The sequence below is a fragment of the Nocardia sp. X0981 genome (assembly GCF_977089955.1).
The window spans coordinates 57,672-115,342 of the sequence record NZ_OZ372435.1; the positions used below are offsets into that span (position 1 = coordinate 57,672).

Below are 57,671 nucleotides of genomic sequence, written 5' to 3' on the forward strand. Positions count from 1 at the left end.
GACCCCACGGCGGAAACCGTCGTCCTGGTACACGGATGGCCGGATACCCACCATCTGTGGCGCGGCGTGATCCCCCTGTTGGCCCGGCGTTTCCACGTGGTGGCCTACGACACCCGCGGCCACGGCGCCTCGACCCGCAGCACCCGGACCGCCGATTTCCGGCTCGCCGAACTCGCCGACGACTTCTTCGCCGTAGCGGATGCGGTCAGCCCCCGGCACCCGGTGCACGTACTGGCGCACGACTGGGGCTCGGTGCAGGTGTGGGAGGCGGTCTGCGAACAACGGGCCGTGGATCGGATCGCCTCGTTCACCTCGGTCTCCGGACCGAACCTCGATCATCTGACCGCCTGGGTACGCGCCCGGCTCGGCCGGCCCGCCCCGCGCAACCTCTGGCAGCCGTTCACCCAGCTGCTGTCCTCGGCCTATACCGGGCTCTTCATGACCCCGGGCCTGCCACGGCTGCTCTTCGGCCTCCTCGCCAGCGAAAAACGCTGGCGACGGGTGATCCGGTTGATGAACGATACGCCGCCGTCGACGATCTTCTTCGCCCCGACCCTGAAACAGGATATGGTCGACGGCCTGCTCATCTACCGTGCCAATATCCTCCCCCACCTGCTGAGACCACGGGAACGCAACACCGACGTCCCGGTCCAGCTGATCGTGGCGAGCCGGGATATCGCGGTGCGACCCGCCGGCTACGACGATTCGGCGCGGTGGGTATCGCGACTGTGGCGCCGGGATGTACCCGCCGGACATTGGATGCCGTTCTCGCATCCGGAACTGCTGGCATCCGCGACAACCGAACTGATCGATGCCGTGGCCGCCGGTACGGTCGGCACCGCGGAGCGGGCCGTCCCACGGAAACCACCGCAGCACCTGCAGGTGGTGCGCACCGCGCGCAGCTAGCGGCGCCCCGGCCGGGCGACGGACGGCGAGCCGGTGGCCGAAAGACGTTTCCGCGCCTCGAGATAACGGCCGAGCAGCCCCGCCGCGTCGAGCATGGCCAGACCCCGCGCGGTCAGTTTCCGCTGCCACTCCTCGAGCGCGGCCGACAGCGTATCGGTACCACCGGCCGTCCGGATCCGCTGGACCACAGTGGCGATACGCTCCAGCGGATAACCGCCGCGCCTGAGCAGATGAGCGAGTTCGGCATCGCGGATATCGGCGCTCCGGAAGACGCGGTAACCCGTGGCCGGATCACGCTCGGGAGCGAGAATGCCTGCCGATTCCCATTTCCGCAGCGTCGCCGGGGCGAGCCCGAGCCGGTAGGCGAGTTCGCCGATACTGTACGGCGCGGCCGGAACCGGTGCCACCACCTCGGACTCGGCCGTCAGATGACCGACCGCCGCCCGTACCGCGGCGAGGGTTTCCCGGTCACGCCGCAGCCTGTCGTGGCCGCGGTCGATGGCGATCAGGGCACGCTCGAGTTCGTCCGCGTGCAGGGCCCGCATGATCGCACCGGCGACCGCGTACCCGTAGGCCGTGACGAGCGCGAGATAGGCGCGCAATGCCGCGGCGTGCAATTCGGTGTAGACGCGGTAGCCGCTGGGTGTGCGCTCGGCCGCCGGTAGGAACCCGTCCCGCTCGTAGTTGCGCACCGCCTGGGTCGAGATATTGTGCTCGCGCGCGAGGTCGGTCGGCCGAAAGCTCTTCACCGGTCCGACACTCTACCCAGCTGTCGACCAGGCCTGGATCAGCCGACCCACGGGGAGCTGATGCTCCGCCCGGGCCGGCTCTCCGGCCGCCGCACCGGCTCCGGCCCCCGGTCGATCACCCGAAACCGCCCGGCGATCGGTCACGACGATCCTGCCCACGGGGTGGCCCGCTTCCGGTGTCACGCCGAGCCGGCCCGGACGGATTCGCCGGAGCCCGGCTCCGCGCGAAGGAAACGCTCACCCCAGGCCCGGATCTGCGCGCTCAATTCCGGCGGGCCGAGCACCCGGAATTCGGCTTCGAGCGATCCGAGCGCCATGGTCGGCCAGTCCAGCGAATCGGTGGTCATCCGCACCCGGCAGCGAGCGGGACCGACCTCCTCCACGGTGCCCCACCGCCCGATACGCCGGCGGACATCCTCCGCGGGCGCATCCACCAGCGCCTCGATCCGATACGAACGCGGAATATTGTCCATACCGGCGCGGACGAATTCGGCGGCATCCTCGGTGGGCAGTTCCCGCGGACGGAAGCGGGCACCATCACCTCGCGGATCGCCGAGGCGATCGATACGGAAACTACGCCAATCGTGGCGGGTGAGATCGAAGGCGACCAGATACCAGCGCCGACCCCGGGATACCAGCCGATACGGTTCGACATACCGCTCGGTGCGGCTACCGTCGGCGGCGGTGTAGGAAAAATGGACCCGCTCACTGTCCCGGCAGGCCAACGCCAGCACCGTGAGTACCGCCGGATCAGGCCCGGACCCGGATTCGCCGCCCCACTCGCCGGGGACGGTCATGGCGCGGATGGCCTCCACACGGCGGCGCAGCCGCGGCGGCATCACCTGCACCACTTTGGCCAGCGCGCGCACCGACGCTTCCGCGACCCCCTCCACCATGCCCTGCAGGGCGGTCTGGAGTCCGATCACCAGCGCGACCGCCTCGTCGTCGTCCACCATGAGTGGGGGCAGCGCGGCGCCGGCGGCGAGCTGATAGCCACCGTCGACACCGCGCTGGGCTTCCACCGGGTACCCCAGTTCGCGGAGCCGGTCGATATCGCGCCGCAGCGTCCGCGGTGATACCCGCAGCCGTTCGGCCAACTCGGCACCGGGCCAGTATTTGTGGGTTTGCAGCAGCGACAACAGGCGCAGCGTCCGCGTGCTCGTATTCGCCATACCGTCGATTGTGGCCGGAATTGCGGTCGGATAGTGACCGCTGGGCTGCGGTCCGCGAGCTCAGGGGGAAGACCGCGGCCGTATCAGTTCGAGCCGATCGCGCGCAGCGAGACGCCGGTGATGGTATCGGCGCTGATGGTGCCGTCGGCGTGTTTACGGCCGTAGACCATAACCGGAGCACCCACCGCTATAGCGGCGACTTCGGTAGCGATCAGGACGTAGACCTTCGTCTCGGCGTCGGTGTGCACCACGATCTCCGACTTCGTGAGTTCGCTGGTCACATGTAGGGTGCTGCCGTCGTTGGTCTTGACCTTTCCGAACACGAAACCCGCACCGATATCCGGAGACCTCTTCTCCGGCGGGGTTTCCTCGGTGACGGTTCGGGTCGATACGGCGGTCACCAGGGTCGCGGGCGCGGGTTCGTCGGCGGAGGGGGTGAGGTAGAAGCAACTCACGGCCAGTAGTACCGCGAGCCCGAGACACAGCCCGATCAGCGCTTGACCGCCGATGGGTAGCGCCCCGGCGGTCTCGGCATGCGGCAGATACTCGTGCAGCTCCGCCGACTCGGCGGACCACGGCGCGGAATGCCCGGCCGTATGGGCGACGGAGCCGGAGTCGTACGCCTGCCGTGGTTTCCTGGGTTCCGCAGCCGGTACAGCGGGCGCCGCCGGCCACCGCGGCTCGTCGGGCGAACGGGCCGGGGCGAGTCGTGGACGGGATGGGGCGGACTCACCCGATACCGGAGTCGCGGAAGTTTCTTCGGCCGCGGGCCGGGGGAAACGGTCCTCGGCCGGCTCCGGGGCGGCCGAGCCGGATGAGGGCGGATCATCGTCCTCGGGCTCGGCATCGGAACCGGCCGCGGCACTTTCCGGCCGCGAACTCGGCGCCGGGTGTTCCGGCCGCCCACGGCCGGCACCGGCACGGAGCACCCCCGGGTCCAGGCTGCCGAACCGGTCGGCGCTCACACCGGGCCGGTGTCGTGACCCTGACCACGGAGTGCGCTTACTGGACATGAAGCCAGGCTAGACCCTCTGTTTAGTCCCCTATCTTCACTGACGGGAGTAATCGTGGGATGAAAGGACTTATCGCCCAAAGCTTCCCGTACCGGACCACTCCGCCAGCAGGACCTCCAGCACCTGCTCGCCGTATCGGGCCAGCTTGTTCTCACCGACACCGCTCACCGCGCTCAGTGCCGCCAGATCCGCGGGCTTACGGGCTGCGATATCGCGCAAGGTGGCGTCGTGGAAAACCACATAGGCGGGCACGCCCTGTTCCTTGGCCGTATCGGCACGCCACTGCCGGAGTCTCTCGAACATCGCGGCATCGGCGGTGGTGAGTTCGGGAGGCGCCGCTTTCCCCGCTTTGGCGCTGCGCGCCGCGCGCGACGGAGTCGCACGCTCGGGTTCACGCCGCAACCGCACGGTACGACCGTCGAACAGTACGCCCTCGCTCGCCTCGGTCAGCGTGAGAACGCCGTAATCGCCGTGGACGGCCAGCAGCCCCCGAGCGAGCAGCTGCCGGATGACACCCCGCCATTCGGTATCCCGTAGCTCGGTACCCACGCCGAACACACTGAGTTCGTGATGGTCGTACTGCTGAACCTTCTGGTTCTTCTTGCCGAGCAGGATATCGATGAGATGACCGGCGCCGAAGCTCTGGCCGCGTTCCCGTTTCAGCCGCAGAACGGTCGAGAGCACTTTCTGCGCGGCGACGGTGCCGTCCCAGGATTCGGGTGGTGAGAGACAGGTGTCGCAGTTACCGCACGGCTGTGGTGACTGGCCGAAATAGGCGAGCAACTGGGCACGGCGGCAGTCGACCGTTTCGCACAGCGCCAGCATGGCGTCGAGGTGCAGCTGTAGCTGCCGGCGATGGGCCGCGTCACCGTCGGAGGCATCGATGAGCTTGCGCTGCTGCACCACATCCTGCAGCCCGTAGACCATCCAGGCCGTCGACGGCAGGCCGTCACGCCCCGCACGCCCGGTTTCCTGGTAGTACCCCTCCACCGATTTGGGCAGATCGAGATGAGCGACGAAACGCACATCGGGTTTGTCGATACCCATCCCGAACGCGATGGTCGCCACGACCACCAGGCCGTCCTCACGCAGGAAGCGCGCCTGGTTCTCGGCGCGGGTCCGATTGTCCAGGCCCGCGTGGTAGGGCACGGCACGAATACCGTTCTCGGTGAGGAAGGCGGCGGTCTTCTCCACCGAGTTGCGGGAGAGGCAGTAGACGATCCCGGCGTCACCGGGATGTTCGGCGCGCAGAAAGTCGAGCAGCTGGCGCTCGGGACGATTCTTCGGCTCGATCCGGTACTGGATATTGGGCCGGTCGAAACTGGCCACGAACCGGCGGGCGCCACCGAGGTCGAGCCTGGTGATGATCTCGTCCCGGGTCTTCTCCGTCGCGGTGGCGGTCAGCGCGATCCGGGGCACCTCGGGCCAGCGTTCGTGCAGCATCGACAACATCAGGTAGTCGGGGCGGAAATCGTGGCCCCACTGCGAGACGCAATGCGCCTCGTCGATCGCGAACAGGGCTATCCGGCCCCGATCCAGCAGTTGCGCGGTCGATTCCATCCGCAGCCGTTCGGGGGCCAGATACAACAGATCCAGTTCTCCCGCGGCGAATTGCGCCTCGACCATCCGGCGTTCGTCCGGGAACTGCGTCGAATTGAGGAAGCCGGCCCGGACACCCAGCGCGCTCAATGCGTCCACCTGGTCCTGCATGAGCGCGATCAAGGGGGAGATCACCACCCCCACCCCATCGCGCACCAGCGCCGGAATCTGATAGCACAGCGATTTCCCGCCGCCGGTGGGCATGAGCACCAGCGCGTCCCCGCCGCCGATCACCTGCTCCACGATCGCGTGCTGTTCGCCGCGGAAACTGTCGTAGCCGAAGACCCGGCGTAGGACCTCGTGCGCCGGGTCGTCGGGAACGGGAGGTGCCAGGGAGATATCTGCGGCGGTATCCACGCGGCCATCCTACGAGCGCCGCCCGCGACGGGTCGGGCGAGAACAGCGGCCGGAGCGGGGAGCGGCGGGGTTGTCCCCATGGGGACGGACGCCTCGCGCCACGCGAGCGGTGCTCGCGCATTCCGCACCGGCCCGTTGTCCCGAGCTTCGTGCTCTAGGTTGTGGGCCATGGCATCCGCACTGGTAAACGCCCGAACGGCGCTGTGCGCGACGGCGCTGACCGCGCTCGGGCTCCTCATCCCGTCCGCGACACACGCTCAGCCCCTCCCGCCTCCATGTGTGACCGGATGGGAGGCGACAACCCTGGTCGAGGGGGTCGGCAACCTGGAGAACCTCGATTCCGACGGCTCCGGCGGCTTCTACATCACCGGCATCCGCGACGGCTACCTGGCCCATGTCTCCGCCGACGGGACATTCGAAAAACTGGTCACCGGCCTCGACCAACCGGCAGGAGTGCGTGTGGCGGGACGGTCGGTGTACTTCCTCACCGGTGACCGCGTCTCCGGAGCTCCGGGGACACTGCAGCGCTACGATCTCGACACCGGTGCGGCGACGGTTCTGCTCACCGGGTTGAAAGGCCCGAACGGGCTGCTGCTGCTTCCCGACGGCGACCTGCTGATCAGCAATATCGGCCTGTCCGGTATCCCGTCCGGGATCTCTCGCTACCGGCCCGCCACCGGCGAGTTCACCGAGACCTGGTCACCGCTGCCGCTGACCAACGGCCTGGCGCTCGCGCCGGACGGGAAGTCGATCTACACCGGTAACCTGGCCGCGCAACTGTTCCGGCTCCCGCTCGACGCGCCGGACCGGGCGGCGGTGGTGACCGGTATCCCGGAGCTGCTGTGGCTACCGGATGATATGGAAGCGACCCGCGCGGGCGATCTTTTCGTCGCCGACCACGGGATGGGGGCGGTCTACCGGGTGGATCCGGCCACCGGCAACGCCTGCGCCGTGATCTCCGGGCTCATCAAACGACCCGACCCCGTCCGGACACCCCTGGACGGTGCCACGTCGGTTCGGATCGCCCGCGACGGCGGCTCCTGGGCGTTGTACGTCACCAGCATGGACGGCACGCTGCGCCGCCTTCGCCCGCCCGCGGACGTGGATCTGACTCCCGCCGACGCGACACGGTGGTAACACGGCGGCAACCGGGAAATTTTTCCAAGACCGGCTAATTGAGGTCAAAAAGTGGCCGCTGTGGGTCATAACGTGGATCTCGAACAGGGAACGAACCACGAAAGACCGACGAAAGGCGACGACCATGAGCGAGACCTCCACCCTCGGCGAGACCGGCAACGAGACGACCCTCTCCGGTGAGCGCGCGGATCTGCTCGCGGAACTGCGTGCCGCCCGCTTCTTCCTGCGCTTCACCGTCCGCGATCTGACCGACGAGCAGGCCGCGCTCCGCCCGACACCCAGCGAACTGTGCCTCGGCGGACTGATCAAGCATGTCGCCTCGGTCGAGCGCGGCTGGGTGGACTTCATCCTGGACGGCACTTCGATCATGAAGGATTTCGACGATATGACCGCGGAGGATTTCCAGGCCCGCGACAACGACTTCCGGATGCTGCCCGGCGATACGCTGGCGGGAATACTCGAGGCCTACGAAGAGGTGGCGCGCCGGACCGACGAAATCGTCGCCACCGTCGACCTCGACCGTGTCCGGCCCCTGCCCAAGGCGCCGTGGTATCAGGAGACGCACCACTCGAGCCGGCGGGTACTGATCCACATCATCGCCGAAACGACCCAGCACGCCGGCCATGCCGACATCATCCGGGAAGCGATCGACGGCGCGAAGACCATGGGCTGACCCGCGCTCTCCTGCGCGGAGGGGCGAGCGGTCCGCGCGAAGCGGACCACTTCCTCACCCCGCGAGCCGGTCCAGAACCTGCTGGTGCAGCGGGCCGTTGGTCGCCACGGCGTCACCACCGTGCGGTCCCGCTTCGCCGCCGAGCGAGGTGAAGGTGCCCCCGGCCTCCCGGATCAGGATGTCCAGGGCCGCCAGATCCCACAGCGATACCTCGGGTTCGGTGGCGATATCCACCGCACCCTCGGCCACCAGGCAATAGTTCAGGAAATCGCCGTAGCCGCGGACCCGCCAGACCTCGTCGGTGAGGTCGATGAAGCGGTCCCGTAGGCCACGGTCACGCCAGCCGGAGAGACTGGAGAAAGCGAGACTCGCCGAACCCAATTCGGCGACAGCGGAAACGGTGATCGGTTTCGGCGCACCGGGATGGAAGCTCGACCACGCGCCCTGCCCTGTGGCGGCCCACCAGCGCCGGGCCAGCGCCGGTGCGCTCACGACCCCCACCACGGGCACCCCGTCTTCGAGCAGGGCGATGAGCGTCGCCCATATCGGTACACCGCGCACGAAGTTCTTGGTCCCGTCGATCGGGTCCACCACCCACTGCCGGCCGGTGAGTTCGGCGGTGCCACCGAACTCCTCACCCAGTACCGCGTCCTCGGGACGGCCGTGGCGCAGTATCCGGCGGATCGCCTCCTCCACGGCGAGATCGGCGTCGGATACCGGGGTGAGATCCGGTTTGGCGTCGACTTTCAGATCCAGTGCACCGAATCGTTCCCGGGTGATCGCGTCCGCCTCATCGGCCAGCCGCAGCGCGAGTTCGAGGTCAGAGGAGTGAGCAGCCACACCCCGAACCCTATCCGTTCTCCTCCCGCGCACCTGCGCACACCACCGAACACACCATCCTCAGTGCCTTGCCCGGACGAGCGCGCCCACCCACCAGCTCAGGCGATCAGCATCGCCCGGGCCGCGGCCTCGGGTTCCTCGGGCGCGAGCAGTTGCCCGTCCTCGTCGAACAACAGGTAGCACCGGGGGAACGAAACGTATTCGCGCACCGTGTGGGCGTCCAGTTCATCGGTGCCGAACCTGCCCGCTGCCACCGGGGTGACCCGGATGACGCATCCGCAGGCCGGGCCGTTGCGCTCGGCTTTCGAGACACTGGACCTCTCCGCCGACGACGATCAGCGTCTCCTCGTCTATCTACCCGCCGACCCGGCGACCTCCACAGCTCTGGACCGGCTCGCCGGCCGGGGACCGGGTGGCCTCCGGGCCGTGCCGGGCTGAACGGACCCCGGCCGGGCATCCGCGACCGGCCGCACAAACCGCACCGGTCCGCCGGGGCCGCGCGGTTTCCTCGCCGGACCCTCCTAGTAGCCTTGACTATCGTGCATCCAGACGTTACCGCCGACCTCGCCGAACTCGACGCGACTCTGAAGACCGTCGAATCGGTTCTCGACATCGAGGAGCTGCGCCGTCGCATAGACGAGCTGGAACACCAGGCTGCCGACCCCGAGCTGTGGAACGACCAGGAGCATGCGCAACGGGTGACCAGCGAACTCTCCCATGCACAGGGTGAGCTGCGCCGGGTCGAGGAACTACGGCAGCGGCTCGAGGATCTGCCGGTGCTCTACGAGCTGGCCGAGGAGGAAGAGGGCGAGGCTCGGGCGGGCGCACTGGCCGATGCCGACGCCGAACGCGCCGCCCTGCACACCGATGTGGAGGCCCTCGAGGTCCGCACGCTGCTGTCCGGCGAGTACGACAAACGTGATGCGCTGGTCAATATCCGCTCCGGCGCGGGCGGGGTGGACGCGGCCGACTGGGCCGAGATGCTGATGCGGATGTACATCCGCTGGGCCGATCGGCACAACTACGCGGTCGAAGTCTACGACACCTCCTACGCCGAAGAGGCCGGGATCAAGAGCGCCACCTTCGCGGTGAAGACCCCGTACGCCTACGGCACCCTCTCGGTGGAGATGGGTACCCACCGGCTGGTCCGGATCAGCCCGTTCGACAACCAGGGCCGCCGCCAGACCTCCTTCGCCGAGGTGGAGGTACTGCCGGTGGTGGAGACCACCGACCATATCGAGGTCCCGGAAACCGATATCCGGGTCGATGTCTACCGCTCCTCCGGCCCCGGCGGGCAGAGCGTCAACACCACCGACTCGGCGGTCCGGATCACCCATATCCCCACCGGCATCGTGGTCACCTGCCAGAACGAGAAATCGCAGTTGCAGAACAAGGTCTCCGCCATGCGGGTGCTGCAGGCCAAACTGCTGGAGCGTAAACGGCAGGAGGAGCGCGCCCAGATGGACGCGCTCAAGACCAACGAGGGCGCCTCCTGGGGCAACCAGATGCGCTCCTATGTCCTGCACCCATACCAGATGGTCAAGGATCTGCGCACCAACTACGAGGTCAACAATCCCTCAGCGGTACTCGACGGCGATATCGACGGGTTCATCGAATCCGGGATCCGCTGGCGGATGAGTACAGTTCTGCAGGAGAGCTAGCGGTTCCCGATTCCCGGGCACCGCAGGCGATTCGGTGGTGCATGCGAGAGCAGGTGGTCCGATGCGTTCGGAGGGAATGGAGACCCTGGCGATGTCCTCGGCGGCGCCGGCGTTGTCTTCGGATGTCACTTCGTGGCTGCGATCCTCCGGTCTGGAGATCGTGCTGCTGGTACTGGGGGCCGTGCTCTTCGCCCGCTTCGCCACCTATGTCCGGGACAGGGTGACCCAGAAGATCGATTCCGGCTTCCGCGGCAGTGACGCCCTCGTGCGATCCGAGGAGGCCAAACACCGGCACGCGCTGGCGCAGGTCCTCACCTGGGTCGTCCTGACCGTGGCGTATGTGCTGGTCGGGATGGAGGTGCTGCAGCGACTGGGGTTCTCCGTGTCCGGGCTGGTCGCCCCCGCGGCGGTCCTGGGCGCCGCCCTCGGTTTCGGCGCGCAGCGCATCGTGCAGGACATCCTGGCCGGGTTCTTCCTGATCACCGAACGGCAGTACGGATTCGGCGATGTGGTGCGGATCGCGGTCACCGGGATCCAGGAGCCGGCGGAGGGCACCGTCGAGGATGTGACGCTGCGGGTCACCAAAGTGCGCAACCCGGACGGCGAGGTGATCACCGTCCCGAACGGCCAGATCGTGAAAGTCACCAATCTGTCGAAGGATTGGGCGCGCGCCGCGATCGACGTACCGGTTTCGGCGAGCGCCGATATCCTCCGGATCAACGAGGTGCTGCACGAGGTGGGCAGTCGGGCCTACCGGGATCCCCGCCTCGAACCGCTTCTGCTGGACGAGCCGACGGTCATGGGTGTGGAGGATCTCACCGTGGACCAGATGAACATCCGGATGGTCGCCCGGACACTGCCGGGCAAACAGTTCGAGGTGAGCCGCGAACTCCGGGTACGGGTGGCGGCGGCCATGCGCCGGGAGGGTCTCAATGCGCGCCCGTAGATCGACCCTGGTCCTGGCCGGGAGCTGGCTCGCGGTCTTCGTGCTGTACCTGTTCGTCAAACCGGACGGTGTGGCACCGCAGCGGCCCCAGCCGACGCCCGCCGTACCCATGGTGCAGCAGCTTCCCGTGCCGGTGGTACCGGGGAAGTAGCCCTCGCGAGACAGTTCACCGCACCCTTCGTTATCGAATGGTTACACTGTCTTCCCGTGATCACCGTGCGCAACGTCAGCAAGTCGTATCCGACCGCTACGCGACCCGCGCTGGAGAACATCACCGTCCATATCGACAAAGGTGAGTTCGTCTTCCTCATCGGTCCGTCGGGATCCGGCAAATCGACGTTCATGCGGTTGCTGCTCAAGGAGGAGACCCCCACCGCCGGCGAGATCCATGTCGCGGATTTCCGGGTGGACCGGCTGCCGGGCCGGCGGGTGCCGCGGCTGCGGCAGCGCATCGGGTGTGTTTTCCAGGATTTCCGGCTGCTCCAGCAGCGGACCGTCGCCCAGAACGTGTCGTTCGCCCTGGAGGTGATCGGTAAGCGGCGGCAGTTCATCGACCGGACGGTGCCGGAAGTACTGGAGATGGTCGGGTTGGGCGGGAAAGCCGACCGGTTGCCCAGTGAACTGTCCGGCGGTGAGCAGCAGCGGGTGGCGATCGCCCGCGCGTTCGTGAACCGGCCGCTGGTCCTGCTGGCCGACGAACCCACCGGCAACCTCGACCCCGAGACGAGTTACGAGATCATGCTGCTGCTCGAGCACATCAACCGGATGGGCACCACCGTGCTCATGGCCACGCACGACCCGCTGATCGTGGACGGTATGCGCCGGCGCGTGGTGGAGCTCTACGAGGGCCGGCTCGTGCGCGATCAGGCCACCGGCGGGTACGAGGTGGGCCGGTAATGCGCGCGGGATTCCTGTTCGGCGAGGTCTCCGAGGGCCTGCGCCGCAATGTGACCATGACCGTCGCGATGATCCTGACCACCGCGGTTTCGCTGACGATGCTGGGTGGCGGGCTGCTGGCGGTTCGTATCGCGGACAAGACCGAGCAGTACTTCCTGGACCGGCTCGAGGTGCGGCTGTATCTCACCGAGGATATCTCCGCGACCGATCCGGACTGTGCCGCCGAGCCCTGCCATACGCTGATGGCGGATCTGAAAACCGTGGACGGGGTGGAAAGCGTCCAGTACCTCAATCGGGACGCCGCCGTCCGGGAGGCGAAGGAGAAAACCTTCAAGGACCAGCCGGAGCTGGCCGAATACGTGAGCGAGACCCCGCTGCCGGCCTCGCTGCGGGTGAAGATGGCCGACGCCGCGCTGTATCCGACCATCTACGAACAGTTCTACGAGCGCCCCGGCGTGGGGATGGTGCGCAACGACAAGGACATCGTCGACAGGCTGGTGAGCCTGTTCGACGGATTGCGTAACGCCGCCTTCGGGATGGCACTGCTCCAGGCGGTGGCGGCGTTGCTGCTGATCGCGAACATGGTGCAGATCGCCGCGTTCACCCGGCGTACCGAGGTGCACATCATGCGACTGGTGGGCGCCACGCGGTGGTATACCCAGCTGCCGTTCCTGCTGGAAGCCGTGGCGGCCGCGCTGGCCGGCGGCCTGCTGGCGATGATCGGACTGTTCGTGGCCCGCCCTCTGGTGATCGACCGGGCGCTGGGCGATCTGTTCGCCAGCAATGTGTTCCCCCGGATCACCTTCGACGATATAGCGGTCACCGCGCTGATGGTGATGCCGGTGGGCGTGGTCTTCGCCGGGCTCACCGCCTACGCCACGCTGCGCTGGTACGTGCGCGAGTAGCGCCGCGCGCGACGGCGGACCCACCCACCGCCCGCCCCGGAACGGGGCGGGCGGTTATGCCTCGGCAACACCTTCGGCGACTACCGGGCGTGACCGCTCACCAGGACCGGGAACGCACTCGACGCGGTTCTTACTCCACAGTAAGATAGCCTTACTCGGCAGTAAGAACCAGGGGTCGGACCCTCGCCCCCGCGCGAGAAAAACAGGTGATGATGAGCATTCGAGACAGCGCTACCAAGCGGCGTCCTGAGAGCGGCGCCCAGCAGGAGAACGGCGTGGGCCTGAACCAACCCAAACGGGATTGGATGGGCGCCGCCATGCGGGTCATGTCGACCATCACCGGTTCGGAACTGGCCGAGAAGTACAACTTGCGCAAACCCATCGACCGGGTCACCTACGAGAGCACCAAGACCGGTTTCCGGACCCTCGGTGCCGCCACCCGCGCGTTCAACAAGGTCGCCGGCGGCGGAGCGCCGAAACGCCTGCCCGACAACGAGTCGAAGACCAAGGACTACTTCGATCTCACCCCGACCGACGAACAGCAGATGATCGTCGAAACGGTCCGGGAGTTCGCGGCCGAGATCCTGCGCCCCGCCGCCCACGACGCCGACGAAGCCGCCGCCGCACCGAAAGATCTACTGGGCCGGGCCGCGGAACTGGGCATCACCCTGATCAACGTGCCCGAAGAACTCGAGGGGGCGGCCACCGAACGCGGCGCCGTCACCAACACGCTGGTGGCCGAGGCCATGGCGCACGGCGATATGGGTCTGGCACTGCCGCTGCTGGCACCCAGCGGTGTCGCGGTCGCGCTCTCGCAGTGGGGCACCGACGCCCAGCAGCAGACCTACCTCCCCGCGTTCACCGGGGAGAACGTACCGCAGGCCTCGGTGGTGATCAGCGAGCCGCGCGCCCTGTTCGATCCGTTCAGCCTCCAGACCAAGGCCGTACGCTCCCCCAGCGGTTACCGCCTCAACGGCGTGAAGAGCCTGGTCCCGGCCGCGGCCGACGCCGAGATCTTCCTGGTGGGCGCGGAACTCGACGGCCGCCCGGCCCTGTTCATCGTCGAATCCGACGCCGAGGGCCTCTCTGTCGAAGCCGACCCGAGCATGGGCCTGCGCGCGGCCGGACTGGGCCGGCTGGTGCTGGACAATGTGGCCGTCGGCACCGACGCCATCCTCGGCGAGGGGGATGCGAAACAGCACGCCGCCGACTATCGCGATGCCGTCCAACTGGCTCGTCTCGGCTGGGCCGCGCTCGCCACCGGCACCGGCCAGGCCGTACTGGACTATGTGATCCCCTACGTCAACGAGCGCGAGGCGTTCGGTGAACCGATCAGCCACCGCCAGGCGGTCGCCTTCATGGTCGCCGATATCGCCATCGAACTCGACGGCCTGCGCCTGGTGACACTGCGCGGCGCTGCCCGCGCCGAACAGGGCCTCACCTTCGGCCGCGAGGCGGCGCTGGCCAAGAAATTGGCGACGGACAAGGGTATGCGCTTCGGCCTGGACGGGGTGCAATTGCTCGGCGGTCACGGCTTCACCAAGGAGCACCCGGTCGAACGCTGGTACCGCGATCTACGCGGTATCGGCGTCGCCGAAGGCATCGTGCTCGTGTAGATGGCGCCGCCTCCGGCGTCGCGGGTTCGGGGCCCTCGTAACCCCGGGTCTTCACTCCTCCGCTCAGTCGCTACGCTCCGTCGCTCCGGACCCGGGGCGGGCCCCGAACACAGGCAGCGACCGACAGCCGGACGAGCTGAACCCCGGTCAGCCCCGAACCCATCGGGTGGATCGCCACCCTCGAACAACTTTCCGGTCCATCGCCAGGAGACTTTCATGATCAATCTCGAACTTCCCAAGAAGCTGCGGGCCAGCGCCAACCAGGCGCATCAGGTCGCCGCGCAGATCTTCCGGCCGATCTCACGTAAATACGATCTGGCCGAACACGAGTACCCGGTGGAGCTCGACACCATGGCCGCCATGGTGGACGGCCTCAGCGATTCCGGCGCTCAGAAGATCAGCGGCGCGGCGGGCGGCCGCTCCGACGGAGCCGAAACCGGCGGCGACGCCCCCGAACTTCTCACCAATGCCAACGGCGGCAATATGTCCGCGCTGCTCAACGCCCTGGAAACCTCCTGGGGGGATGTGGGGCTGATGCTGTCGATCCCGTACCAGGGCCTCGGTAATGCCGCGATCGCCGCGGTGGCCACCGACGAACAACTGAAGCGCTTCGGCAAAGTGTGGGCCTCGATGGCCATCACCGAACCGAGTTTCGGCTCGGATTCGGCGGCGGTCACCACCACCGCCGTACTCGACGGCGACGAATGGGTGCTCAACGGCGAGAAGATCTTCGTGACCGCCGGAGAACGCTCCACCCATATCGTGGTGTGGGCCTCGGTCGATCGCAGCCTGGGCCGGGCGGCCATCAAATCGTTCGTGGTCCCCCGCGACGCTCCCGGCCTTTCGGTGGCCCGGCTCGAACACAAACTCGGTATCAAGGCCTCCGATACCGCGGTGCTGCTCCTGCAGGACTGCCGGATCCCGAAGGACAATATCCTCGGTAGCCCGGAAGTGAACGTGGAGAAGGGTTTCGCGGGGGTCATGCAGACCTTCGACAACACCCGCCCGATGGTCGCGGCCATGGCCATCGGTGTCACCCGGGCAGCCCTCGAGGAGTTGCGCGCCATCCTCACCGACGCGGGTATCGAGATCTCCTACGACACCCCGCCGAACAACCAGCACGCCGCGGCGGCCGAATTCCTGCGGATGGAGGCGGACTACGAATCCGCATACCTTCTGGCGTTGCGCGCCGCGTGGATGGCCGACAACAAGAAGCCCAATTCGCTCGAGGCGTCCATGTCCAAGGCGAAGGCCGGCCGTACCGGTACCGACGTCACGCTGAAATCGGTGGAACTGGCCGGCGCCGTCGGCTACTCGCAGCGTCTGCTCCTGGAGAAGTGGGGTCGCGATTCCAAAATCCTCGATATCTTCGAGGGCACCCAGCAGATCCAGCAGCTCATCGTGGCCCGCCGGGTACTGGGCAAGACCAGCGCCGAACTGAAGTAATCCGGCCGTATCCATACGAACCGGCCCGTGCCACCGCGGTGGCACGGGCCGGTTCGTCGACGCGGGAACCGCATCGTCGAGACGGCTTCCGCGCGGTCGTTCGCGTGAGCACCGGGCGGTCCACGGACCGACCGCGCGGCGGTCCTGGACAGCGCGGCCGGCGGGTGACATGTTTGTTCCGACCGGGTCGTTCCGCTGTTCCGGACGGCTCCTCCGCCCGGCGCCCCGAATTCCGCACCTATCGCACCACCGAGTCACTGAGCAGTACCCCGGACCCCGCATCTGCAAGGAGACTGGTTATGCGCATATTGGGCTCCGCCCGCCGGTTCCTCACCGCCACGGTCGTGACCGCCGTCGCGACCGTGCTCTTCACCGGGCACGCGACCGCCGACCCCACCCGCGTCGACTGGACCTCGGCGGTCCGGGAACTACGGGCCGCGGCTCAGGGGGATCCCCGGGCCGAACGGGCCGTCACCGCGCTCCTGCACGACTCCCGGGTCACCGGGGCCGTCCAGGAGGCGGCCCTACCGGCGCAGCCCTTCCAGGTCCCCGCCGAATCCACTGTCGGCCGGGGCGGCGGGCCGGGGGTCTACGGTTCCGGTGTGGCGTTGAACATCGACGGGTTCCGCTTCGGCTTCTTCGGCGGTCCCGGGACGATCGCTCCCGACCAGACCGGCGCACGGCTGGATGTGGTGTGGCTGAACCTGTCCAACGGCCGCGGTGGGATCGAGCAGCTGACCGAACACGTGGACGTCATCGCCGACACCACCATCCGCACCCGGCCGATCGACCCCGGTCCCGGCATGGTCGTGGCGGCGGTCTACGGCAGTATGTGGCACCGGTGGCCGGTGCCGGTGAGTCCGGAGCACCCGGACGGTTTCGCGTACCAGCGCGGCGATGTCACTTTCCCTTCACTGGGCGCGGTCTACAACTGAGCCGCGGCCGGTGGCGGTACGTATGAGCGGCGGCACCCGGCACACGTACGTTTCGGACGAGACTCCGGCCACATCGGCGATGTCCTTTTTGCCCGGAGCGTATGTTGTGAGCAGACGCACTTTCACTGCTACGGTGAGCCCCGATATGCCGTTCGGAATCGCTAGGTCGAGTGCCGACGCGAGAATCTGTGGAGGTGTTCGAGGGTGAACCTGGCGCACACGCTGGAAGTGGTCAAGGCATACGGACTGTTGCAGTCCAGCGGATTCATCGATCTGAAGAATCCCCGGGAGACGCTGCGCACGCTGAAGGATTCCAAGACCTACATCCCGCAGGCCACGCTGATCATGCATTCCGCGCGGATCGCGCCGGAGGCGCCGGGACTGGTCGACGAACGCGGCGAACTGACCTACCGGGAACTCGACGATCAGTCCACCGCGATCGCCCACGGCCTGCGCAAGGCCGGAATCACCGAGGGCATGGTCGTCGGTATCCTCGCCCGCGACCACCGCGGCCTGATCCTGTCCATGGCCGCGGCGGGCAAGCTGGGCGTGAAAATCGCCCTGATGAACACCGGTTTCGCCAAACCGCAGTTCGCCGAGGTGTGTGAGCGGGAGAAGGTCAAGGCGGTACTGCACGACAGCGAGTTCGTGGGGCTGCTCGACGCACTGCCCGCCGATCTGCCCCGCTTCCTCACCTGGGTCGACGAGGGCGCCGACCTTCCAGAGGGCGCGAAGAGCCTGGACGATCTCATCGCCGAGAACGGCACCGAGAAGCTGCCCGTTCCTGCCAAGCCGGGTGGTTTCATCATCCTGACCAGCGGTACCACCGGCCTGCCCAAGGGCGCGCCGCGGGAGAAGGCGAGCCCGCTGGCCACCGCCCAGTTCCTGGACCGGATGCCGTTCCCCCATCGCGGTACCGTCGTGATCGTCTCGCCGATCTTCCACAGCACCGGCCTGGGTACCTGGCTGGTGAGCACCGGTCTGTCCAACAAGATCGTGATGCGCCGCCGGTTCGACGCCGAGGCCACCTTGAAACTGGTCTCCGAACACAAGGCCGACCTGCTGGTCGCGGTGCCCACCATGCTGCACCGCATGGTGGAACTGCCGGAGGAGGTCCGCGCGAAGTACGACACCTCCTCGCTGAAGGGCATCGTCCTGGCCGGATCGGCACTGTCGCCGGAGCTCAGCATCCGGTCCGCCGAGGTGTTCGGGCCCGTGGTCTACAACCTCTACGGATCCACCGAGGTCGCCATCGCCACGGTGGCCCAGCCGGCCGAACTGGCCAAGGCGCCCGGCACCGTCGGTCGCCCGCCGCTCACCTGCGATGTGCGGTTGTACGACGACAACGACAAGCGGATCACCGCCGAGAACGTCACCGGCCGGATCTTCGTCCGCAGCGGCGCCCCCTTCGAGGGCTACACCGACGGCCGGCACAAGCAGATCATCGATGGATACATGTCCAGTGGGGACGTCGGACATTTCACCGAGGACGGCCTGCTCATGGTGGACGGCCGCGACGACGACATGATCGTCTCCGGCGGCGAGAACGTCTACCCGCAGGAGGTCGAGAACCTGCTGCTCGAGCACGAGGACATCTTCGACGCCGCCGTGGTCGGTGTCGACGATGCGGAATTCGGCAAACGGCTGCGCGCCTTCGTGGTGCCCGAACCCGGCCGCACACCGACCGAGGACGCGATCAAGGCCTACGTCAAGGAGAACCTCGCCCGGTACAAGGTCCCGCGCGAAGTGGTCTTCCTCGACGACCTGCCGCGGAACCCGACCGGCAAACTGCTGCGCCGGGTCCTGGTGGACTACGAGGCCTGAGAACCTCTGCGAGGCAGCGAAACCGGGAACAATCACAGGATTTTCCCGGTTTCTCTACTGTCCGAGACAATGGCCGCCGCATCGGAGGCGGCATTGCTAGGGTTGGCGGAGCACTGGAGCTCGATGAGGTGGGTAGCCGGTCCGGCGGCCCACCGCGGAAGGTTGTCGCCGATGACACTGACGCTGCCCGGCCCCGTCCGCAAGGTCGGCGATATCGCACAGGCCGTGAACGTGATGCGTAAACGCGGTCTCTTCGATCCGTGGCGGCTCGACCACGCGCTCCGCTCGATGAGCAATGCGACGAAGTACGGCCCCTTCGCCGGGGTGGTGATGCATGCCGCGCAGACCCGGCCCGACGCCCCCGCCATCGTCGACGAGCTCGGTGAGCTGACCTTTCGCCAACTCGACGAACTCTCCAACGCATTCGCGCGCGGGCTCACCGAACAGGGCCTGCGGCCCGGTGATGTGGTGGCGGTACTGGCCCGGGACCATCGCGGCATGGTGGTGAGCATGCTCACCTCGGGCAAACTCGGCGTGCGCGCGGTCCTGATGAACACCGGGTTCGCCAAACCGCAATTCGCGGATGTGGCCGAACGCGAGAACGTCAAGGCGGTGTTGCACGACAGCGAATTCTTCGACCTGATGAGCGCAATACCCGGCGAGATCCCGCGCATCCTCACCTGGGTCGACGAATCCGACCGGGCCGACCCGGCGCTGCCGACGATCGAGTCGTTGAGCGCCGGCCACTCCACCGCACCGCTGCCCGCGCCCCGCAAACCCGGCGGAAACGTCATCTTGACCAGCGGTACCACCGGGACCCCGAAAGGCGCCCCGCGCGATAAGGTCAGCCCGTTCATGACCGCCCAGTTCCTCGATCGGGTTCCGCTGCCGCCCAACGGCACGATGGTGATGGCGGCGCCCATATTCCACGGCACCGGACTGTCCCAGTTCAGTATCGGGCTGGCACTGGGGAACCGGGTCGTGTTCCAGCAGCGCCGCTTCGACCCCGAGCTCACCCTGGCCAATATCGCCCGCTACCGAGCGGATTCGCTGGTGGTCGTACCGACCATGTTGCAGCGCATCCTGGACCAGCCCCGCGAGGTGCTGGACCGCTACGACGTCTCCTCCCTGCGGGTGATCTTCGCGGCCGGTTCGGCGCTCCCGCCGGACGTCGTGGTGCGTACCGGTGAATACTTCGGCGATGTGCTGTACAACTTGTACGGCTCCACCGAATGCGCGGTGATCACCGTGGCCACCCCCGGCGAACTGCGCCGGCAGCCGACCACCGCGGGCCGGGCGCCGGTCGGGGTGCGCATCGCGCTCTACGACGAGAACCGCGTCCGGATCACCGAACCACATGTCACCGGCACGATCTTCATCGACAACCCGCATGCCTTCAAGGCCTACACCGACGGCCGTACCAAGGAGAGGGTGGACGGCATGATGTCCAGCGGCGATGTCGGACATCTGGACGAGGACGGACTGCTGTTCATCGACGGCCGCGACGACGACATGATCGTCTCCGGCGGCGAGAACGTCTTCCCGCAGGAGGTCGAGCACCTCATCGCCAACCGGCCCGATGTGCTGGAGGCGGCGGTGGTGGGGGTGGACGACCGTGAGTTCGGTAAACGACTACGTGCCGTGGTGGTCCCGGGGCCGGAATCCGCCCGCGACCCCCAGGAGATCAAGGATTACGTCAAGGCCAATCTCGCCCGCTACAAGGTGCCCCGCGAAGTCGTATTCCTCGACGAACTTCCGCGCAACGCCACCGGCAAACTACTGCGCAAACCGCTCGCGGAACTCGAGCTCGACAGCTGAGACAGCGGACCGACCGGCGGCGGTCGCGCGGCCGTTCACGCGGTCGCCGCAGGGCAGGCGCCCGGTCCGATATCATCATCGGGTGCGTATCAGGTTCGGGTCCGCCCCCGTGGTGGACCACCGCGACGCCGCCCGCGTCCGCGGCGCGGCGGCCGGCCTGATGTCGGGGACCGTCTCGGTCGCCGCGCACGGCTGGGCCGCCCCCGCACCGCTGCCCGGCAGTACGGAGCTCATGCTGCTCGGTGCCACCGCCGCCGCCCTGGGTGCCTTGGTCGCCGGGTTCCGCCCGTTGCGCACCGGGTCCGCCGGTCTCGCCGCGGCACTGACCGGCGGTCAATTGCTCGGGCACCTCTGTCTCGGCTGGGGTTCCGGCCATCTCCACCACGGTGAGCTGCAGCTGACCCCCGCCATGATCGCGGCGCACGTGCTCGCCGCCTGTGCCGCGGCGTTTCTCGTACGCGGCGCGGAAACCGTCTACCGCATCGGTATCCGGTCGCTGTCCCGATTGCTGCCGATCCTGTTCCGGGCACCGGCCGTCACCGGGCCGGCGCCATCGCGGACCACGTATCGCGACAGTGTGGTACCGCGAATTCTCGCCGTCGGTACCGGGGGCACCCGGGCTCCACCGCGGCTGTCCTGATCCGCATTCACCGGCACGGGTAGGGCAGGGCGCCACAGGCGCCGCGGCCGTTCGCGTACCGCGCCCCACGCCGGTTTCCATCGACCCGGTGGTCCGGCGACGGACCGCCGGGGTACCCGCGCACCCGATAGTTTCGGCCGTGCGCGGGTCAGGACAGACGCAGGTGAGAACATGAGTACAACCGATGCTGCGGCGACACGAGACCCTGTCGCCGCACACGACACAACCACAGGACGCGACGCTGCCACGGCACAGCGCCCTACCCCGGGAGGAACCGCACCGTCGGGTGGGCCCGCCGGTGCGGGAAGAGGCGCGGTGCGCGCACTCGCGCTGCGGCTGCATTTCTACGCCGGTCTGTTCGTCGGGCCGTTTCTGCTGATCGCCGCGGTGACCGGTGCCCTCTACGCGATTTCCCCGACCATCGAATCACTGGTGAACCGGGATCTGCTGTACGTGGATTCCGCCGGGCCGCAGCGCCCGCTGGCAGAACAGGTGAACGCCGGTGTGGCGGTGCGCCCCGATCTGACCCTCGTCGCCGTGGCACCGGCACCGGCACCGGGCGAGACCACCCGGGTCCTGTTCAGCGATCCGGGCCTCGGTGAATCCGAACGGCGCGCGGTCTTCGTCGACCCGGTCACCGCGGAACCCGTGGGCGAATCGGTGGTGTACGGCAGTTCGGGCGCGCTTCCGGTCCGCGCCTGGATATCCCGGGCACACCGCCACCTGCACCTGGGTGAACCGGGCCGGCTGTACTCGGAGCTGGCGGCCTCCTGGCTGTGGGTGGTGGCCCTCGCCGGTCTGCTGCTGTGGGTTCGGCGGGTACGTGCCCGGCGGCAACGCAATTCGGCATTCTGGCTCGTGATCCCGAACCTCGGGAACGCGCGGGAACGCCGGCTGAACTGGCACGCCGTGGTGGGTATGTGGATCCTCCCGGTGGCGTTGCTGCTCTCGGCGACCGGCCTGACCTGGTCGGCCTACGCGGGGGCCTCCATCGAGAAGCTGCGGGAGAACCTGAGCTGGACCACACCGGTGGTCGATACCGTTCTTCCCGGCGGGGCCACACCGGTGGAGACCGGCCACGCCGGGCACCACGGTGGCCCCGCGGCGACCCATACCGTCCCGGCCGCGCGGATCGGGCAATTGGACACCGTACTCGCCGCCGCCCGCCTCGCGGGTGTCACCCAACCCGCCGAGATCGCCGTCCCCGCGGACGACGGGACCGCGTTCGAGGTACGGGAACGGCGGATGCCGGGCACGCTCACCGTCGATTCGGTCGCCGTGGACGGCGCCACCGGCGCGGTCACCGCCCGCCTGCCCTATTCCGACTGGCCGCTCATGGCCGAATTGGCGAACTGGGGCATCCAGTTCCACATGGGCCTGATGTTCGGGCCGCTCAACCAGCTTCTGCTCCTGGCGGCGATGATCGGGCTGATCACGGTGCTCGTGCGCGGCTATCTCATGTGGTGGCGGCGTAAACCGGCCGGCGCCACCGGCCGGCTCGCCGGCGGCCGGCCACCGCGCCGGGGAGCGCTGCGCCGGTCGGCGATGATGGCCGTACCGGTCCTCGCCGCGGCCGCGCTGATCGGCTGGTTCGCCCCGGTGTTCGGGCTGAGTCTGCTCGCGTTCCTGCTGTTCGACATGCTCCTCGGCCGGTTGCGCCGGCTCCGCACGACCGGCTGAACCGTGGGGTACGCCCCGGCCGGAAAATGAGGGCCGGCCGGGTCGTTCCCCGCTCATCCGCCGGGGCCTGCCCCGGCCGCGGCGATCGCCTCGAAGATCCGCGAATCGCCGAACCCCTGCCCCGCGAGTCGTTCTCGTACCGTCTCCTGGACACGTCCGGCGTTCTCGACGTCGACGAGGGCGATCACGCTACCGCCGAATCCACCGCCCACCATCCGTGCCCCGTGGGCGCCGGCCGCCACGGCCACTTCCACCGCCGCGTCGAGGACTCCGGTGGATACGGCGAAATCGTCGCGCAGGGAGATATGCCCGGCGGTGAGCAGCGGGCCGATCCGCCGCGGGTCCGCGCCGTCGCGCAACAATGCGGCCACGGTACGCACGCGCTCGTTCTCACCGACCACATGCCGGGCCCGCCGATACAGTACCGGGTCGGTCAGGCCGTCCAGATCCTCGAGCCGGGCCACATCGCGCAGCGAGGCCACGCCGAGGGCCGCCGCGGCGGCGGCGCATTCGGCGCGTCGCCGGCCGTATCCGCCGTGGGCGTGTTCGTGGGTCTGACCGGTATCGATCACCAGCAGGCGCAGCCCCGCGGCCGCGAGGTCGAACGGGATCTGTTCGTAACCACCGGTTTCCGCCGCACGGAACGCACGCACATCCAGGAACAGTGCGTGCCCGGCCGTGCACAGGATCGAGGCGGCGTGGTCCAGGATGCCGGTGGGCGCGCCCACATAGTCGTTCTCGGCGGCGCGAGCGATATCGATCAACTCGCGGTCGCCCACCATGGGTGCGTACAGATCCCGGACGGCGACCGCGGCCGAGCAGCACAGCGCCGCCGACGAGGACAGCCCCGCACCCGCGGGTACGGCGCCGTCGAAGAACAGTGCCAGCCCTTCGATCCGATGGCCGCGGCGGCGGAACTCCGCCACCACCCCGAGGGGATAACGCGCCCAGCCCGGGACCAGGCCGCGTTCGTCGTCCAGCGCGGCGGCCGGTAACCGCACCGGTTCGCCCGGCCGTTGCCGCGAACCAACCCGCACCAGATCGCCGGTGTACCGGCTACCGACGCAGGTGACCGCGAGGGGTATCGCTATCGGCAGCACGTATCCGTCGTTGTAGTCGGTATGTTCTCCGATCAGGTTGACCCGGCCCGGTGCCGACCAGGCACGGCGCGCGCCCACCTCGCGTTCTGTCACACCGACCACCGTACGATCCGCGGCGCCGGACCCGTACGACGGCGCCACCAGCGGGACACCCGTTACGACGTTGTTGTGCCAAGCGAGCGACAAATTCGACAGTGCGTGTCATCATCGGACCCATAGTCCAGATTCGATGGCCGGACGCGTTGCGCCCGGCTCGGACATCCCCTCGTACAGGAACACTCGGTTCGGTCAGCCGCCGCTCGATGGGCAGGTAGAGCACGACAGACAAGGATTCCCAGACCTACGACGCGGCTCGATCTCCCGGGAAACGGCGCGAAAAAAGGGGGGCTGATGATCATCAGCGATCCACAGCGGGCAGGACGGCGAGGTAGACACCGGATACGCTGCTGTGCCGCGGCTTTCGCCCTGGTAGGTGTGCCGCCCATCGTCCACCTGTTCCTCGGGTATCGGATGTCGGCCGTGCTCATCGCGATTCTCGTGGCGCTGGGGGCGGCGGCGATGATCGGAATCGGGGTCCGGCGGCACCGGCCCGCACAGCCGCTGCCGTGGTACCTGCTGGCGGCATCCGTGGTGCCGTTCGCGACCGGTACCGTCCTGCGCGAACTGACCGGCCTCGCGTCCAGCCCTCTCGACGAGATCTGCACACTCGCCGGCTGTGTCGGCACCTGTGTGGTCGCGGTGCTGTGGTTGCGGCCGCGGCAGGCCCGGGTACACCCTGATGTCCTGCTGGATTCCGGGCTGATCGGTCTCGGGGCGTTCTTGGCGGCGTGGACCTTCCTCATCGCCCCGGTTCTGCCCAGCGGCGAAGCCGGTATGAACACACTCACCGCGGTATCGCTGCCGGTGTTCGACGCGCTGCTGCTCACCCTGCTGGCATATTCCCTGGCAACCTCGAGCCATTCGGAGACCGCGCTGCGACTGCTGCACGTCGGCCTGGCCGGGGCATTACTGTCCGATATCGGCCTACGCCTGGCGGCGACGGGCGCCCTACCGTCCGATCCGGAAGTGCTGCTGCTACCGCTGCTCGGCGCCTACGCGGCGGTGGGGGTGGCGGCACTGCACCCCACCATGTCGGCACTCGGCGCACCGCGATCCATCCGGCTCAACCACTCCCGGCAGCGGGCCAGCGTTATCGCCGTCGCACTGGTGGTTTCCTCGCTGATCCCGGTGGCCCGGGCGCCGCTGAGCCCGCTCGACCAGGTGATGGTCTCCTCGGTACTGGCCCTGCTGCTGGTGGGGCTGCTGATCCGCAGCGAACGCGCCATCGGGCGCAGCGCTCGCAGCGAACGGCGCGCCCGGTACCAGGCCGATCACGATACGCTCACCGGACTGTTGAACCGCTCCGCGCTGCTGCGCGTACTGCACCGCGAGCATCGGGACTGGGCCGAACGCCCGCTGTGCCTGCTGTTCATCGATCTCGACGAGTTCAAGGCCATCAACGACAGCTACGGCCACACCGTGGGTGACGAGTTGATCGCCGAAGCCGCCAAGCGGATTCGCGGCGCCGTACGTCGCGACGATGTGGTGGCCCGGTACGGCGGAGACGAGTTCATCGTGCTGGCCCCGCTCGACCGCGACGAGGCGACCCGAATGGCCGAACGCCTGCTCGGCACCTTCATGAAACCGTTCCCGCTCAGTATCGGTGAGATACCGCTGACCGCCAGTATCGGCCTGGCCTGCGCCGGCCCCCGGAATCTGGACGCCAGCATCTACGATCTCGTCCGCGATGCCGATGTGGCGATGTACCGGGCGAAACGGCGCGGTTTCGGCTACATGTTCTACGACACCGTGCGGCACTCCCTGGCCGAGCCGGTCCAGCCGCCGCTCCAGCACGGCTGGCGGCCACGGGAGACGGCGGTCTGAGCTCAGTCCGAAAGCTCTTCGAGCAGTTTGCGCGCCTGCTCCAATTCGGCCTGCAGCTGCTGCACTTTCGCCGCCTGCGCCCCGCGCACCGATTCCAGCAGGCCCTCCACCACTTCGGCCACCTCGGGATGCAGCAGTTTCGCCGCCTGCGCGACGGCCGGGCCGGCCACCGGTACGGCGCGCGCGGCGCGTTTCTTGCCGTTGGTCACGTCCACGGTCCACTCGCCCTCGGCGGTGCCGTTGATGGTGACCGTGACCTCCGGCGTCTTGGATTTGCGCGCGGCCGGGGTCTTGGCGGCCTTGGCCGGGGCGGCGGGCCGCGACGTGGCGGCCGGTTTGTTGTCGGGCGCAGTGTTCTTCGGCGCGGTGGTAGCCGTTTCGCCGGACGCGGATTTACGAGGGGCGGCGGGCGCGGCGGACGGGGACGCAGCGGGAGTCACGGGCGTTTCCTTCTTCTCGGATGACCTGTCGGAGCTGGATTTGGACGCGACCGGCCGGTCGCGTTGCGGTTTGGTGAGGGTGACCTCGGTGGGCCCGAAGGACAGGACGTCCTTGGACCCGGTGGGCCGGATCTGCAGGAAATCACCGTCGGCCGGGTCGCCCAGCGAGACGACCTTGCCCGAACGCCCCTCGGTGACGCCCACCGCGGCCGCGGTGAACCAGACCATCGGCGGCCGACCGGCCGCTATCTCCGCGGCGATCTGCGCGAGGTCGTTGTCGGACAGAGGTTTCGGCTTCGCGTTGGATGTTCGCGACGGCATGGCGCACTCCGGGCAATCTCACTGTTTCGTCGAATAGCTGCGTGCACAGATGATGCCGCACCGCACCGACATCTTCGCGAGCGGGCGGGACAATTCCCCGACCATCTATAGAACCTGTTCTACTATGGGCCGCGGAATCCGGACGTGAGGAGTCACCGTGCCGCTGGACCCGACGCCCGCTGAACTGCGCGACGCCGTGCTGGCCTCCCCCCGCGCAGTGGCCGCGCACGACCGCCCCACCTGGGTGGGCCTCTTCACCCGCGCCGCGGTGGTCAACGATCCGGTCGGCTCGGCTCCACATACCGGACACGAGGCGATCACCCGGTTCTACGAAACCTTCATCGCCCCCAACGACATAGTGTTCGATGTGGCCCACGATTTCGCCGGACCCGCCACGGTACTGCGCGATCTCGCCATCACCATCACCATGTCGACGGGCGCGCGAGTGCGGGTTCCGATGCATCTGCGCTACGACCTCGCCGAGGAAGACGGGCAGCTGCGGATCCGGTACCTGGCGGCCTACTGGGAACTCCTGCCCATGATCGGGCGATTGCTGGGCACCGGCCCCGCCGGATGGGGCGCCGGGGTCCGGCTCGGCGGTCTGCTACTGCGCAATCAGGGCGTGCGCGGCCTGACGGGTATGGCACAGGCGTGTACCGGTATCGGGAAGACCGGTAAGCGGATCGCGTCCCGGCTGTGCGCGGCGGCGGCCGCGGGCGATACCGCGACAGTGACCAGACTGGCCGGCGGCCGGGAGACCGTGCTCCTGTGGTCGGGCGAGGTGGTCACACCGGCCGAGCTGACCGCACGGTCACGTGGCCTGCGACAGGGTAAAACCCTCGCGGCCGGCCGGTCGGTGACCGTCAGCGTCGAGACGGCGGACGGGCCCGCCCTGATGATCTTCGAGTTCCACCCCCGGCAGGCACGTCTCGAAACGCTCCGGGTACATACGCACACGGTCTGATCCCGCGCGCTCCGGCACCGCGAACCGGGCACTCCACCCGCTCCTCACGATTGTGTACCGTCCCGTCACACCTATTTACCGAGACGACAAGTCCCGGTAAATTCAGCGGTAGAGAGATGTACGCCACACGTACGAGGAGGCACCGATGACGCCGTCGACTCTGCCGCGGGCTTTCGAGCCGGGTACCCGGTACCGCGAGGCGCTGGAAACACTGTCGGAGGGCTCGGTGCACCGACGCTTCGACCCGTATCTCGATATCGACTGGGATTCGCCCGAGCTCGCCATCGACCGCGATGATCCACGCTGGATCCTCTCCCCCGAGTACGATCCGCTCGGCGCCACCCGGTGGTATCGCGAACTCCCCGCCGAGAAGCAGATCGAGATCGGCCGCTGGCGGATCGCCAATGCCGTCAAAGTGGGCGCGGCCTTCGAAACGATACTGATCCGCGGCATGATGCAGTACATCGCGAAACTGCCCAACGGCTCACCGGAGTTCCGCTACTGCCTGCACGAGATGACCGAAGAGTGCAATCACATCCAGATGTTCCAGGAACTGGTGAACCGGATCGGGGACGACGTCCCCGGAATGCGCCCCGTCTTCCGGGCGCTCTCCCCGTTCATCGGGGTGGCCGGCGGTTACGCCCACGTCATCCTGTTCCTCGGCATACTCGGCGGCGAGGAGCCGATCGACCATTACCAGAAGGCGATGATCCGCGAGGGCGGGAAATTGCCGCCGCTGGTGCGGCGCACGATGGAGATCCATATCGCCGAGGAAGCCCGGCACATCTCCTTCGCGGGCGAATTCCTGCGAGCCCATATCGCCGCGCTCGGCCCCCTCTCGACCGCGTTGTGCGCGGTCTCGTTCCCCCTAGCGCTGCGCTGGCTCGCCGGGGAGATCATGGCGCCGCCGCCGGAATTCGCGCGCCGATTCGGGGTACCGCGCGAGGTCATCGAGGAGGCGTTCTGGCGCAGTCCGCACTCCCGCCGGATCCTGTCCGGATATTTCGGCGATATGCGCGCCCTGGCCGACGAGCTCGGCCTGATGAATCCGCTCACCCGCCGCCTGTGGCGAGCGCTGGGCATCGATGGGGATCGCTCGCGCTACCGCAGCGAACCGGAGCGCCGGATACGGCCTGCCGTGGCCTGATCCCGGACAGCCGGGCCGGCCGACGATGTCCGGCCCGGCCCGGAGACACTCAGCGCGTATCGGTGAGCCGCTCGACCATCTCCGCGAGTTCCCGGTCCGGATCCACCGTCACCCCGACGGCGCGGGCCGCACCGTCGAGCACATACCAGGCGTAATCGGCCAGATCCGCCACCACTTCGGCGCGGGTGCGCCTGGGCCGCGCTTCCGCGACCCAGGCGGCCAGTACACCCTCGACCATGGTCACGACCGCGAACGGCACCGGTTCCAGCGCGTCCGCGTCCACCCCCACGATCCGCCCGATGGCCTCGATCAGCTCACGCGAGCGCGCCGTGATCCGGATCTTCAGGCTGCTGATGGCGTCCGCGCCCTCCGGCCCACCGGCCGGCGGACCGGTACGCGCGAAGGCGGTCAGATTGGGGTGGTCCGCCATCCAGTCGGCGACCGCGCGCACGGTGCGGGTGATGATCTCGCGTACCGAGCCGGAGGAGATATCCAGTTGCGCGTCCAGGACCTCGGCGAGATCGTCGATCAGATAGGACCGGATGCGCCGATCCAGATCTTCCCGCCCGTCGAACTGCCGGTACACCACGGATTTGGCGACCCCGGCCCGGGCCGCGATCTGGACCACCGGGATATCGGTCCCCGGCGGCTTCTCCTCCAGCAGTTCGACGGCGGCCCGCAGGATTCGCAGCTGCCGCTCCGTGTTGTGCTGCTCCCAGCGCGCCTCGTAGCCATTGCGGGCCCTCGGCATCCGCGACCGCGGCGAAGCCACCGACATGCCTGGCAGTGTACCGAGCACCCCGCGCCGGGCGGCCGTCCGCGGATGGCCGCCGGCTCGCACACCGCCATGAACAGGGCCGTATCGATTTTCTTACCGAGAATTCACCCCGGACCGGCAATTGTGCACGAGCAAATGAAAGCACATTTACACGAACGTTGATTTCGGGTTACGCGCGGAGACGTCGCGCAATACATCCGATAAATTTTACGAACCGGCCGTTCGGTCGATTTCCGGCGGCGCATCCGCTCGAGAAGATGCGAAACCTGTTCTCGCACAGACTTGTCCACAATACCGCGATATCGGGCGTTCCGACACCCTTCGAGTCGTGCGATACAGTGCATTACGAATCCATGGGCAGCCGGATCGAAAAACGCTAGAATTGCGACACATTGGTACCGGGCGGGTCCGGCGATCTGCTGTCACTACGTTGCTCGGTCGCGGAATTCTCGGCGACACCGGTTTCGGGGACGGCTTATTCGAAGCAGCGTGAAATACACGCGGCGACCCGCCGGCGCACCACGCGTACAGGAGGCAAGGATGCCCGACAACACCGGCCCCGAGGAGAACGACGTGGAACCGACCGGCGAGCACGCACCCGTGATCTGGCCGGAACCCAGCCGGCTGGATTCCTGGTGGCACGACATCATGACCGACCGAGGGGCGGCGATACCGGCCGGCGAAGCCGAACCGGTCACGCCGCCTCTCACCCGGTTGCGGCCGACATAGCGGCGATACGACCGGAGCCGCCACGCGGGCGGCCGATACCTACCGCGCGGATCCGGGCCCGTTCCAGCCGCGTACCGGAGTGAGCCGGACCAGCGGGATCTCCCGGCTGGTCCGTTCCTGGTAGCCGCGATAGACCGGGTAGTCCGCGGTGATCCGCGACCACAGCGGCGCCCGCTCCTCGGGCGAGAGGATCCGGGCGGTCATCGGCCAGCGGGGGCCGTTGCGGAACGCGACCTCGACCGCGGGATCATCCCGGAGGTTCAGGTACCACGCCGGGTGGGTGGGGTCACCGGCCCGGGAGGCGACGACTATGTAATCCTCGCCCTCGACCACGGGCGCGGTGAGCATGACGGAGCGGGGCCGACCGGATCGGCGGCCCTTCGTGGTGAGCTCGAGCGCGGGCATCCCGTAGTACTCGGTTCCCCAGCGCCCGAAACTGAGGCACAGCAGCGCTCGGTGGGCGGCATTGACGGCCTTCAGCGTGAAATTCGATGGCATGGCGGCTCATCCTCCGGTTCGCGACAGCCCGTCCAGCAAATCAGCTCGGGTCGCCGCCGTGCAACGGTGCGGCCTCCCGCGCTGCGCCGCCCGCTCGCGCCGAGACCGCTTCCGGCAGCACTGCTTCCACGTTCGCACGGCCACGCCCCACCGAAAACGTCCGCCGCGTACGGGTCGCCCCGGCCCGCCGGACACACATCTACGCGACCCCGGCCGGCCGCACCGAATCCCACCGATGTAATTCGAGATCCTTGCCATGAGAGCTCCGAAAGCATCGGTGGGGCAATTTTTTTCCGACGCCGTATACCGAAGAATATTCGGGCGCGGCAACATTGCGTACAGCCATCGAGATGCTGTTAGCCAGGTAGTTGCCAAGATCTTATTCGCCGAGTCGGCCCACCGGAATGTCCGCGGTGGATGCCGCCGAGCTCGGCCGTATCCGATCATCCGGCCAGGACAGGATCCGGATCCAGGAGGAAGCGCATCGCGCCCGTACTCGCGGAACCTCCCGGAAAACCCGGTGAACGAGAACACAGGAGGGGGCAACCCCCAGGACGTCCGATGCCGGGGACGGGCCGGCCACACAGAGCTGGCGGCCGGACAGATGAGTGGCGCCCACAGAAGAGTAGGGAGCTGTTCTCGAGAAAAGAGAAGGTCCCGGAGAGAATCTCTCCGGGACCTTCCCGTAGTAGCGGGGACAGGATTTGAACCTGCGACCTCTGGGTTATGAGCCCAGCGAGCTACCGAGCTGCTCCACCCCGCGTCGGTGAATACAACATTACACACGGGTTCGCGGTCTGCCAAATCGCCAGCTCGGGGCACTGTTCGGCCTCGCCAGCCACCCACTCCGGCCCCACCGGCAAGGCGCTCACCCCACGGTCCGCCGCACGGCGCGAAGCCGACCCGGAGAGAAGCTCCACGGCAAGCCACAGAAGGTTAACGGTGCGATTGCCACGTTTCCGAAGCGCTATTCGCGTGACACGAATTACCTATTTCGCGTGACCTCTGTCACATTTCCGTGTCGCGCAGCGTTCGTGTGGGTAGCGGAAAATCCGGATTTGACCTGGAACTTTGCATATATTCGCGGTCCGCGCCAATACACATATTGATAGTTATCGATACGTGATCTGACGAGATTTCTTCGTTACCGTCGTTCGCAGGCCCCGACCAGACCGGGACGGGCCGGACCGAACCGCAGAACACCGGCAACCCTGTCCCACGGTTCGGATCAAACCCCGACACATCACCTGGGGACAGGGGCACGCGGCTGGTATCGCGCTGCCGGTGGGCACAGGGAGGGATTCGCATATGACCAAGACCCGGAAGTTCAGCACCCGCGCCCTCGGCATCACCGCTATCGCCGGGGCTCTCGTTGCCGTACCCTTCGGTCTTTCCACTGCCACCGCTTCGGCCTACTCGGGCAACTGGGACGCTGTCGCCCAGTGCGAGAGCGGCGGTAACTGGTCCACCAACACGGGTAACGGCTTCTACGGTGGCCTGCAGTTCACCCAGAGCACCTGGGAGGCCAACGGCGGCAGCGGCCAGGCCCACAACGCCAGCCGTGAAGAGCAGATCCGCGTCGCGGAGAACGTGCTCGCTACCCAGGGACCCGGCGCCTGGCCGGTGTGCGGTTCGTACCTGTGATCCCGACCGGCGCGTACTGAGCGCCGGTGCCCCAGCTCTTACGAAGAGGCGCTGTCATCCGGTCGGATGACAGCGCCTCTTCACATCGCTCGGCGGACCGGGTACCCCGGCCGGGCCGTTATCTCCCGGCGTCCTGGTAGGCCTTGACGGCTTTCTCCAGATCGTCCAGTGCCCGGCCGAAGTCCTCGAAGTTACCGGTCCGCATCGCGTCGCGAACATCCTGGATCTTACGATCCAGCTCCGCCGCGGCAGCGTCCTGCGCGGCCGAACCCGAACCCGCCGGCGGAGCCGTACCGCCGGACGTGGCGGTACCCTGATCCTCCGGTTCCTCCGGCCTGCTCTGCGGAGGCGCGGTACCCGGACTCGGGCGGGTGGCCGGATCACCACCGGAGGGCGTGGCCAGCGCCCCGGCGCCGGGGAGCACCTGGTTCAGCGCGTCGGCCAGCGTCGATCCGTAGCCGACCTTCACGCTGCCGGCCTGATCCCGGTAACTCACCAGCACCCGCAGCAGCTGAGGGAAGGTTGCCGTGTTCTGACCGGTATTGCGCTCGTTGTAGAACGGTTCGACATAGAGGATGCCGCCGTCCGCCACGGGCAGGGTGAGCAGATTCCCGTATCGGATCTTGTTCGAATTCGACAGCAGCGTCTTCTCCTGGGAGACCTGCGGCGCCGTCGTCATCGTGTTCTGCGTCTGCTGCGGACCCTGGGTCTGCGTATCGGTGGGCAGTTGCAGAATGCGGAACTTGCCGTAGCCGTCCGGATCGGAGCGCACCGATATATAGGACGACAGGAACTGCCTGTTGTACCCGACCATCGCGCTGGTCAGGTTGAACACCGGCTTACCGGTCTCCGGATCGCCCAACAGCACGTAGTACGGCGGCTGGCTGGCCGTCACACCCTCCACCGTCGGATCGGCGGGCACCGACCAGAACGCGTTGTTGGTGAAGAACTCGCGCGGATCGTCGACGTGGTACTTGGTGAGCATTTCGCGCTGCACCTTGAACAGATCCTCGGGGTAGCGGAAATGCTCCCGCAGTTCGGGGCTGATCTCGCTCTCCGGCACCACCGCGTCGGGGAAGACCCCACGCCAGGCCTGCAGAACGGGATCGCTGGGATCGGTCTCGTACAACTTCACCGTGCCGTCGTAGGCGTCGACGGTGGCCTTGACCGAATTGCGGATGTAGCTGACTTCCTTCCGTGGCAGCAGGCGGCCCGTGCGCTGATCGATACTGTCCTCGACCGCACCCTCCAACGAGGTGGTCTGCGCGTAGGGGTAGCTGTCCAGGGTGGTGTAGGCGTCCACGATCCACACGATGCGGCCGTCCACGACCGCGGGATAGGCATTGCCGTCCGGGGTGAGCCAGGGCGCGACCTTCTGGACCCGGTCGCGCGGCGACCGGTTGTAGAGGATCTTCGACTCGCTACCGATCGCCGAGGAGAACAGGATATTGCGTTCGGCGTACTTGGCCGCGAAGGCGAGCCGGTTGAACCAGTTGCCGATCGGCACCCCGCCGGAACCGTCGTAGGTGAACCGCGCCTGGTCGGTATCGTACTCGCGGGGCGACTGCCCCTCCTGCGAGCCGACGATGGCGTAATCGGGATCGGACTGCGAAATCAGCTCACCGTAGTAGATACGCGGCTGGTCGACCTTGATCCGCTGCTGGTCCTTCGGGGTGAACAGATCGCTGACCAGGAAGATCGGGTAACCGGAATCGCTGCTACCGCCCGCGGCGTTCGGATCCTCGGACTGCGGCCGGTTGACCCGGTTCGCGGGCGCGGCGACGAATCCGTTGCCGTGTGTGTACACGGTGTGCTTGTTGATCCAGTCGGTCTGGTTACCGCTGAGCGTGGCCGGGGACAGCTCGCGGGCCGCGACGATGTAATCCTGCACCTGGCCGTTGAGCGAATACCGGTCGATATCCAGCGCCTCGGGGAAGCCGTAGAAATTCTTCAGCTGCCGCAACTGGGTGAACGTCGGCGACAGGATGTTGGGGTCCAGCAGCCGGGCATTGGCGATGGTGGCGTGATCGACCGGCACCTCCACCGGACTCTTGCTGCTCTCGCCCTTGTAGGCGATATATTCGATCTTGTCGTCGGTGATCCCGTACGCGTGCCGGGTGGCGTCGATATTGCGCTCGATGTACTCGCTCTCCTTCTCCGCCGCGTTCGGGCGCACGGAGAACTGCTCCACCATCAGCGGCCACACCGCACCGACCAGTACCGAGGAGAGCACCAGCAGCGCGGCCGCCATCGCGGGCACCCGCAGATCGCGCAACACGACTCCGGCGAAGAAGGCCAGCGCGCAGATGATCGCGATGGACAGCAGGATCAGCTTGGCCGGCAACACCGCGTTGATATCGGTGAACGAACCACCGTTGAAAGTGGGTTCCTTCCGGCTGCTCATCAGCAACTGGTACCGGTCGAACCAGTACGCGACCGCCTTGAGCAGCACGAAGATCCCGGCCAGCACCGCCAGCTGGATTCGAGCGGGGGTGGTCAGCACCCCCTCGCGTCCGGTCAGGCGCAGGCCCCCGAAGATGTAGTGCGTCACCAGATTCGCGAAGAACGCGATCACCACCGCGACGAACAGCCAGTTCAGCACCATCCGGTAGAACGGCAGATCGAAAGCGTAGAAGCCGACGTCGAGTCCGAACTGCGGGTCCGTACGCCCGAACGATCCACCGTGCAGGAACAACTGCACTGTCACCCAGCTCGACTGGGCCACCAGACCGGACAGTACGCCGAGCAGAGCCGGGATACCGAGGCCGAACAGCCTGAGCTTGCCGATGACCGTGGTCCGGTACCGGGCGATCGGATCACCGGCGCCGGAGGTGGGGACGAACACCGGCCGTGATCGGTACGCCAGCAACAGCGCCAGCCAGACGATCGCCCCGACCACGAGTCCGACCACCAGGAAAACCGCGATCCGGGTCAGCAGCACGGTCAGGTAGACGCTGCGGAAACCCACCTCTCCGAACCACAACCAGTTCGTATAGGTATCGACGAGCCGGGGCCCTACCAACAGCAGTGCGGCCAGCACCACCGCCGCCACCAGCAGCAGTCGGCTGCGCCGCGACAGCGACGGTAAACCGGCGGAAGGGCGCATGCCCACGATGCCACTCTCCAGGGTCCGGCGGCGGGCGACCCGGTAGCGCCACCGGCCGCCGCGCCGCAGTCCGAATTGTTGCGGTCGGGTCCCTCGGACCCTCTGCGCCCACTCTACGGAAAACGGACATCTTCGCGACCGCAGGGTTGGGGCGGTGTCGTGGCACCGGATGCGAGGATGGTCGAGTGAGCGCCGATCTGCATGCCGAAATCGTCCTTGCCCGTTCCGTCCACGAGGTCGCGGAGTTCGTGGACGCCGAAGGCTGGGGCAGAGCGCCGCAGATGTTCGCGCTGGTACGCACCGCGGACCTGGTGGCCGCCGAGCCCGCCCTCATCGATCAGGTCGACGCGGCGGACGAACTGACTCCTGTCGCTCAGGACCCGCTGCCCGACGAAGTGGCCGGCGGCATCATGCCGCTCGACGAATTCCTGGCCACCACCAGCTGGCCGCCCGCGGTGGCGGGCTGTGTGCTGGTCCAGGAGATCACCGTCCTGCCGCCGGACGCGGAGAGCGATCTCGACGAAGCCCTCACCCCGCTGCTGGCCGATGCCGAGGCCGCGGACGCGGCCGGCCGGGCCGCCGCCCGAGCCCATCCGGGCCGGCGCGAAGCCCGGCTCTTCGCCGCCGCGCTGCGCTCGGGAAACACCTTGTGTCTGCTGCAATTACGGCCGGAATCGGATGAGGAGGCCGACGCGGAACTGGAATTGCGCACCTATCCCGATCTCGCCCCGAACCTGGTGGAGGCACTCCGGCAGACGCTCGAGGACGCCGCCGAGTAACCATCGGCGCGGCTCCCGGGCCGGCGCGGCCGGGTCACCCGCAGCTCGGCACCTCCCGGCCGGCCTCCAGATCCTCGAGCGCCTGAACCGCACCCGCCAGGCTCTCCACCCGGATCAGGCGCAGGCCGTCCGGGACGCGCTGATTCGCCTCGTTGCAGTTGCCGGCGGGCACCAGGAAGGTTTCGGCGCCCGCTTCCCGCGCGGCCATCATCTTGTACTGGATACCGCCGATCGCGCCGACCTTGCCGTCCTGATCGATACTGCCGGTCCCGGCGATGAAGTTCCCGCCGTCCAGGTCACCGGGGCTCAACTTCTCCACCAGCGCGAGACTGAACATCAACCCGGCGGACGGCCCGCCGATATCGGCCAGGTTGAAGGTGATCCGCAGCGGCGGCGCCGCGGCCTCGGTGGGAGTCAGGCCCATATAGCCCTTGCTCTCGTCGTCCGGGCGGGCCCCGAGGGTGACGGTGTCCGTCCGCTCCGCACCGTCACGCCGGTACACCACGGTCACCACCGCGCCCGGCGCCTGACCGGAGATCTCGCTCACCACATCCTCGGGAGTGGAGATCGGCTTCCCGTTGACACTGACGATCTGATCGCCGGGACGGAGCTTCTCCTGGGAAGGCCCTCCTTCGGCGACCTCACGCACCAGCACCGCGGTCGGCAGATTCAACTGATGCATCGCCGCGACCTCGGCGTTGCTCTCCGAGGTCTCGAACTCCTGCTCGTTGGACCGATCGACCTCCTCGCGGGAGACCCCCGGCGGGTACACCTCCGCGCGGGGGACGATGCCGTGCCGGCCACTCACCCAGAAACCGAGCGCCTCGAAAAGAGTCAGGCCGTCGCGTACCGCGACCGTCGTCATATTGAGATGGCCGGAGGTCTTGTCCACCTCGGCGCCCGTCACATCGACCACATCGCGCCCCTCGACTTCGCCCAGCGTGTCGAAGGTGGGGCCGGGACCGAGCGCGACGAAGGGCACGGTGTACACGCTGCCCACCACCCCGAGTAACAGGACCGGAAGCAGGGCGACCAGGAGCGTGATGATCCGACGATTCACCCGGTCAACACTAGCCATCCGGACCCGCGCAATGCGGGACGGGCACGCGCGCGTGGCATGCGACAGCCGGGCGGGACGACGTCAGGCCAGCCGGGCGAGGACCTGCTTCACTTCGGCCAGGGAGGGATTGGTCGCGGTGGAGCCGTCGGCGAACTCGATCGTGGGGACCACATGGTTCCCGTTGTTCACACTGCCGACGAACTCCGCCGAGGCGGGGTCCTCTTCGATATCGATCTCCACATAGCTGATCCCCGCTTCCTTCAGCTGGGTCTTCAACCGCCGGCAGTAGCCGCACCAGGTGGTGGAGTACATGGTCAGATCGGGTGTCACATCACTCACGCAGGAAGCAACACATCTACCCCGGCAAGTGTTCCGTGTTCATTTGCCCCGCCTGCGGCGGGGCGGGTCGGGGTGTGGGCCGAGCTGGTTGGTGAAGGGCCGGTCCGGCGGTTTCGGATCGGCCGGGCCGAGGACGGGGCACGGATGCCTGTCGGAGCCCTGTGCACAATGGACGGCGTGGCCGCACTCGATCTCTCCGCTCTGGATCCGGAGCAGGCCGCCGCGGTCCGCGCCCCGCGCGGGCCGGTGTGTGTGCTCGCCGGAGCCGGTACCGGGAAAACCCGCACCATCACCTATCGCATCGCTCATCTGGTGGCGGCCGGGCAGGTCCGTGCCGATCAGGTGCTCGCGGTCACTTTCACCGCCCGCGCGGCGGGGGAACTGCGCGGGCGGTTGCGCTCCCTCGGCGCGGCCGACGCGGCCGGTGCGGTGCAGGCTCGCACCTTCCACGCCGCCGCGCTGCGGCAGCTGCGGTACTTCTGGCCGCGGGTGGTCGGCGAGGTACCGTGGCGAATTCTCGAGGGTAAGTTCCCGCTGGTCGCCCAGGCCGCGAACCGCGTGGGTATCGCGTCGGGCACCGAGAGCGTCAAGGATCTCCTCGGCGAGATCGAATGGGCCAAATCGTCACTGGTGGCACCCGAGGACTACGCTGCCGCGGCCACCGCCCACCAGCGCGATATCCCTTTTGCCGCGGCCCGGGTCGGTGAGGTCTACGCGGCCTACGAAACGTTGAAGACCACGCCCGAGGGTCTGCTGCTCGATTTCGACGATCTGCTCCTGCACACCGCGGCGGCGCTGGAAGACTATCCGGCGGTCGCCGACGAGTTCCGCGAACGCTACCGCTGCTTCGTGGTCGACGAGTACCAGGACGTCACCCCGCTCCAACAGCGGGTGCTGGACGCGTGGCTGGGCGACCGCGACGATCTCACGGTGGTCGGCGACGCCAACCAGACGATCTATTCGTTCACCGGCGCCACTCCGGCCTACCTACTGGATTTCTCCCGCAGGTTCCCGGACGCCACAGTGGTGCGGCTGGAACGCGACTACCGGTCCACTCCGCAGGTGGTCGATCTCGCCAACCGGGTGATCGCCATGGCGCGGGGCCGGATCGCCGGGACCCGGCTCCAGCTGATCGGGCAGCGGCCCGACGGACCGGAACCGGTCTTCGCCGAGTACGGCGACCTGGCCGAGGAAGCCGCCGCGGTGGCACGGCAGATCGAGGAACTACTGGCCGCGGGCACCCCGGCCGCCGAGATCGCGGTGCTCTACCGGATCAACGCCCAGTCGGAAGCCTACGAACAGGCGCTGACCGAGCACGATATCGCCTACCAGGTCCGCGGCGGTGAGGGATTCTTCCAGCGACCGGAGGTGCGTCAGGCGGTCCAGGAGCTGCGCAAGACCGCGGCCCGCGACGATCTGCCCGATACCTCCCGCGCGGGCGAGCACCTGGTCACCCTGGTGCGGGCGGCTCTCGCCCGGCTCGGGCTCACCGCCACCGCCCCCGCCGGGGCGCAGGCCCGGCAGCGCTGGGAGTCACTGGTCGCGCTGGTGCGGCTGACCGAAGAACTGCTGGCACAGGAACCGGCTCTCGAACTCGGCGGACTGCTGCGCGAGCTCGCCGCGCGCGCCGAGGCCCGGCATCCGCCCACCGTGCAGGGTGTGACCCTGGCCTCGCTGCATGCGGCCAAGGGGCTGGAATGGGACGCGGTGTTCCTCGTCGGGCTCACCGACGGCACACTGCCCATTTCGTACGCGCTCAACGGAGACGGCTCGGTGGCCGATCCGGCCGCACTGGAGGAAGAACGCCGGCTGCTCTATGTGGGGGTGACCCGGGCGCGGGTGCAGTTGCGGCTGTCCTGGGCGCTGTCCCGGGGCGACGGCGACCGGCGGCCCCGCCGGCGCTCCCGATTCCTCGCCGGGCTGGTACCGGAGAATTCCCCTGCCTCCCGTATCTCCGCCGCGCCGCGGGCCGCCGATACGCCCCGGCCGGTGTGCCGCGTCTGCGGACGTGCGCTACTGGATTCGGAAACCCTGCTGCTGCGCCGGTGTAAGAACTGTGTGGGACAACCGGATCTGGAACTGCTGAGCGCTCTGCAGGATTGGCGGCGGGAGAAAGCCGAGGAACTGGCGGTGGATCCGCGCGGCATTCTCGGCGTGAACACGCTGACCGCCATCGCCGAACAACTACCCGAGGACGAGGCGGGACTCGCCGCCCTCGGGGTGGGCGAGAGCAAACTGCGGCAGTACGGCGCGGAGGTGCTGGCCATCATCAGGTCCCGGCGGGCCGCGCTTTCGCGACGGTAACGGGCGCGAGTGCGCGTGGATCGCGCGAAACCGCAGGTAGAAAATAGGTTGTCGACTCCGGCGAGATTGCTTAAGGTGGAAATCGCGCTCGGGAGGGTACATCGACGCGCACAGTTGAATTCGGATCACGAGTACAGGAGGGAGGCAGACACATGAACGGCACCACGAATTACGGCTTCGTCACCGTAATGCCGAATACGCGGTTGTCGGCTGCTTCCCGGGGGTTCCTCGCTCTGCAGGGGACCGGCCTGTCCTGCATCGATGGTGCGGGAGCGCCGCGGCGCATCCGCTATTCGCATGAGTCGAACGTCGTATCGCAGGACCAGTCCCTCGCGATCTGGCTGCCGGTCGCCGCACCCGCGGCAGCCGGCTCCTTCGCCATCGCTCCCGCCGCAGCACCCGCGGCGGCCGATAAGCGACCGGAAAGCCTTCGCAAAGGACACCACGCGACCGTGAACAGGCGGCCCCGGAGCCGACCGAGGTAGGGGCCGAGCCCCCACTCCCTGGCCACGGGTCGCACCAGCGAAACCGTGGCCAATTTTTTTCGGCCTTCAGCCCACAAGGCATCGGTTTCGCGGAACGAACACCGAACCGCTGCACAACAAGCTGAAGGAGAACGACGTGGTCACCACCACCCAGAGCTGGCCGTCGGCCACTACTGCCGTGGCGTGTCGCACCGTGGCAACCGAATCCGGAGACCAGCGGCTGCCCACCCTGCCCTGCCGGGCGGGGAACCCGGATCTGTGGTTCGCCGAGAGCCCGGTTCAGTTGGAGGAAGCCAAAGCACTGTGCGCCGCCTGCCCGATCCGGCAGGGCTGCCTGAGCGCGGCCATCGATCGGCGGGAGCCGTGGGGTGTGTGGGGCGGTGAGATCTTCGACCAGGGAGTCGTGATCGCTCGCAAGCGCCCGCGGGGACGGCCGCGCAAAGTCGCCACCTGTGTCTGACGGGGATCGCGTATCCACGCCACCCGCGGATACGCCCCGGCACCGGAAACGAGCCGCTCATCGCTTCGCCGATGAGCGGCTCGTTCGCGTTCGGGCGGGATTCGCACACCGGTCGGAGCCGGTCGGCGACCCGTTGTGCCGGAATACTTCTCAGGCGCTGTCGCGCTCTTCACGGAAACCCGGCAGCCAGGTGGCGGCCAATTGTATGAACGGCACCTCGGCATCGAGCTGGGCACAGATACCGATGGATCCGCCGAGAACCCGGAAGATCATGACGTATTCGGCGGGCAGCATCATCGCCCGGGCGGTTTTCATCTCCGGCGCGGAGTAATCCGTGGCCTTCCCGGCGACCCGCTGCATCCAGCGCCGGGTGAAATGGAACGATTCGGAGCGGATCGGGTCGGTGAACGGACGCAGGTACTCTTCGATTTCCTGTTCGGTGATGGTACGTCCCGGCAGGACCCATCCATTGGCATGCAACAGTTCGGTGAGCCGTCCGTACTCCTCGGCCACCGCGAGCGCCAGGATCCGGCCCAGCTGCTCCGGGAAACCGCCCGGCAGCGGCGCGCAGGCGCCGTAGTCGATAACCGCCAGCTTCCCCTCGGGGGTGATCATGAAGTTACCCGGATGCGGATCGGCGTGCAGCAGCCCCACCGTTTCGGGGGCGGAGAAATGGAACCGGCCCATCAGGGCGGCCACCCGGTTGCGCAGGACGCGGGTGCCCTCGGGATCGGCCGCACCGGCGGCGATAACGGCGGAAACCGGTGTACCGTCGAGCCATTCGCTGACGATCACCTTCGGGGCACTGGCGACCACCTTGGGCACCACGAACTCCGGATGCCCGTCGTAGGCCTTGCTGAACGCCCGCTGATTGGCAGCCTCGTTGCGGTAGTCCAGTTCCTCCTCGGTGCGCTCGGTGATCTCGGCGAGCATCGGTTTGACGTCGGCGCCGGGAATGACCTTGGCGAACAGGCCGGTCATCCGGTTCAGCGTGCGCAGGTCGGCACGCAGCGCCTCGTCCGCGCCGGGGTACTGCACCTTCACCGCCACCGGACGACCGTCCGACCACACCGCCCGGTGTACCTGGCCGATACTCGCCGACGCGGCGGGGGTGTCGTCGAACGATTCGAAACGTTGACGCCACCCGGTGCCGAGTTGCTGATCGAGTACCCGGTGTACGGTGGCGGCGGGCATGGGCGGGGCGGCGGCCTGCAATTTGGTGAGCGCCTCACGGTAGTGCTCACCGAACTCCTCGGGGACCGCGGCTTCCATCACACTCAGCGCCTGACCGAACTTCATGGCGCCGCCCTTGAGTTCCCCCAGAATGCTGAACAGCTGTTCGGCTGCCTTCTGGTTCAACTCGGTATTGATTTCCTTACGATCGCCGCCCGCGAGCTTCTTACCGAAACCAACCGCGGCACGACCCGCTACACCGAGCGGAATCTTGGCTAACTTCGCATTGCGGGACATGGGCCGGCGCACGATCTCAGACACTCCCCCATAATGGCCGACGAAACGGGGAACAGGCCACGGAAACCGAAGAGAATTACCACACCCTTCCGAATGTGACTGTGATCACAAATCCTTTTCGCAGGTGTGCACCAGACAACCGCACTCGGCATGCGGCGGCCACGGGCGACGGCTCAGACAGCGAGAATCGAGATCCAGCTCGAGAGCTCCGTTCAAGGTTTCCAACCGGTATCGGGGTTCGCAGGCGATGATGCGCTCCAACTCACTCAGCGCCAGCGCCGCCACCGCCGCGATGCCGGCGGGACTCGCATGCCCCATCCGGCCGAGCAGTTGCGCGGCCAGGCGTGGCCATTCCGCATCGTGTTCACAACGGGTCAGATCCGCACATCGCAGACAACTGGTACGACCCGGCAGAACCAGCGGTCCGACGAGCCCTTTACCGTCACGCAACCGGACCACCAGATGGGCGGTTTCCGAGCGGGTCAGATCCCGCACCAGCCGGGGATCGGGGATCAGGGCATCGGTGAGAACCACCAGATCCGCGGCTGGAACCTTCGTATCCGGCTCACCGCGGTAATCGCGGGATCGCTGCGCACGAATACCGAGTTCACGCAGGCCCGCGGTAATCGCCTCGGCAAGCGGGCCGATACCGTGCACCCGGATCGACCGTACCCGGCCATCCGGCTGCGGCGGGTGAACGAGCAGAGCGGCGGATTCGAGTAATTCGAACAGGGCCGTGGCCGCGGTGGGATCGAGCCCCAGCGCGCCCGCTCGCCAGATGATCTGGGGGCGGCTGTTCAGTCCGTCGAGCAGCCGGAGGAAGCCGAGTACCTGCTGGGTCTCCAGGCCGGGCGCCGCGCACAGCACGGCGGTCTCCGGATCCCAGCCCAGCTGGACCCAGCCGTTCGAGCGCACCAGAATCGGAACCCGAGGGTGCAGCAGGGGCCCGCGTGGCCGAAGCGTCGTCATGGGGGAAGTATGCGACCCACCATGCGGCCCAACAGGCGCCCCGACGCAGTTGTCCACAGGCACACAGCCTGTGGACAACTGCGTTTTCCGAGGTCGGGCACGTCCCCACCGCGCCGACGAGCCCCCGACGAAATCTCTTCGACGGGCGCGGGACCACTTTCCGAAGCGGCGCTCCCGCTAGCGCTTACCGTCCTCGGGGTTCTGCGGCTCCTCCGGGTCGGTGTCATCGTCCGCGGACCCGGGCGCCGCCTCGCCGCGTTCGGCGGCCTCGGTGGCGGCCAGCTGGGCCAGCGGATCGTCGAAAACGTCCGCACCACCGCCGAGCACCGAATCGATGAACCGGGCGGGTGCGTCCAGATCACCGGCGGTCGGGAGCAGATCGGGATGCGACCACACACCGTCGCGCGCCTGGATACCGGCATCGTCGGTCAGCCGTTGCCACAGAGTGGCCGCCTCGCGCAATTTACGCGGCCGCAGCTCCAGACCCACCAGGGTGGCGAAGGTCTGCTCGGCGGGGCCACCGGTAGCGCGGCGGCGGCGCAGGGTTTCGGCCAGCGCACCGGCGCCGGGCAGCCGATCACCCACCGCGGCCGCCACCACCACCTGCACCCAGCCCTCGATCAGCGCCAACAGGGTCTCCAACCGCTCCAGGGCCTGTTTCTGCTCCGGAGTCGTCTGCGGTTCGAAACTGCCCTGCGCGAGGATCTCCTCGAGTTTGGACGGATCGGTGAGCGCGGAGGGATCCAGATTGCGGGCGGCATCCTCGAGCGCGGAGAAATCCATGGTGATACCGCGCGCGTAGTCCTCCACGGCGCCGAGCACCTGCTGACGCAGCCAGGGCACATGCGCGAAGAGTCGCTGGTGCGCCACCTCACGAGCGGCGAGGAACACCATGATCTCGCTCTCCGGCTGTTCCAGGCCCTCGCTGAACTCCGCGATGGCCGTGGGCAGCAGCGCGGCCGTCCCGGCGGGCCCGAGCGGCAACCCGATATCGGTACCGGTCAGCACCTCCTTGGCCAGTTGGCCCAGGGCCTGTCCCAGCTGCGAACCGAAGGCCAGCCCGCCCATCTGCCCCAGCATGCCCATCATGGGCCCGGCCAGATCCCGCGCCTCTTCCGGTAGACCCGAAACCCACATACCGGAGACCTGCTGGGCCACCGGATCGCACAATCGCTGCCAGGTGGGCAGGGTTTTCTCGATCCAGTCGTCGGCGGTCCAGGCCTCCGCGCCGCTCGCCCCGGCCGGGAAGGTGGTCGCGTCGTCGAGCCACAATTCGGCCAGACGCGCGGCATCGGCGACCGCGGCGGCCGTACCGCTGGACACCGGCGGGACGGTCTTACCGAGCTGCTGGCGGGCCAGGCGCTTGGCCACGTCGTAGTTGACCGGTCCGGCGCCGCCCCCGGTCATACCCTGACCCATACCGCTCAGCATCTGTCCCAGTGAGGTCAGCATCTGGCCGAGTGCCGCGGGATCGAAGCCGGCGCCGCCGGTACCGAAACCGAATGGATCGTTACCGCCGCCCGGTTTGTCACCGCGGCGGCGATCATCGTCGTCGTCGCCCTGCGAGAAGCCGAACGGGAAATCACTCATCGCGCCTCACCCAACGAAAGAGTATCCGGGTGGTGTCCGGGGAGGGCGCACGAACCGGAGCGTCCGGCCGGCGCATCGTGAAGCTGCATATCGTCCATAGTAGGCGCGGCGAACCGCCCGGTCCGCCGCACCGGCCGCGCTTCGCGCTGGGTGAACATCCACGCGGGCGGGCTCACCCCGCGACCGGCTCGTCTCCGGCGGCCCAGGACTCCACGATCGTCCGGGCGATGGACACCGAGCCCGGTAGCAGCAACCGCGGGCCGGGCGTGGTGTCCGGCCCGGTACCCGCCGCCGGCCGGGTGCGCCAGCCGCCCAGGGCCAGCGCCTCGCGAACCTCGGCCCGGGTGAACCAGTGCGCCTCGGCGATCTCCCCGTCGGAGAAAACCAGCGGTTGCCCGGGATCGGCAAGGGCGCAGAAGCCGAGCATCAGCGAGCGTGGGAACGGCCACGGCTGACTGCCGAGATACCGGATATCGCGGACATCGAGGCCCACCTCCTCGCGCATCTCCCGTTCGACACATCGCTCCAGCGACTCCCCCGCCTCCACGAAACCGGCCAGCAGGGAGAACATGGTCTCCGGCCAGTTGTGCTGGCGGGCCAGCAGTACCCGGTCGCCGCCGTCGTGCAGGAGGCAGATCACCGCCGGATCGGTGCGCGGGAAATCCTCGCGCCCGTCCTCGGCCATCCGGGACCAACCGGCTTTGGTGGATACGGTCGGGCTTCCGTCGACGCCGTGATAGGCGGCGGAGGCATGCCAGTTGATCAGCGCCAGCGCGGTGGCCAGCACCCCCGCGGTGAAATCGTCCAGTGATTCGTCGGCGAGCCGGCGCAGATCGCTCAACCGCCCGGTGAGCTCGGGATCGCTGACGGCCCACAGATGGGTGCCGTTGTCGACACCGAGAAACACCGCCTCCGGGCTCGGCTCGTCCGCGAGACCGGTGGCCGCGTCCCAGATCAGCGCGCCGGATTCATAGCGGACGGCGCCGCGCCGCCCGACCCGCAACAACCTGGCGGTGGGCCAGCCCTCCTTCAGCGCGGCGGCGTCGGCACGCAGATGGTCGGCACGGTCGAGCGCCGAGCGGGACAGCAGGGGCACCTGATTGAGTTGGAATACGGCCACGTTACGAGAGTATCCCGGCCCGGAAGCGACCGTGCCGGGGTCAGCGGGCGCGACGGATGTAGAGGAGTTTGTCGCCGGATTCCAGCGCGTCGGCCTCGGGCTCGCCCACCCGGATCAGCTCTTCACCGCGCACCACGCCGAGCACGATATCGCTGAGATGGCGGGGCGAGCCACCGACCTCGCCGGGCTCGACCTCGCGTTCGGCGACCGCGAAACCGTGCTCGGGGGTCAGCAGGTCCTCCATCATCTCCACCACGCTGGGTGTGGTGGTGGCGATACCGAGCAGACGACCGGTGGTCTCCGAGGACACCACCACGGAATCGGCACCGGATTGGCGCAGCAGGTGAGTGTTCTCCGATTCCCGGATCGAGGCGACGATCTTCGCCTTCTTGGTGAGTTCGCGGGCGGTGAGGGTCACCAGGACAGCGGTGTCGTCACGGTTGGCGGCCACGATGACCGAGGCGGCGTTCTGCACCCCGGCCAGGCGCAGCACATCGGATTGGGTGGCCGACCCGTGCACGGTGACCAATCCGGCGGTCGCGGCGGTTTCGAGCGCCACCGCGTCGGTGTCGACCACGACGATATCGGCGGGCTGCACGCCGTCCCCGAGCATGGCGTCGATCGCGGTGCGGCCCTTGGTGCCGTACCCGACTACGACGGTGTGATTACGCACGGTGCGCCTCCAACGCTGGATCTTCAAGGCCTGGCGGGAACGTTCGGTGAGTACGGCCAGGGTGGTGCCGACCAGAACGATGAGGAACAGCACACGCAGTGGGGTGATGACGAAGATGTTCACCAGCCGCGCCGAATCGGTGACCGGGGCGATATCGCCGTACCCGGTGGTCGACAGGGAGACGGTGGCGTAATAGAACGCGTCGAGCAGGGTCACCGAACCGTCGGCGTTGTCGTGGTATCCCTCCCGGCCGAACCAGACGACGAGCGCGGCGGCACACAGCAGACCGATCGCGAACAGAACCCGGCGCGTCAGCGAGATCCAGGGACTGTTCTGTACCTCCGGGATGCGCAATATCCCGACCAGTGCGAAATCCGGCCGTTCGACCGATCCGCGCAGGTTGCGCGCTCGCCCGCCGAGATCGGCGAACCGCGAACTCACCGGTGGCACCTCCCGCCGCACCGGACGCCGCTCGCATCCTTCACCGTCAGTCCCTCCGACACAGCTCGGGAGCCTACCCGTTGCGCACCCGGCACGTCGGCCGCGCGGTGGTCGCCGCTCTCTAAGGTGGGTGTATGACAGAGCGTCCGCCCACCGCCGCTCCCGATTCCGGCCGCACTCCGGCACTGCGGCTGGCCGCCGTGCTGCTGGGCGCCGGCGTCCTGCACTTCGTGGCGCCGAAACCGTTCGATTCGATCGTCCCGCCGCGTCTGCCGGGCAAGGCGCGTGCCTACACCTACTGGTCGGGTATCGCCGAGATCGGTGTCGGAACAGCACTGCTGATTCCCCGGACCCGGCGGCTCGGGGGCCGGTTGGCGGCGCTGCTGTTCGTCGCGGTGTTTCCGGCCAATATCCAGTTCACGGCGGATTCGGTGCGCAATCCGAAGGCACCCTGGCCGCTGAAGGCGATCTCGGTGCTGCGGCTGCCGATGCAGTGGCCGCTGATCACCCAGGCGCTGGCGGTGAGCCGCCGGACGCCGCCGACTCGTGGAGCAGGGCGGTGAGTTCGTCCGGGCCCGGTAGCCGCTCCGGTGAGACGGTGCGGCCGCTGCGTACGTAGTAGAACGCGGCGCCGATCCGGTCCAGCATGCGCTGTTCGGTCTCGCCGGTCCGCGCCGCCAGCAGCCGCGCCCAGGCCAGGCGGTAGACGGCGAGCTGCACAGCGACGGCGGCCTCGTCGGCGGGGCCCGGCTCGGCACCGGTTTTCCAGTCGACGATCGTCCAGCCGCCACCGGGGTCGGCGAATACCGCGTCCATCCGGCCGCGGATCACGACACCGGCGATCGTGGTTTCGAACGGCACCTCGATCTCCACCGGCCGGCGCGCGGCCCACGGAGAGGACAGGAACGCCTCCTGCATCCGGGCCAGATCGGCGTCCGTCGCGGCGCCGGCATCCGCGGCACCGGGCAGATCGTCCAGGCCGGGTAGCTGATCGGTGGCGAACCAGCGCTGCACCCACGCATGGAAGGCGGTGCCACGACGCGCCAGCGGGTTGGGTGGATAGGGAAGCGGCCGGCGCAGGCGTGCGGCGAGCCGGCCGGGGTCCGCGCGCATCTCCACCAGAGCGGTGGCGGGGAGCTGGGTGGGAAGTTCGACATGGGCCACGGCGGCCGCACCCGCCCGGTATTCGGCGAGCAGGGCGTCCACATCGGCGATCCAGCCGTCGGGGTCCTCGCCGGGCTCGGGATCCGGTGTCCCGTCGGCCAATTCCTCGAGTGCCCGGTGGACCAGGGCCGCGCCCTCCTCGATATGTTCGCGGCGGGCACCGAGCGGATCGCCGGGCCACGCCGCGGAGACCGGGGCGGTGGCCAGCGGGTTGGGCAGTCCGGGTTCGGGGTCCGGCGCCCAGACCGCGATATCCACGCCGCTTCCGGGCCGTTCGGCTGCCGCTTTCACCTCGAGCAGGAACTCCGACGGCCCCTTGGGTTTCTCCCCGGTCTCCGGCCAATGGTGCGCCGAGACCAGCAGAACGCGTTCGGTCCGGGTGAGCGCGACGTAGAAGAGCCGGCGGTCCTCGTCGAGGCGGCGGCGCTGCAACGCTTCCTTGTGTGCGGCGAGCCCGCGCTGTAACTCCGCTCTATCCGTGAACTCGGTGGTGTCCAGCACCGGTACCCCGTCCGGGGATTCCGGGGTGGCGCGATCGCCGCGCAGGGCCGTGGGTAATTCGGCCAGGGCACCCAGCCAGGTGTTCACCCCGCGGGTCGAGGGAAACACGTCCCGCGTGACATGCGGTACCGCGACCACCTCCCACTCCAGCCCCTTCGCCGCGTGCACGGTGAGCACCTGGACCCGGTCCGGCGCGACCTCCACCTCACCGGGTTCGAGCCCGTTCTCCACCGATTCGGCCGCGGCGAGAAAGGCCAGCAGACCACTCAGCCCGGCTCCCGAATCGTTCGCGTAGCCGGCGACGACCTCGGCGAAGGCGTCCAGATGTTCGCGGCCGGCGCCGGAACCGGTCAGCGCGCGGCGGGCCTGGGTCTCCACTCCGACACCGATGGTGCGTTCCACATCGGCGACCAGTTCGGTCAGCGGCTGCCCGGCGCGTTCCCGCAACATCGCCAGCTCCCGGCCCAGCGCGGTGATGCGACGGTAGCCCGCCACGGAATAGCGGTCCGCGGGACCGGGATCGGCGAGGGCGTCGGCCAGGCCGGCACGTTCCGCAGGTTCCGGGGCGACCTCGTTCAGGGCGGCGGCCAAAGTGGCGGAGTCGGTGATCGCGGCACCGGATTCCCGGCGGATCGACAGTTCCCGGGCCCGGCGGGCCAGCGCGGCCAGATCGGCCGTACCGAGTCGCCAGCGCGCGCCGGTGAGGATCCGCACGGCGGCACTGCCGGCCGCCGGGTCGGCGAGCAACCGCAGCGTGGCCACGATATCGGCCACCTCGGGTGTCGAGAGCAGACCACCGAGGCCGACGATTTCGACCGGGAGGCCTCGAGCGCGTAGCTCTTCGGCGAGTTCGGCGGCATCGGCGTTGCGGCGGATCAGCACCGCGGAGGTGGGTGGGGGCCGGCCGGCTTCCCGGGCGGCCGCCCATTCGGCGGCGATCCGCTCGGCGACCCAGCGGCGTTCGGCGGCCACGGTATCGGTGAGTGCCAGCGCCACCGCACCGGGTCCGGCACCGGGTGCGGCACGCAGCGGGTCGACGGTGACCCCGCCGCTCGCCCGCGCGGCGGCACGCAGGGGCTCGACGACCATATTGGCCAGGTCCAGCGCCTCCGGCGGATTACGCCAGCTGGTGAGCAGCGGCAGCACGGGCGCCGGAACGCCCGGGCGCCGGGGGAAGTCGGTGGTGAACCGCGGCAGGTTGGCGGCCGAGGCACCACGCCAGCCGTAGATGGACTGCATAGGATCGCCGACCGCGGTCACCGCGAGCGGGCGGGCCGCCGGGCCCCGCTGCCGCCGCTCGGCGGGGTGCTCCCCGCCGAAGAGCGCGGAGAGCAGGACCCGCTGCGCATGCCCGGTGTCCTGATACTCGTCCAGCAGCACCAGCCGGAACCGCGCGCGTTCGGCGGCCGCGACCTCCGGGTGTTCGGCGGCCAGACGCGCCGCCAGCGACATCTGCGCACCGAAATCCAGGGCGCCGCGCTGGTGCAGCGTTTCGCGCAACTGCCGCACCAGCGGTAGCAGGGCCACCCGCTCGCGTTGCGCGCGCAGGATCGACAACAGCTCCTTGTTCGGCCCACCGCGCTGCCGTGGACCGGGCGGGAGGGTGTGGACGAGTTTCTCCAGTTCGGTATGCGCTTCGGCCAGCTGCTCCGGTTCCACCAGATGTTCGGCGAGCTGCCCGGACAGGGCGAGCACCGCCTCGGTGACGGTGAGCGGCGAACGGTCGGTATCGAGGTCTCCGTCCCAGCTGCGCACCACCTGATGCGCGAGCTGCCACAGCTGGGTTTCGGTGAGCAGCGTGGCCGAAGGCTCCACCGGCAGCAGCAGACCGTGTTCGCCCAGCAGGCGACCGGCATACGAGTGATAGGTGCTGATCTCCGGTTCCGCACCCGCCAGGGCAGCCCGCAGCTCGCCGGACGGGTCGAGGTCGCGCACCAGCCGGGACCCGGCGAGCCGCGCCAGGCGGGTGCGGATCCGGGCGGTGAGCTGCTGGGCCGCCTTCCGGGTGAACGTCAGTCCGAGTACTTCCTCGGGCGACACCAGGCGATTGGCCACCATCCACACGACACGGGCCGCCATGGTTTCGGTTTTACCGGCGCCCGCCCCCGCCACGACCAGCACCGGTCCGGCTTGCGCGGCGATCACCGCGGCCTGTTCCGCGGTCGGCGGGGGGAGGCCGAGCGCCTCGGCCACCTGTCCCGGCGTGACCCGGGCGCTCACTCCTCGGTCACCTGACGTCCCGCGTCCTGCACCGGACAACTGTTCTTCACGGTGCAGTGCCGGCAGCCTTCGTTGCGGACGGCCAGGAAAACCGGCCCTTCGGTGGCCGCGGCGGCGGTGTGGATGGTGTCGCGCCAGGCCTCGAGCGCCTCGGCGTCCAGCGCGGGCTGGGCACGTTCCTTGGCGACCCCGGAGGACGCCGGCGCCCCGACGTACACCAGCCGGGCGCCACCGGCGCCGGTTTCGGATGCCTCGTCCAACGCGCCCGCCGCGGCGGCGACCTGGTAGGTGGCCAACTGGGCGTGCTGGGTGGCGTCGGCCTCGCTGACCGGGGTCCGGCCGGTTTTGACATCCACGATGACGAACCTGCCCTGCGCGTCCCGTTCCAGCCGGTCGATCCGGCCGCGGATACGGACAGCGGGCTCCCCTTCGGCGCGGGCGGGCAGCACACAGTCGACGGGCACCTCGATACCGGCCTGGGTGAGCTCACCCCGGGTGGTGCGCACCCAGGCGACGAATGCGTCCAGCATGGCCTCGGTCCGGCGCAGTTCCTGCCGGGAGTACCAGCCGGCCTCGGTATCGATACCGCTCCAGGTGCGGGTGAGTTCGGCGCGCACGCGATCCAGCGGTATCCGCCCCGCCAGCGCCTGGACCAGGGTGTGCACCAGGGTGCCCTTGACGGCGTGTGGATTCTCACCGTCCGACCCGCCGTGGTGTTCCAGCGCCCACCGCAGCGGGCAGGCCCGCAACACCTCCACGGTCGAGGGGGAGAGCGCCACCGGAGAATCGTCGTGCCACAGCGTCTCGGTGGAACTCGGTGTGGCGACGCCGTACCAGTCGTCGGGTGCGGCGCCCGGGATACCCGCGAGGGCCAGCCGGGCCAGCTGACCGGCGGCTCGGCGGCGCCGCTCGGTTCCGGCGCCGGGATCGCACACCACCGCGCGCAATTCGGCGACCACCGCGTTCAGGGCCAGCACCCGGCCGGGTTCGGCGACCGGAAGCGCGCCGGGCTCGCCGTCCCCGTCACCGCCGAGCAGTTCGGACAGGAACCGGGAAGGGACCAGATCCCGTTCCCCACTCACCGATTCCACCGCGGTGACCAGCAGTGATCGCCGCGCCCGGCTGCACGCGACGAACAGCAGCCGGCGTTCCTCGGCCAGGATCGGGGCGGAACGGCTGACTCGCTCGGTGATTCCGGCGACCTCGTCCACCAGCTCCTCGATGTGCAGCAGGGTGCCCCGGAGACGAGGATCGGGCCAGATGCCCTCCTGTACCCCGGCAACGGCGACGACCGTCCACTCCCGTCCGGCCGCGGCGTGGGCGCTCAGCAGATCCACCGCCTCGTCACGCCGGGCCCGCGCCTCCCGGTCCTGCGCGATGTGCTGGCGGTCCAGGTATTCGACGAAACCCTCGATGGTGGCGCCCGGTAACCGGTCGGTATAGGCGGCCGCGGCCTCGAACAACGCGACAGCGGCGTCGAGATCGCGATCGGCCTGCATCCCGGCTGCCCCACCCCGTTGGGATTGCGCCAGCCAGCGCCGCTCCAGCCGCGATCCGGTCCACAGCGCCCACAGCACATCTTCGAGGCCACCACCGGCGCGGCGCACCCGGCGCGCGCGTTCCAGCGCCCGTCCGGCCCGTTTCAGCGGCGCGAGCTCGACATCGGTCAGACCCGCCGGAATTCGTTGGTCGCCGGAGCCGAGCAGAAGTTCCCGCAGGATTTCCACGGAGGGACGTTCCGGGCCGGCCGCGGGGCGAACGGGCGAATCGGTGCGGCCGGGGGCATCCGCTGCACCGGCCCCGGTGGGCGCGGCGCCGGCCCGCCCGGCGGCCGGAGCTCCGGCCGTCACGGGTGCCGCGGCGGCACGAACGGCTGCGCCACCCGCGGGCGGCGGCGCGTCGTCCGGGAGCAGCTCCTCCCCCTCCGCCGGGTCCGGCGGGAATTCCTCCTCGTCCACCGGTTCCGGCGGCAATCCGTCCCACGGATCGCGGGGCGGGTCCTCGTCGAGCCCGTACCAGTCCGCGTCGGCGGCGTGGCGCGCCGTCTCGGCGAACGGATCACGCACCGGCGCGGTGTCCGGGGCGTCCTGCGGCCACTCGGGATCGGGGACGGGGGGTTCCTCGCACGGCTCGGGTGGCGGTTCCGGGGCCACCGCACCGGCGTCGGCCGCCTCATCGGCGACCGGCGCGGACCGAGCCAGTTCCACGCTCGCGCGGCGGATACCGCGGCGCAGGCGCCGCAGGCCGATCTGATCGGCGCCGCCGAGCGGACCGGTCAGCAGATCCAGGGCATCGTCGGGCCCGAACAGCGCTTCGGTGGTCCCGGCGCCGCGGCGCAGCTCCTCACCGGCCAGGACGGCCCGTAGCGCGAGCAGCATCCAGGCGGCACCGCGGCGGCGGGCCAGCGGCGTATCGTCCGCGGGCTGTCGTACCGGTACCCCCGCCGCCAGCAGCGCGCGCCGCAGCGGCGGCAACAGCAGCGGTACCGATCGCACGATCACCGCCATCTCCGACCACGGCACCCCGTCGGTGAGATGGGCGCGGCGCAGATGGTCGGCGATGAGCGATGCCTCCTTGGCCGGGCTGCCGAGTACCCGCACCCGGATCTCCGCGGCCGGCGCTGCCGCGGCGCCCTCGGCCTCCTCGGCAGGTTGTTCCCCGCGCTCGACCGGCCCCAGATCGGCACGAGTGGTGCGGTGCGTGGCCGTACCCGGTAACCGGGAGGCGATACGCGCCGCCGCGGTGATGAGCGCCGGCCCGCAGCGATGGTTGTCGTAGAGGATTACGCGCCGCGATTCGGGCACCTCGAGTTCGGCGAGGAAACGCGGATCGGCACCGCGGAAGGTGTACACGGCCTGGTCGGGGTCGCCGGCGATCACGGTGGTCCCGGCTCCGGCGGCGAGCACCCGTACCAGCAGCGCCGCCTGGGGATCGAGGTGCTGGGCGTCGTCGACGAGCAGACAGCGCAGTCGCGCCTGTTCCCCGGCCAGCAGTTCGGCGTCCGCGGCCAGGACGTCCAGGGCCGCCCCCACCAGTTCCGCCGCGTTGAGCGCGGGCGCCGAGGCCTCCGGTGCGGCCACCCCGACCGACCAGCGCAGCAGCATCGCCTGCTCGTAACGCAGCGCGAACCGCCCGGCTGCCACCCAGTCGGGACGGTCGCGCCGCCGGCCGAGTTCGACCAGATCTTCCGGGCCCAGCCCGCGTTCGGTGGCGCGCAGCATGAGATCGCGCAGTTGATCGGCGAAACCGGTCAGGCCGAGGGCGGGCCGGAGCCGTTCCGGCCACAGATCGGTGGCACCGGCCGCGATATCGGCGATATCGCCGCGCAGCATCTCGCGCAGCACCGCGTCCTGTTCGGCACCGGTGAGCAGCCGGGGCGGCGGGTTACCGTACCGGGCGGCCTGCCGGCGCAGGATCCCGAACGCATAGGAGTGGATGGTCCGGGCCAGTGGCTCCCGGGTCGCGCCGGCCACCCGGGCGGCGGGCGGTACGGCGGAGTCGGGGCCGGCCGGCGGGAACAGCGCCGGTTCGGCCGGCACCGCCGCGGCACCGGGCACGGCGGCGAAACGGGGGGCGCACACCTCCCAGTGGGTCAGTCGTTCGGTGAGGGCGTCGCGGGCGGCGGCCGCCGACTGCTTCGAATGGGTGAGCAGCAGAACCGATTCCGGGTCCGCTCCCCCTGCGATACGCGCCGCCGCCACATCGACCAGCAGCGCTGTCTTCCCGGTGCCGGGGCCACCCAGGACCTGCCATATCGCACCCGCACCGGGTTGCGCGGCGGTTGCCGCGTGCTCCGCGGTGAACAGCGCGCGTATATCGGCCCCCCAGGTCCGAGCCCGGGGAGCCGCCGTTCTCCGGCGCACCAGCCGCACCGGCCTATCCGAACGCACCACGACGGCTATTGCAACAGACGGTGCCGACACCGCCGATACCCCGGCACCCCCGCGCGGGCTGCGGACGCGCCGACCACCGATAAGAATGTCATCGTGTCCACACTGCATGTCCACCGTTTCGGCCCGGCCACCGGCCCGGTGGTGCTGGCTCTGCACGGGCTCACCGGCCACGGCCGACGCTGGGCGGCGCTGGCCACCGAGTGGCTGCCCGATATCCGGGTGGTCGCGCCCGACCTGCGTGGACACGGCCGATCCACCGCCCGGCCACCGTGGAACCTCGAAACGATCGTGGCCGATCTGGCGGACCTGATCGCCGCCGAGACCGACGCGCCGGTGGTGGTGGTCGCGCATTCCTTCGGCGGGGCCTGCGCGCTGCGGCTGGCCCGGCAGCGCCCGGAACTGGTGCGCGGGCTCGTCCTGCTCGACCCGGCTGTCGCGCTGGACCCGGCGTGGCTGCACGATATCGCCCGGTCCACCCTGGCTTCTCCCGACTACACCGATATCGAAGAGGCCCGGCGGGACAAACTCGCCACCGGCTGGGGTGCGGCCGCGCCGGAGCTGCTGCAGGCCGAACTCGACGAACATCTGGTGCCCACATCGAACGGGCGGATGGGGTGGCGGGTGGATATCCCGGCTCTGGTCGCCTACTGGGGCGAGCTGGCCCGCGATCCGGCTCTTCCACCACCGGAGCTGCCGACCGTGCTGGTCCGGGCGACGCAGGTGGATCCGCCGTTCGTCACCCCGCGTCTGCGCGCCGCGCTGGCCGGCCGTCTCGGCCCGCGGCTGACCGTGCACGAATGGGATTGTGACCATATGGTCGCCCAGGTACTGCCCGCGGAAACGGCGGCACTGATCCGCGCGGCACTCTGATCTCCGTGACCACTACCGACGAACAGATAGAGCGGGTGCGCGAACTCGTCGCGTCCATCCCACCGGGCCGGGTAGCGACCTACGGCGATATCGCCGCGGCGGCGGGTTTGTCGACGCCGCGCACCGTGGGCTGGATCATGCGCACGGATGCCGCCGACCTGCCCTGGCATCGGGTGCTCGGTGCCTCGGGGAGACCCGCGCCGCACCTGGCCGAACGCCAGTTGCGGTTGCTCGCGGCCGAAGGTGTGCCGGTCGGCGACGGGCGGGTGGACCTGCGCGCCGTCCGTCATCCGTTTCCCTGAGCGGCCCGAGGCACCGGCTCTGCGCATCGTCCCAGACGGCGAATAGCATGGGCGCATGCCGAATTCTGTGCCGGCTCCGGATGTGATCGTGCTCGCCGGGGGACGGGCCAGCCGTATGGGTGGCGTCGACAAACCCGGCTTGCTGGTGGGCGGGCGGTCCATGCTGGATATCGCCTTGGCGGCGGTGGCGGGTCTGGGCCGGACAGTGGTGGTGGGCCCGCCGCGCCCGGAACTCGGCGCGCATATCCGGCAGACCCGCGAGCCCGAGCCGGGCTCGGGCCCGGTGGCGGCGATCGCCGCCGGTCTGGCCTGTCTCGGTACCGCTGCCGCCGATCACCTCGTGATCCTCGCCGCCGATCTGCCCTTTCTGACCGGCGAGGTGATCGGCGAACTCCTGGGGCACCGCGACGAATACGACGCCGTGTTCGCCACCGACGAATCGGGCCGGCCGCAATATCTCATCGGCGTCTGGCGGCGCCGGGCGCTGGCCGACCGGCTGCACGGTCTGCGGACCGTGATCAATCAGCCGATGAAGGCACTGGTCCCGGAGCGGACACTGACGGTCACGGTTCCCGGAGTGGACGATTGCGATACCCCGGACGATATCGCAGCGGCCCGCGCGGCAGTGGCGTCCGGGAGAACCGGTCCGCGCACCAGCGCTCCCCCGGCCGCGGACGCCTCCCGGCAGCGGGCATCGCTGTCGCTCGACGATGCCCGGCGGATCCTGCGCGACGAGCTCACCCGGCTGCCGGAGCGGTACCGCGAACTCGATCCCGCCCGCGGGGCGGCGCTGGCCACCGCGCTCACCGCAGCCGAGGCACTGCCCCGCTTCGATGTCTCGGCCATGGACGGTTACGCCGTCGCCGGCGAGGGGCCCTGGGAGTTGCGCACCGATATCGGTTTCGCCGGTGGGCAGCGGCCGGACGGTCTGCGCTCGGGGGAGGCGGTGCGTATCGCCACCGGAGCGCAGATTCCCGAGGGCACCACCCGGGTGCTGCGCGACGAATTCGCCCGCGTGGACGGCCGGCTGTACCGGCTCCCCGACACCCCCGAACGCTCCGATATCCGCCGCCGCGGTGAGGATCGCACGCCCGGTGACGAGATCGCCCCGGCAGGTTCCGCCGTCACCGCCGCGCTCGTCTCCGCCGCCGCGGCGGTCGAGGTCACCGCCGCGGCGGTCCGCGGGCCGGTCCGCGCCCGTATCGTCATGACCGGCGACGAGATCCGCAGCATCGGCCCCCTGCAGGCCGGTCAGACCCGTGATTCGATCGGCCCGATCCTGCCCGCACTCCTCGCCGCGCAGGGGGTGGAAACACTCGACCGGGTACATCTGCGCGATACCGCCCACGGTTTCGACCACGTGCTGACCACGGCCACCGATTGCGATCTGCTCGTCGTGGTCGGCGCCACCGGCGGTGGCGCCGCCGATCAGCTACGCGCCGCCCTCGACCGCGCCGCTTCCCGGATACTGGTCCCGCGATTGGCCCTCCGCCCCGGCGGTTCCACCGTGGTCGCCGAACTCCGCTCGGGCCCCACGATTCTCGGTCTGCCCGGTAATCCCTTCGCG

At 68.8% G+C, this 57,671-nt stretch carries 48 protein-coding genes and 1 tRNA gene (2 of these 49 cut by a window edge); 28 read left to right on the forward strand and 21 right to left on the reverse strand.

The features are described 5' to 3' along the window. Positions 1-906: the 3' portion of an alpha/beta fold hydrolase gene (locus ACYR7D_RS00305; RefSeq protein ID WP_459547633.1), read on the forward strand. Its footprint begins 84 nt before the window's first position; the window shows 906 of its 990 coding nt (coding positions 85-990); the start codon falls outside the window, past its left edge; it ends in the stop codon at positions 904-906. Here the strand turns inward: ACYR7D_RS00305 and ACYR7D_RS00310 are convergent. From ACYR7D_RS00310 to recQ, 4 genes are all read right to left on the reverse strand, one after another. After that, entirely contained in the window at positions 903-1,655 is a 753-nt protein-coding gene (locus tag ACYR7D_RS00310) for a TioE family transcriptional regulator (protein ID WP_459547634.1), read from the reverse strand. The two genes, ACYR7D_RS00305 and ACYR7D_RS00310, sit on opposite strands and share 4 nt — an antisense overlap. 179 nt (positions 1,656-1,834) lie before the next feature. Then, positions 1,835-2,827 (reverse strand): helix-turn-helix transcriptional regulator, encoded by a 993-nt coding sequence (locus ACYR7D_RS00315; protein ID WP_459547635.1) that lies wholly within the window; start codon positions 2,825-2,827, stop codon positions 1,835-1,837. A gap of 83 nt (positions 2,828-2,910) precedes the next feature. Then, a complete protein-coding gene (locus ACYR7D_RS00320; RefSeq protein ID WP_459547636.1) occupies positions 2,911-3,792 on the reverse strand; it encodes a hypothetical protein in 882 nt (293 codons plus the stop codon). Positions 3,793-3,909: 117 nt separating this feature from the next. Next, complete coding sequence (gene recQ, locus ACYR7D_RS00325) at positions 3,910-5,796, reverse strand: DNA helicase RecQ (protein WP_459547637.1); 1,887 nt, start codon at positions 5,794-5,796, stop codon at positions 3,910-3,912. Between the two features lie 279 nt (positions 5,797-6,075). Here recQ and ACYR7D_RS00330 point away from each other — a divergent pair, with 279 nt between their 5' ends. Both ACYR7D_RS00330 and ACYR7D_RS00335 read left to right on the forward strand, forming a co-directional pair. Then, complete coding sequence (locus ACYR7D_RS00330) at positions 6,076-6,933, forward strand: NHL repeat-containing protein (protein WP_459547638.1); 858 nt, start codon at positions 6,076-6,078, stop codon at positions 6,931-6,933. A gap of 124 nt (positions 6,934-7,057) precedes the next feature. Then, complete coding sequence (locus ACYR7D_RS00335) at positions 7,058-7,606, forward strand: DinB family protein (protein ID WP_459547639.1); 549 nt, start codon at positions 7,058-7,060, stop codon at positions 7,604-7,606. A gap of 54 nt (positions 7,607-7,660) precedes the next feature. On the opposite strand, the gene hisN is transcribed toward ACYR7D_RS00335, so the two are convergent. Together hisN and ACYR7D_RS00345 are read right to left on the reverse strand one after the other, a co-directional pair. Beyond that, positions 7,661-8,446, reverse strand: a complete 786-nt coding sequence (gene hisN / locus ACYR7D_RS00340) for a histidinol-phosphatase (protein WP_459547640.1) — start codon at positions 8,444-8,446, stop codon at positions 7,661-7,663. Between the two features lie 98 nt (positions 8,447-8,544). Next, positions 8,545-8,700 carry a hypothetical protein gene (locus ACYR7D_RS00345; RefSeq protein ID WP_459547641.1) on the reverse strand — a complete coding sequence of 52 codons (156 nt, stop codon included), beginning with the start codon at positions 8,698-8,700 and terminating at the stop codon, positions 8,545-8,547. A 13-nt stretch (positions 8,701-8,713) separates the two neighbouring features. Between ACYR7D_RS00345 and ACYR7D_RS00350 the strand changes: the two genes are divergently transcribed. The 13 genes from ACYR7D_RS00350 (at position 8,714) to ACYR7D_RS00410 (ending at position 22,814) form a co-directional block, all read left to right on the forward strand. Next, entirely contained in the window at positions 8,714-8,884 is a 171-nt protein-coding gene (locus ACYR7D_RS00350) for an MmyB family transcriptional regulator (RefSeq protein ID WP_459547642.1), read from the forward strand. Positions 8,885-8,985: 101 nt separating this feature from the next. Continuing rightward, on the forward strand, positions 8,986-10,107 hold the full coding sequence (prfB, locus tag ACYR7D_RS00355; RefSeq protein ID WP_459547643.1) for a peptide chain release factor 2: 1,122 nt from the start codon (positions 8,986-8,988) through the stop codon (positions 10,105-10,107). 76 nt (positions 10,108-10,183) lie between these two features. Next, on the forward strand, positions 10,184-11,053 hold the full coding sequence (locus ACYR7D_RS00360) for a mechanosensitive ion channel family protein (protein WP_459549938.1): 870 nt from the start codon (positions 10,184-10,186) through the stop codon (positions 11,051-11,053). Further along, the gene (locus ACYR7D_RS00365) at positions 11,040-11,204 is read left to right on the forward strand and encodes a hypothetical protein (protein WP_459547644.1); all 165 of its coding nucleotides are present in this window, start codon (positions 11,040-11,042) and stop codon (positions 11,202-11,204) included. The genes ACYR7D_RS00360 and ACYR7D_RS00365 overlap by 14 nt, the downstream gene beginning before the upstream one ends. A gap of 56 nt (positions 11,205-11,260) precedes the next feature. After that, entirely contained in the window at positions 11,261-11,950 is a 690-nt protein-coding gene (gene ftsE / locus ACYR7D_RS00370) for a cell division ATP-binding protein FtsE (RefSeq protein ID WP_459547645.1), read from the forward strand. Further along, positions 11,950-12,855, forward strand: coding sequence for a permease-like cell division protein FtsX (gene ftsX, locus ACYR7D_RS00375; RefSeq protein ID WP_459547646.1), 906 nt, complete (start codon positions 11,950-11,952; stop codon positions 12,853-12,855). Before ftsE ends, ftsX begins: the two co-directional genes overlap by 1 nt. Positions 12,856-13,061: 206 nt before the next feature. Continuing rightward, on the forward strand, positions 13,062-14,471 hold the full coding sequence (locus ACYR7D_RS00380; protein ID WP_459547647.1) for an acyl-CoA dehydrogenase family protein: 1,410 nt from the start codon (positions 13,062-13,064) through the stop codon (positions 14,469-14,471). Between the two features lie 216 nt (positions 14,472-14,687). After that, positions 14,688-15,917: an acyl-CoA dehydrogenase family protein gene (locus ACYR7D_RS00385; RefSeq protein ID WP_459547648.1), complete on the forward strand. Its 1,230-nt coding sequence runs from the start codon at positions 14,688-14,690 to the stop codon at positions 15,915-15,917. 299 nt (positions 15,918-16,216) lie between these two features. After that, complete coding sequence (locus ACYR7D_RS00390) at positions 16,217-16,852, forward strand: hypothetical protein (RefSeq protein WP_459547649.1); 636 nt, start codon at positions 16,217-16,219, stop codon at positions 16,850-16,852. A 204-nt stretch (positions 16,853-17,056) separates the two neighbouring features. Further along, positions 17,057-18,676 carry an acyl-CoA synthetase gene (locus tag ACYR7D_RS00395; RefSeq protein ID WP_459547650.1) on the forward strand — a complete coding sequence of 540 codons (1,620 nt, stop codon included), beginning with the start codon at positions 17,057-17,059 and terminating at the stop codon, positions 18,674-18,676. Between the two features lie 171 nt (positions 18,677-18,847). After that, entirely contained in the window at positions 18,848-20,494 is a 1,647-nt protein-coding gene (locus ACYR7D_RS00400) for an acyl-CoA synthetase (RefSeq protein ID WP_459547651.1), read from the forward strand. Between the two features lie 82 nt (positions 20,495-20,576). Continuing rightward, on the forward strand, positions 20,577-21,134 hold the full coding sequence (locus ACYR7D_RS00405; protein WP_459547652.1) for a hypothetical protein: 558 nt from the start codon (positions 20,577-20,579) through the stop codon (positions 21,132-21,134). 171 nt (positions 21,135-21,305) lie between these two features. After that, positions 21,306-22,814: a PepSY-associated TM helix domain-containing protein gene (locus tag ACYR7D_RS00410; protein WP_459547653.1), complete on the forward strand. Its 1,509-nt coding sequence runs from the start codon at positions 21,306-21,308 to the stop codon at positions 22,812-22,814. Positions 22,815-22,867: 53 nt separating this feature from the next. On the opposite strand, the gene galK is transcribed toward ACYR7D_RS00410, so the two are convergent. Continuing rightward, positions 22,868-24,007 (reverse strand): galactokinase, encoded by a 1,140-nt coding sequence (galK, locus tag ACYR7D_RS00415; RefSeq protein WP_459547654.1) that lies wholly within the window; start codon positions 24,005-24,007, stop codon positions 22,868-22,870. A gap of 297 nt (positions 24,008-24,304) precedes the next feature. On the opposite strand from galK, the gene ACYR7D_RS00420 reads away from it, so the two are divergent. Further along, entirely contained in the window at positions 24,305-25,837 is a 1,533-nt protein-coding gene (locus ACYR7D_RS00420) for a GGDEF domain-containing protein (protein WP_459547655.1), read from the forward strand. Between the two features lie 2 nt (positions 25,838-25,839). Here ACYR7D_RS00420 and ACYR7D_RS00425 read toward each other — a convergent pair whose 3' ends face one another. Further along, the gene (locus ACYR7D_RS00425; RefSeq protein WP_459547656.1) at positions 25,840-26,598 is read right to left on the reverse strand and encodes a DUF6319 family protein; all 759 of its coding nucleotides are present in this window, start codon (positions 26,596-26,598) and stop codon (positions 25,840-25,842) included. A 157-nt stretch (positions 26,599-26,755) separates the two neighbouring features. On the opposite strand from ACYR7D_RS00425, the gene ACYR7D_RS00430 reads away from it, so the two are divergent. Further along, positions 26,756-27,562, forward strand: coding sequence for a nuclear transport factor 2 family protein (locus tag ACYR7D_RS00430; protein WP_459547657.1), 807 nt, complete (start codon positions 26,756-26,758; stop codon positions 27,560-27,562). A gap of 145 nt (positions 27,563-27,707) precedes the next feature. Next, a complete protein-coding gene (locus ACYR7D_RS00435) occupies positions 27,708-28,709 on the forward strand; it encodes an AurF N-oxygenase family protein (protein ID WP_459547658.1) in 1,002 nt (333 codons plus the stop codon). Between the two features lie 49 nt (positions 28,710-28,758). Here the strand turns inward: ACYR7D_RS00435 and ACYR7D_RS00440 are convergent, their stop codons facing one another. Beyond that, the gene (locus tag ACYR7D_RS00440) at positions 28,759-29,487 is read right to left on the reverse strand and encodes a TetR/AcrR family transcriptional regulator (RefSeq protein ID WP_459547659.1); all 729 of its coding nucleotides are present in this window, start codon (positions 29,485-29,487) and stop codon (positions 28,759-28,761) included. A gap of 540 nt (positions 29,488-30,027) precedes the next feature. Here ACYR7D_RS00440 and ACYR7D_RS00445 point away from each other — a divergent pair. Continuing rightward, a complete protein-coding gene (locus ACYR7D_RS00445; protein WP_459547660.1) occupies positions 30,028-30,216 on the forward strand; it encodes a hypothetical protein in 189 nt (62 codons plus the stop codon). Between the two features lie 39 nt (positions 30,217-30,255). On the opposite strand, the gene ACYR7D_RS00450 is transcribed toward ACYR7D_RS00445, so the two are convergent. Together ACYR7D_RS00450 and ACYR7D_RS00455 are read right to left on the reverse strand one after the other, a co-directional pair. Next, positions 30,256-30,714, reverse strand: coding sequence for a nitroreductase/quinone reductase family protein (locus ACYR7D_RS00450; protein ID WP_459547661.1), 459 nt, complete (start codon positions 30,712-30,714; stop codon positions 30,256-30,258). 689 nt (positions 30,715-31,403) lie between these two features. Beyond that, positions 31,404-31,477: transfer RNA gene (locus ACYR7D_RS00455), tRNA-Met, on the reverse strand. A 545-nt stretch (positions 31,478-32,022) separates the two neighbouring features. Here ACYR7D_RS00455 and ACYR7D_RS00460 point away from each other — a divergent pair. Next, the gene (locus tag ACYR7D_RS00460; protein WP_459547662.1) at positions 32,023-32,358 is read left to right on the forward strand and encodes a transglycosylase family protein; all 336 of its coding nucleotides are present in this window, start codon (positions 32,023-32,025) and stop codon (positions 32,356-32,358) included. 118 nt (positions 32,359-32,476) lie between these two features. Here ACYR7D_RS00460 and ACYR7D_RS00465 read toward each other — a convergent pair whose 3' ends face one another. Continuing rightward, positions 32,477-35,470 (reverse strand): UPF0182 family protein, encoded by a 2,994-nt coding sequence (locus ACYR7D_RS00465; RefSeq protein ID WP_459547663.1) that lies wholly within the window; start codon positions 35,468-35,470, stop codon positions 32,477-32,479. A gap of 179 nt (positions 35,471-35,649) precedes the next feature. On the opposite strand from ACYR7D_RS00465, the gene ACYR7D_RS00470 reads away from it, so the two are divergent. Continuing rightward, a complete protein-coding gene (locus ACYR7D_RS00470) occupies positions 35,650-36,243 on the forward strand; it encodes a PPA1309 family protein (protein ID WP_459547664.1) in 594 nt (197 codons plus the stop codon). Between the two features lie 34 nt (positions 36,244-36,277). Here ACYR7D_RS00470 and ACYR7D_RS00475 read toward each other — a convergent pair whose 3' ends face one another. Next, positions 36,278-37,303, reverse strand: coding sequence for a YlbL family protein (locus ACYR7D_RS00475; RefSeq protein WP_459547665.1), 1,026 nt, complete (start codon positions 37,301-37,303; stop codon positions 36,278-36,280). Between the two features lie 81 nt (positions 37,304-37,384). Continuing rightward, entirely contained in the window at positions 37,385-37,615 is a 231-nt protein-coding gene (locus tag ACYR7D_RS00480; RefSeq protein ID WP_459549939.1) for a mycoredoxin, read from the reverse strand. Positions 37,616-37,810: 195 nt separating this feature from the next. On the opposite strand from ACYR7D_RS00480, the gene ACYR7D_RS00485 reads away from it, so the two are divergent. Further along, the gene (locus ACYR7D_RS00485; protein WP_459549940.1) at positions 37,811-39,946 is read left to right on the forward strand and encodes an ATP-dependent DNA helicase UvrD2; all 2,136 of its coding nucleotides are present in this window, start codon (positions 37,811-37,813) and stop codon (positions 39,944-39,946) included. Between the two features lie 663 nt (positions 39,947-40,609). Continuing rightward, on the forward strand, positions 40,610-40,891 hold the full coding sequence (locus ACYR7D_RS00490; protein WP_459549941.1) for a WhiB family transcriptional regulator: 282 nt from the start codon (positions 40,610-40,612) through the stop codon (positions 40,889-40,891). A 150-nt stretch (positions 40,892-41,041) separates the two neighbouring features. Here ACYR7D_RS00490 and ACYR7D_RS00495 read toward each other — a convergent pair whose 3' ends face one another. The 5 genes from ACYR7D_RS00495 to ACYR7D_RS00515 all read right to left on the reverse strand — a co-directional run bounded on the left by ACYR7D_RS00495 (position 41,042) and on the right by ACYR7D_RS00515 (position 47,154). After that, positions 41,042-42,385: an ABC1 kinase family protein gene (locus tag ACYR7D_RS00495; RefSeq protein WP_459547666.1), complete on the reverse strand. Its 1,344-nt coding sequence runs from the start codon at positions 42,383-42,385 to the stop codon at positions 41,042-41,044. 81 nt (positions 42,386-42,466) lie between these two features. Continuing rightward, positions 42,467-43,330, reverse strand: a complete 864-nt coding sequence (locus tag ACYR7D_RS00500; RefSeq protein ID WP_459547667.1) for a hypothetical protein — start codon at positions 43,328-43,330, stop codon at positions 42,467-42,469. A 177-nt stretch (positions 43,331-43,507) separates the two neighbouring features. Next, positions 43,508-44,920: a zinc-dependent metalloprotease gene (locus tag ACYR7D_RS00505; protein ID WP_459547668.1), complete on the reverse strand. Its 1,413-nt coding sequence runs from the start codon at positions 44,918-44,920 to the stop codon at positions 43,508-43,510. 172 nt (positions 44,921-45,092) lie between these two features. Further along, positions 45,093-46,040 (reverse strand): NAD(+) diphosphatase, encoded by a 948-nt coding sequence (gene nudC, locus ACYR7D_RS00510; protein WP_459547669.1) that lies wholly within the window; start codon positions 46,038-46,040, stop codon positions 45,093-45,095. Positions 46,041-46,080: 40 nt separating this feature from the next. Then, complete coding sequence (locus tag ACYR7D_RS00515; protein ID WP_459547670.1) at positions 46,081-47,154, reverse strand: potassium channel family protein; 1,074 nt, start codon at positions 47,152-47,154, stop codon at positions 46,081-46,083. A gap of 134 nt (positions 47,155-47,288) precedes the next feature. On the opposite strand from ACYR7D_RS00515, the gene ACYR7D_RS00520 reads away from it, so the two are divergent. Next, a complete protein-coding gene (locus ACYR7D_RS00520) occupies positions 47,289-47,717 on the forward strand; it encodes a DoxX family protein (protein ID WP_459547671.1) in 429 nt (142 codons plus the stop codon). Here the strand turns inward: ACYR7D_RS00520 and ACYR7D_RS00525 are convergent. Continuing rightward, the gene (locus ACYR7D_RS00525; RefSeq protein ID WP_459547672.1) at positions 47,659-51,039 is read right to left on the reverse strand and encodes an ATP-dependent helicase; all 3,381 of its coding nucleotides are present in this window, start codon (positions 51,037-51,039) and stop codon (positions 47,659-47,661) included. The genes ACYR7D_RS00520 and ACYR7D_RS00525 overlap by 59 nt on opposite strands. Beyond that, positions 51,036-54,929, reverse strand: a complete 3,894-nt coding sequence (locus ACYR7D_RS00530) for a PD-(D/E)XK nuclease family protein (protein ID WP_459549942.1) — start codon at positions 54,927-54,929, stop codon at positions 51,036-51,038. Before ACYR7D_RS00530 ends, ACYR7D_RS00525 begins: the two co-directional genes overlap by 4 nt. Before the next feature lie 96 nt (positions 54,930-55,025). Between ACYR7D_RS00530 and ACYR7D_RS00535 the strand changes: the two genes are divergently transcribed. The 3 genes in view from ACYR7D_RS00535 to ACYR7D_RS00545 are tightly spaced (at most 55 nt apart) and all read left to right on the forward strand, a layout consistent with a single transcriptional unit that may run on beyond the window. Next, entirely contained in the window at positions 55,026-55,802 is a 777-nt protein-coding gene (locus ACYR7D_RS00535; protein ID WP_459547673.1) for an alpha/beta fold hydrolase, read from the forward strand. Between the two features lie 5 nt (positions 55,803-55,807). Next, complete coding sequence (locus ACYR7D_RS00540) at positions 55,808-56,104, forward strand: MGMT family protein (protein ID WP_459547674.1); 297 nt, start codon at positions 55,808-55,810, stop codon at positions 56,102-56,104. 55 nt (positions 56,105-56,159) lie between these two features. Then, on the forward strand, positions 56,160-57,671 hold the 5' portion of the coding sequence (locus tag ACYR7D_RS00545) for an NTP transferase domain-containing protein (RefSeq protein ID WP_459547675.1). Its footprint extends 288 nt past the window's final position; only the first 1,512 of its 1,800 coding nucleotides appear in the window; its start codon is at positions 56,160-56,162; its stop codon lies off the right edge, out of view.

What these genes read in the sequence shown, in the direction of transcription:
- ACYR7D_RS00315 (WP_459547635.1), bottom strand. Translation starts at nt 2,827, where the DNA reads ATGGCGAATACGAGCACGCGGACGCTGCGCCTGTTGTCGCTGCTGCAA.
- ACYR7D_RS00335 (WP_459547639.1), top strand. Translation starts at nt 7,058, where the DNA reads ATGAGCGAGACCTCCACCCTCGGCGAGACCGGCAACGAGACGACCCTC.
- ACYR7D_RS00350 (WP_459547642.1), top strand. Translation starts at nt 8,714, where the DNA reads ATGACGCATCCGCAGGCCGGGCCGTTGCGCTCGGCTTTCGAGACACTG.
- ACYR7D_RS00360 (WP_459549938.1), top strand. Translation starts at nt 10,184, where the DNA reads ATGGAGACCCTGGCGATGTCCTCGGCGGCGCCGGCGTTGTCTTCGGAT.
- ACYR7D_RS00365 (WP_459547644.1), top strand. Translation starts at nt 11,040, where the DNA reads ATGCGCGCCCGTAGATCGACCCTGGTCCTGGCCGGGAGCTGGCTCGCG.
- ftsX (WP_459547646.1), top strand. Translation starts at nt 11,950, where the DNA reads ATGCGCGCGGGATTCCTGTTCGGCGAGGTCTCCGAGGGCCTGCGCCGC.
- ACYR7D_RS00385 (WP_459547648.1), top strand. Translation starts at nt 14,688, where the DNA reads ATGATCAATCTCGAACTTCCCAAGAAGCTGCGGGCCAGCGCCAACCAG.
- ACYR7D_RS00390 (WP_459547649.1), top strand. Translation starts at nt 16,217, where the DNA reads ATGCGCATATTGGGCTCCGCCCGCCGGTTCCTCACCGCCACGGTCGTG.
- ACYR7D_RS00400 (WP_459547651.1), top strand. Translation starts at nt 18,848, where the DNA reads ATGACACTGACGCTGCCCGGCCCCGTCCGCAAGGTCGGCGATATCGCA.
- ACYR7D_RS00410 (WP_459547653.1), top strand. Translation starts at nt 21,306, where the DNA reads ATGAGTACAACCGATGCTGCGGCGACACGAGACCCTGTCGCCGCACAC.
- ACYR7D_RS00420 (WP_459547655.1), top strand. Translation starts at nt 24,305, where the DNA reads ATGATCATCAGCGATCCACAGCGGGCAGGACGGCGAGGTAGACACCGG.
- ACYR7D_RS00425 (WP_459547656.1), bottom strand. Translation starts at nt 26,598, where the DNA reads ATGCCGTCGCGAACATCCAACGCGAAGCCGAAACCTCTGTCCGACAAC.
- ACYR7D_RS00435 (WP_459547658.1), top strand. Translation starts at nt 27,708, where the DNA reads ATGACGCCGTCGACTCTGCCGCGGGCTTTCGAGCCGGGTACCCGGTAC.
- ACYR7D_RS00440 (WP_459547659.1), bottom strand. Translation starts at nt 29,487, where the DNA reads ATGTCGGTGGCTTCGCCGCGGTCGCGGATGCCGAGGGCCCGCAATGGC.
- ACYR7D_RS00445 (WP_459547660.1), top strand. Translation starts at nt 30,028, where the DNA reads ATGCCCGACAACACCGGCCCCGAGGAGAACGACGTGGAACCGACCGGC.
- ACYR7D_RS00450 (WP_459547661.1), bottom strand. Translation starts at nt 30,714, where the DNA reads ATGCCATCGAATTTCACGCTGAAGGCCGTCAATGCCGCCCACCGAGCG.
- ACYR7D_RS00460 (WP_459547662.1), top strand. Translation starts at nt 32,023, where the DNA reads ATGACCAAGACCCGGAAGTTCAGCACCCGCGCCCTCGGCATCACCGCT.
- ACYR7D_RS00480 (WP_459549939.1), bottom strand. Translation starts at nt 37,615, where the DNA reads ATGTACTCCACCACCTGGTGCGGCTACTGCCGGCGGTTGAAGACCCAG.
- ACYR7D_RS00485 (WP_459549940.1), top strand. Translation starts at nt 37,811, where the DNA reads ATGGACGGCGTGGCCGCACTCGATCTCTCCGCTCTGGATCCGGAGCAG.
- ACYR7D_RS00500 (WP_459547667.1), bottom strand. Translation starts at nt 43,330, where the DNA reads ATGACGACGCTTCGGCCACGCGGGCCCCTGCTGCACCCTCGGGTTCCG.
- ACYR7D_RS00505 (WP_459547668.1), bottom strand. Translation starts at nt 44,920, where the DNA reads ATGAGTGATTTCCCGTTCGGCTTCTCGCAGGGCGACGACGACGATGAT.
- ACYR7D_RS00520 (WP_459547671.1), top strand. Translation starts at nt 47,289, where the DNA reads ATGACAGAGCGTCCGCCCACCGCCGCTCCCGATTCCGGCCGCACTCCG.